Source organism: Marivirga sp., assembly GCF_024636815.1.
GTDB lineage: Bacteria > Bacteroidota > Bacteroidia > Cytophagales > Cyclobacteriaceae > Marivirga.
In genome coordinates, this window is sequence record NZ_JAGXGF010000198.1 from 1 (window position 1) to 42,106 (window position 42,106).

At 35.3% G+C, this 42,106-nt stretch carries 40 protein-coding genes; 21 read left to right on the plus strand and 19 right to left on the minus strand.

All coding sequences use genetic code 11. The features are described 5' to 3' along the window. Positions 1-238: 238 nt before the first annotated feature. The 7 genes from Q0L29_RS14245 to Q0L29_RS14275 all read right to left on the minus strand — a co-directional run bounded on the left by Q0L29_RS14245 (position 239) and on the right by Q0L29_RS14275 (position 6,440). On the minus strand, positions 239-1,144 hold the full coding sequence (locus Q0L29_RS14245; protein ID WP_296622728.1) for a hypothetical protein: 906 nt from the start codon (positions 1,142-1,144) through the stop codon (positions 239-241). Positions 1,145-1,289: 145 nt separating this feature from the next. After that, entirely contained in the window at positions 1,290-2,420 is a 1,131-nt protein-coding gene (dnaJ, locus tag Q0L29_RS14250; protein ID WP_296622730.1) for a molecular chaperone DnaJ, read from the minus strand. Positions 2,421-2,430: 10 nt separating this feature from the next. Next, positions 2,431-3,042, minus strand: a complete 612-nt coding sequence (locus Q0L29_RS14255; protein WP_296622732.1) for a nucleotide exchange factor GrpE — start codon at positions 3,040-3,042, stop codon at positions 2,431-2,433. 122 nt (positions 3,043-3,164) lie between these two features. Continuing rightward, the gene (gene obgE / locus Q0L29_RS14260) at positions 3,165-4,157 is read right to left on the minus strand and encodes a GTPase ObgE (protein ID WP_296622734.1); all 993 of its coding nucleotides are present in this window, start codon (positions 4,155-4,157) and stop codon (positions 3,165-3,167) included. Between the two features lie 99 nt (positions 4,158-4,256). Further along, positions 4,257-4,835 carry an adenylate kinase gene (locus Q0L29_RS14265; protein ID WP_296622736.1) on the minus strand — a complete coding sequence of 193 codons (579 nt, stop codon included), beginning with the start codon at positions 4,833-4,835 and terminating at the stop codon, positions 4,257-4,259. A gap of 157 nt (positions 4,836-4,992) precedes the next feature. Continuing rightward, positions 4,993-5,520: a hypoxanthine phosphoribosyltransferase gene (gene hpt, locus Q0L29_RS14270; protein ID WP_296622739.1), complete on the minus strand. Its 528-nt coding sequence runs from the start codon at positions 5,518-5,520 to the stop codon at positions 4,993-4,995. Further along, a complete protein-coding gene (locus Q0L29_RS14275) occupies positions 5,520-6,440 on the minus strand; it encodes a M20/M25/M40 family metallo-hydrolase (RefSeq protein WP_296622741.1) in 921 nt (306 codons plus the stop codon). The genes hpt and Q0L29_RS14275 overlap by 1 nt, the downstream gene beginning before the upstream one ends. A 134-nt stretch (positions 6,441-6,574) precedes the next feature. Here Q0L29_RS14275 and upp point away from each other — a divergent pair, with 134 nt between their 5' ends. Further along, positions 6,575-7,225 carry a uracil phosphoribosyltransferase gene (gene upp / locus Q0L29_RS14280; protein WP_296622743.1) on the plus strand — a complete coding sequence of 217 codons (651 nt, stop codon included), beginning with the start codon at positions 6,575-6,577 and terminating at the stop codon, positions 7,223-7,225. Between the two features lie 6 nt (positions 7,226-7,231). Continuing rightward, a complete protein-coding gene (locus Q0L29_RS14285) occupies positions 7,232-8,188 on the plus strand; it encodes a calcium/sodium antiporter (RefSeq protein ID WP_296622744.1) in 957 nt (318 codons plus the stop codon). Between the two features lie 15 nt (positions 8,189-8,203). Here Q0L29_RS14285 and sdaAA read toward each other — a convergent pair whose 3' ends face one another. Next, the gene (sdaAA, locus tag Q0L29_RS14290; RefSeq protein WP_296622746.1) at positions 8,204-9,112 is read right to left on the minus strand and encodes an L-serine ammonia-lyase, iron-sulfur-dependent, subunit alpha; all 909 of its coding nucleotides are present in this window, start codon (positions 9,110-9,112) and stop codon (positions 8,204-8,206) included. 98 nt (positions 9,113-9,210) lie between these two features. On the opposite strand from sdaAA, the gene hemE reads away from it, so the two are divergent. After that, positions 9,211-10,242, plus strand: coding sequence for a uroporphyrinogen decarboxylase (hemE, locus tag Q0L29_RS14295; protein ID WP_296622748.1), 1,032 nt, complete (start codon positions 9,211-9,213; stop codon positions 10,240-10,242). Between the two features lie 54 nt (positions 10,243-10,296). Here the strand turns inward: hemE and Q0L29_RS14300 are convergent, their stop codons facing one another. The 3 genes from Q0L29_RS14300 to Q0L29_RS14310 form a co-directional block, all read right to left on the minus strand. Further along, a complete protein-coding gene (locus tag Q0L29_RS14300) occupies positions 10,297-11,799 on the minus strand; it encodes a sodium:proton antiporter (protein WP_296622750.1) in 1,503 nt (500 codons plus the stop codon). Positions 11,800-11,874: 75 nt separating this feature from the next. Beyond that, complete coding sequence (locus Q0L29_RS14305) at positions 11,875-13,101, minus strand: Glu/Leu/Phe/Val dehydrogenase dimerization domain-containing protein (RefSeq protein WP_296622751.1); 1,227 nt, start codon at positions 13,099-13,101, stop codon at positions 11,875-11,877. Between the two features lie 182 nt (positions 13,102-13,283). Next, positions 13,284-14,366 carry an anhydro-N-acetylmuramic acid kinase gene (locus tag Q0L29_RS14310; protein ID WP_296622753.1) on the minus strand — a complete coding sequence of 361 codons (1,083 nt, stop codon included), beginning with the start codon at positions 14,364-14,366 and terminating at the stop codon, positions 13,284-13,286. A 20-nt stretch (positions 14,367-14,386) separates the two neighbouring features. Between Q0L29_RS14310 and Q0L29_RS14315 the strand changes: the two genes are divergently transcribed. The 12 genes from Q0L29_RS14315 to Q0L29_RS14370 all read left to right on the plus strand — a co-directional run bounded on the left by Q0L29_RS14315 (position 14,387) and on the right by Q0L29_RS14370 (position 26,046). Next, positions 14,387-15,118 (plus strand): type III pantothenate kinase, encoded by a 732-nt coding sequence (locus Q0L29_RS14315; protein WP_296622755.1) that lies wholly within the window; start codon positions 14,387-14,389, stop codon positions 15,116-15,118. Then, entirely contained in the window at positions 15,105-16,400 is a 1,296-nt protein-coding gene (locus Q0L29_RS14320) for a hypothetical protein (RefSeq protein WP_296622757.1), read from the plus strand. The genes Q0L29_RS14315 and Q0L29_RS14320 overlap by 14 nt, the downstream gene beginning before the upstream one ends. A gap of 12 nt (positions 16,401-16,412) precedes the next feature. Further along, entirely contained in the window at positions 16,413-17,717 is a 1,305-nt protein-coding gene (locus tag Q0L29_RS14325) for a hypothetical protein (RefSeq protein ID WP_296622759.1), read from the plus strand. Between the two features lie 68 nt (positions 17,718-17,785). Then, entirely contained in the window at positions 17,786-18,451 is a 666-nt protein-coding gene (lptC, locus tag Q0L29_RS14330) for an LPS export ABC transporter periplasmic protein LptC (RefSeq protein ID WP_296622760.1), read from the plus strand. 202 nt (positions 18,452-18,653) lie between these two features. Beyond that, a complete protein-coding gene (locus Q0L29_RS14335) occupies positions 18,654-19,928 on the plus strand; it encodes a hemolysin family protein (protein WP_296622762.1) in 1,275 nt (424 codons plus the stop codon). A gap of 77 nt (positions 19,929-20,005) precedes the next feature. After that, positions 20,006-22,117 (plus strand): peptidylprolyl isomerase, encoded by a 2,112-nt coding sequence (locus tag Q0L29_RS14340; protein ID WP_296622763.1) that lies wholly within the window; start codon positions 20,006-20,008, stop codon positions 22,115-22,117. Positions 22,118-22,187: 70 nt separating this feature from the next. Continuing rightward, the gene (locus Q0L29_RS14345) at positions 22,188-22,454 is read left to right on the plus strand and encodes a DUF493 domain-containing protein (protein WP_296622765.1); all 267 of its coding nucleotides are present in this window, start codon (positions 22,188-22,190) and stop codon (positions 22,452-22,454) included. Between the two features lie 58 nt (positions 22,455-22,512). Continuing rightward, positions 22,513-22,743, plus strand: a complete 231-nt coding sequence (locus Q0L29_RS14350) for a 4a-hydroxytetrahydrobiopterin dehydratase (RefSeq protein ID WP_296622767.1) — start codon at positions 22,513-22,515, stop codon at positions 22,741-22,743. A gap of 20 nt (positions 22,744-22,763) precedes the next feature. Next, positions 22,764-23,447: a 16S rRNA (cytidine(1402)-2'-O)-methyltransferase gene (gene rsmI / locus Q0L29_RS14355; protein WP_296622768.1), complete on the plus strand. Its 684-nt coding sequence runs from the start codon at positions 22,764-22,766 to the stop codon at positions 23,445-23,447. After that, entirely contained in the window at positions 23,444-24,607 is a 1,164-nt protein-coding gene (locus Q0L29_RS14360) for a DUF4105 domain-containing protein (protein WP_296622770.1), read from the plus strand. The genes rsmI and Q0L29_RS14360 overlap by 4 nt, the downstream gene beginning before the upstream one ends. A 156-nt stretch (positions 24,608-24,763) precedes the next feature. Then, the gene (locus tag Q0L29_RS14365; protein ID WP_296622771.1) at positions 24,764-25,561 is read left to right on the plus strand and encodes an inositol monophosphatase family protein; all 798 of its coding nucleotides are present in this window, start codon (positions 24,764-24,766) and stop codon (positions 25,559-25,561) included. Continuing rightward, a complete protein-coding gene (locus Q0L29_RS14370; protein WP_296622773.1) occupies positions 25,546-26,046 on the plus strand; it encodes a hypothetical protein in 501 nt (166 codons plus the stop codon). The genes Q0L29_RS14365 and Q0L29_RS14370 overlap by 16 nt, the downstream gene beginning before the upstream one ends. A gap of 25 nt (positions 26,047-26,071) precedes the next feature. On the opposite strand, the gene Q0L29_RS14375 is transcribed toward Q0L29_RS14370, so the two are convergent. Next, positions 26,072-26,272: a hypothetical protein gene (locus Q0L29_RS14375; protein ID WP_296622774.1), complete on the minus strand. Its 201-nt coding sequence runs from the start codon at positions 26,270-26,272 to the stop codon at positions 26,072-26,074. A 7-nt stretch (positions 26,273-26,279) separates the two neighbouring features. Beyond that, positions 26,280-27,740, minus strand: coding sequence for a M28 family peptidase (locus tag Q0L29_RS14380; protein ID WP_296622776.1), 1,461 nt, complete (start codon positions 27,738-27,740; stop codon positions 26,280-26,282). Positions 27,741-27,877: 137 nt separating this feature from the next. On the opposite strand from Q0L29_RS14380, the gene gcvP reads away from it, so the two are divergent. Continuing rightward, positions 27,878-30,790: an aminomethyl-transferring glycine dehydrogenase gene (gene gcvP, locus Q0L29_RS14385; protein WP_296622777.1), complete on the plus strand. Its 2,913-nt coding sequence runs from the start codon at positions 27,878-27,880 to the stop codon at positions 30,788-30,790. Positions 30,791-30,868: 78 nt separating this feature from the next. Here gcvP and Q0L29_RS14390 read toward each other — a convergent pair whose 3' ends face one another. Then, entirely contained in the window at positions 30,869-32,077 is a 1,209-nt protein-coding gene (locus Q0L29_RS14390; RefSeq protein ID WP_296622779.1) for an NAD(P)-dependent oxidoreductase, read from the minus strand. 74 nt (positions 32,078-32,151) lie between these two features. Beyond that, positions 32,152-32,787 (minus strand): deoxynucleoside kinase, encoded by a 636-nt coding sequence (locus tag Q0L29_RS14395; protein ID WP_296622780.1) that lies wholly within the window; start codon positions 32,785-32,787, stop codon positions 32,152-32,154. Positions 32,788-33,035: 248 nt separating this feature from the next. Between Q0L29_RS14395 and Q0L29_RS14400 the strand changes: the two genes are divergently transcribed. Both Q0L29_RS14400 and Q0L29_RS14405 read left to right on the plus strand, forming a co-directional pair. After that, on the plus strand, positions 33,036-33,614 hold the full coding sequence (locus Q0L29_RS14400; RefSeq protein ID WP_296622782.1) for a peroxiredoxin: 579 nt from the start codon (positions 33,036-33,038) through the stop codon (positions 33,612-33,614). Between the two features lie 7 nt (positions 33,615-33,621). Further along, entirely contained in the window at positions 33,622-34,083 is a 462-nt protein-coding gene (locus tag Q0L29_RS14405) for a protein-disulfide reductase DsbD domain-containing protein (protein ID WP_296622784.1), read from the plus strand. A 78-nt stretch (positions 34,084-34,161) separates the two neighbouring features. Here the strand turns inward: Q0L29_RS14405 and Q0L29_RS17610 are convergent, their stop codons facing one another. Continuing rightward, positions 34,162-34,290 carry a DUF2461 family protein gene (locus tag Q0L29_RS17610; RefSeq protein WP_367275799.1) on the minus strand — a complete coding sequence of 43 codons (129 nt, stop codon included), beginning with the start codon at positions 34,288-34,290 and terminating at the stop codon, positions 34,162-34,164. 81 nt (positions 34,291-34,371) lie between these two features. On the opposite strand from Q0L29_RS17610, the gene Q0L29_RS14410 reads away from it, so the two are divergent. Together Q0L29_RS14410 and Q0L29_RS14415 are read left to right on the plus strand one after the other, a co-directional pair. Then, a complete protein-coding gene (locus Q0L29_RS14410; protein WP_296622786.1) occupies positions 34,372-35,568 on the plus strand; it encodes a DnaJ domain-containing protein in 1,197 nt (398 codons plus the stop codon). Next, entirely contained in the window at positions 35,569-36,798 is a 1,230-nt protein-coding gene (locus Q0L29_RS14415) for a M20/M25/M40 family metallo-hydrolase (protein WP_296622787.1), read from the plus strand. On the opposite strand, the gene Q0L29_RS14420 is transcribed toward Q0L29_RS14415, so the two are convergent. The 3 genes from Q0L29_RS14420 to serS form a co-directional block, all read right to left on the minus strand. Further along, a complete protein-coding gene (locus Q0L29_RS14420; protein WP_296622789.1) occupies positions 36,799-38,022 on the minus strand; it encodes a glycosyltransferase family 4 protein in 1,224 nt (407 codons plus the stop codon). 89 nt (positions 38,023-38,111) lie between these two features. Continuing rightward, positions 38,112-39,092 (minus strand): YpdA family putative bacillithiol disulfide reductase, encoded by a 981-nt coding sequence (locus Q0L29_RS14425; RefSeq protein ID WP_296622790.1) that lies wholly within the window; start codon positions 39,090-39,092, stop codon positions 38,112-38,114. Positions 39,093-39,319: 227 nt separating this feature from the next. After that, positions 39,320-40,594 carry a serine--tRNA ligase gene (gene serS, locus Q0L29_RS14430; protein ID WP_296622792.1) on the minus strand — a complete coding sequence of 425 codons (1,275 nt, stop codon included), beginning with the start codon at positions 40,592-40,594 and terminating at the stop codon, positions 39,320-39,322. Between the two features lie 252 nt (positions 40,595-40,846). Between serS and rho the strand changes: the two genes are divergently transcribed. After that, positions 40,847-42,106, plus strand: a 1,260-nt coding sequence (rho, locus tag Q0L29_RS14435) for a transcription termination factor Rho (RefSeq protein ID WP_296622794.1), incomplete at its 3' end; no start/stop codon positions are given.

Here is a 42,106-nt window from a genome sequence, read left to right on the forward strand (position 1 = left end):
ACAGAGGTGTTAACTAATCACGGTTTCAATCCAAACTATTTCACTCACTATTGGAAGAGTAAGAAAGGGGATGTTTATCTTTTTTGCTATGAATTTGGATTTATAACCTTCAAAGATGCTAAAGGCACTAAGAAATATACCTTAATAAAGTGGCAGCAGCATATGGCGAATTGATTTATTCAAGTTTTTGTTCAAACGGACGATTTAACAAGTGATAGATAGTGTTTCTTATAAAAACCTACCGATTCTTAAATGCAATACTGCCCATTCCAACATCGAGCAAAAACTCCATGCTTTCGTCAGGATTGTTAATATAGGCTTTATTTCCAAAGGTATTATGACCGATTTTCTCAAAATCCTCGGCCATTTTAATATTACAAAGAGGGGAGTTATTTATTCTGATAATGACAGGGATTTCTTTTGGTGGAAGCAAAATATTCAGATTTCCTGCTCCAACTGATGCGCTTACTCTACTATTAATTTTCCAGTCTGAGCCACAATCAATATTAATGGTTCCAAATCCAACCTCCGCAATAATCTCTTTTGCTAATGCATAGTTCAAATCCTTCACTTCTATATTACCAAAATTGACTTTTACAAAGAAAGTATCCATGGCAATGCTATTCATTACTGCCTCATTATAGGATAGTTTTACATCTGCACTGGCTGACTTAATTTTTAAACGCTCCACCGGCAGTCTGCTCAAATCCACATTTGCTTCTCCCATCAAGTAACTTAGATTCAAATCAAATGCTTGATGTTCCGACAAATTGATTTGCCAGATATCATGGGTCTGATCTGCGGATGAAAAAAAATTATTGGCTACGGATTCGGTGAAATTTAAGCCCATGTGGCTTTTACAGGTTAATTGGGCATCAACTTTTTGCGTATTGTGCAACTTCTCAATTTTAAAAGAACTTGATGCTACATCATTTTCACTTGCTCCTAAAATTAATAAAGGTGTATCTTCATCCACGACATTTAGAAATGATTTGCCTGCTTTAGTAGAAACTTTCAGTTCAATTTTATCGATACCTCTCGATTTTGTGAGCTCAAAATGCTTGTGTAATTGTTGCCCAACTACCGTTGAAACAAAAAAAGAAAGTGTTGTTATTAATAATATATTTTGTAAAGCCTTAGCCATAATGAAGCTAATACGATCGCAATGTTCAATAGGTTGTTGCTAAAATAAAAAACCACTACTCTTTTTAGAATAGTGGTTTAAATATTCGGCATGACGTGATCTTTAAATCCGCAAGCGTCCGCTTGTGCATTCTTTAGGATGAGGCCTAATTAAAAAACTCTTTCACTCTATCAAAGAACCCCTTATCCGCTTTGGTAGGATTGGGCTTAAAATTGTCAGAAGCCCTCATGCTTTCCAACATTTCTTTTTCATCATCAGTGACTTTCTTCGGAGTCCATACATTTATATGGATTAACTGATCTCCTCTGCCGTATCCATTCACATCACCAACTCCTTTGCCTCTCAATCTTAATATTTTACCGGATTGTGTTCCAGTCTCAATTTTGATTTTTACTTTCCCGTCTATGGTTGGTACTTCCACAGTGGTTCCTAAAACAGCATCAACAAAGTTTATATAAAGATCATAGATAATATTGTTGCCATCACGCTTCAATACATCGTGCTCGATTTCTTCAATCAAGATAATTAAATCTCCAGCTGCACCACCCATTGGAGCTTCATTACCTTTTCCAGACATGGATAATTGCATGCCATCCGTAACACCTGCCGGGATTTTAACACTGATTACTTCTTCTTTCGATTGCAGACCAGTATTATCCACATGAGGTGGCTTTTTATCAATAAATTTACCTGAACCATGACAAGTAGGACATGTACTGGCCGAAACCATTTGCCCCAACATGGTATTGGTTACCCGTCTAACTTGACCTGAACCACCGCAAGTATCGCAATTTTTAAATGTCACTCCATCAGCTGAAACCAATCGGTTTACTTTGATTTTTTTCTCAGCACCGTGAGCAATTTCTTTTAAGTCTAATTTAAGCTTAATTCGAAGATTGGAACCTCTTCTTCCTCGGCTTCTGCGTCCTCCACCAGCTCCACCAAAGAAGCTTTCGAATCCGCCACCTCCGCCACCACCGAAGATGTCGCCAAATTGAGAGAATATGTCATCCATATTCATACCTCCGCCACCGAAGCCACCTGCTCCGCCTTTCATGCCTTCATGACCAAATTGATCATAACGCTGACGTTTTTGCGGATCACGCAAAACTTCGTAAGCTTCCGCTGCTTCCTTAAATTTATCTTCTGCTTCTGGGTTATCAGGATTTTTGTCGGGATGAAATTTGATGGCTACTTTTCGGTAAGCCTTCTTTATCTCTGCATCCGAAGCTCCTTTGCTAACACCTAGTATATCGTAATAATCTCTTTTGGCCATCTTAATATTTTTATTCTCCTATAACTACTTTCGCGAAACGGATCACCTTATCATTCAATAAGTATCCCTTTTCAACAACATCCACCACTTTTCCTTTCAACTTCTCATCAGGAGCAGGTATTTTAGTAATGGCTTCATGAATTTCAGGATCAAATTCAATTCCTGCTTCACTATCCATCGCTTTTAACCCTTTATTGATTAATGTCTTCTCAAATTTATTTTTGATTAAAGAAAAGCCTTCTTTCAAACCTTCATTCTCAGACTGATCTTCAAAAGATTTTTCAGCTCTTTCGAAATCATCCATAACAGGTAAAAGGTCTGCAATTACTTCTTCAGAAGCAGTTTTTACTAATTCCAATCGCTCTTTGGCATTTCTTCTTCTGAAATTTTCAAACTCAGAATACAGTCTTAAAAACTTATCTTTAGACTCTGCCAGTTCTATCTCTAACTTTTCGAAATCTGACAATTCTTCATCTTTAGCCTGGGCTTCTGTCTCCGCAGCTTTCTCCTCCTCTGATCTGTTATCCTGATTTTCTTCCTCAGGATTTTGCTCGTCTTTTATATCTTCAGCAGTTTCTGCTTCTTTATTCAAATCTTTTTCGTCTAATTCTTCTTTAGCCATAACTGTATTATGTTATTCTATATAATTTTCAGCTTAGGTGAACAAGTAGTTTGCCAATTGACATATCACTGACAAGATGACATTTGATTCTGAATGTAAATTAATTGTCTAATTAATGCTATTTACGCATTTATAGCCTTCCAAATCATATCTTTAAGCTCATTAATATTGTATTGAGTTAAGGATGAGATAAAAATGTGCTCTAAATCTTTTGGTAATTCTTCTCTGAGTTCTAGCATAAGCTCCTCATCCATCAAATCTGATTTTGTGATTGCTAATAATCTGTTTTTATCCAACAATTCAGGATTATATTCCTTCAATTCATTGATCAAAATTTGATATTCTTTTTTCACGTCCTTACTGTCTGCAGGAATCATGAAAAGTAAAATGGAATTTCTTTCTATATGCCGTAAAAAACGAGTACCCAGACCTTTTCCAGCTGCTGCACCTTCTATAATCCCAGGGATATCCGCCATCACGAATGATCTATCATCACGATATGGAATCACCCCTAAATTTGGCGTAAGTGTAGTGAAAGCATAGTCAGCTATTTCGGGTTTGGCTGCAGAAACTACGGATAGCAAAGTGCTTTTTCCTGCGTTAGGGAAGCCTACCAAGCCAACATCTGCTAACAATTTCAGCTCTAAAATGATCCACTCTTCTTTTCCATCTTCACCCGGCTGAGCATAGCGTGGAGTTTGGTTAGTAGCTGTTTTGAAATTAGCATTACCCAATCCTCCTCTCCCACCTTCAGTTAATATTCTTTCTTCCCCCTCTTCGGTTATTTCAAACCTTACTTCACCGGTTTCAGCATCTTTGGCAACGGTTCCCAACGGAACTTCCAGAATAATATCTTTACCATCAGCACCTGAACTTCTGGCTCCTGCACCATTAGCGCCACCATCGGCAAGTACATGCTTTTTGTATTTCAAGTGTAGCAGTGTCCAAAGTTGCGTGCTTCCTTTCAAAATGATGTTTCCACCACGACCGCCATTTCCGCCATCGGGCCCGCCTTTGGGTACGTGCTTTTCTCTTCGCATAGAAACAGCACCTGCACCTCCTTTACCGGAGCGAGAGCAGAATTTAATATAATCAATAAAATTGGGATTGGCCATGGGACTAAATTTTAAGGCGCAAATTTAGTTTAATTTAAGCAGGAAATAAAAAAGCCGACCTATTTTGAATAAGCCGGCTCCATTAGAACTCAAAAAATTCTATTTTAATTTATCTATTTCACTTGATATTTTATCAAAAATCTCATCAATACTCCCCACACCGTGGATTTTAACATATTTACCTTCTCCATCATAATAGTTGGCAACAGGCAAAGTTTCTTCTTGATAAACCTTAATTCTATTTTCTATTTTCGCTTCATCCTGATCATCAGTTCTCCCTGATGTCTTTCCTCTTTCCTTAATTCGCTTTTTCAATTCTTCTTCAGGAACATCCAAAGCGATCATTCCGGCAATTTTCTCACCTTTTTCTTCCAATAAGGTATCTAAAGCTTTTGCCTGTGGCACTGTTCTCGGAAAGCCATCGAAAATATATCCGTAACTACTTGCTTTAGTTTCTTTGATTCTTTCGTCCACCATACCAATCACCACTTCATCAGGTACTAAATTACCCTCATCCATGTATTTTTGAGCTAGTTTCCCTAAATCAGTTCCTTCTCCCAAATGCTTACGGAATAAATCACCGGTAGCAATATGGGTTAATTTATATTTATCGATTATTTTTTCGCTTTGCGTGCCTTTTCCCGCTCCGGGAGGTCCAAATAATATAATATTCAACATGATTGTAATTTAAATAGAGCCTATTAGGCAATTACATGAGTAAATTTTGTAACTATTTTATTTTCAGTGCCTAGTAATAAATTTTTGTGAAATTAATTATTAGTTTCTGTTTAATAGAAAATCAAATATAAAAGATTTCTGTTTAAAATTGTCAAATTTATCTTAATTGATAAATTTCCTTGAGCTCCCTTCCCAAACCTTCGTAATCTAACCCATATCCCACAACGAATTTATTAGGAATTTCGAAACCGACAAAATCAGGCTTCTCAGCTTTCTGCTGAGCATCAGGTTTATGTAAAAGAGTGGCAACCTTAATTGTTTTTGTACCTAAGTCCTTGAAAGCTTCTAAAAGATGTTCTAATGTAGTACCTGTATCGACAATGTCTTCCAAGATTAAGATGTCTCTTCCGAAAACATTCTCTTTCAAGCCTAGAATTTCCCTGACTTTTCCTGTTGTTTGTAAGGCTTGATAAGATGCAACCCGAATAAAAGATACTTCAACAGGAGTATCAATTGTCCTGATTAGATCAGCGGTAAAAATAAATGACCCATTCAAAACACTGATCAAAAGTGGTTTTTTGTCTGCATATTCCTTGCTTATTTCAGACCCCATTTCTTTTATCCTGTCCCGAATTTGTTTATCGGATATGTAGGGAATAAATTCTTTATCTAAAATCTTGATCATTATAATTCATTCATTAAGAACTGATACATATCTATCATGGATTTGATATCTTTTTTATGAACCTTCTCATCTGGAGAATGCACATTGTCTTCAGGAGCACCAATAAAGCACCAATCAATTGGGTATGGAGATTCTTGTAGTTCGCGTCCATCACTGCCCCCACTAGCCTCTACTTCCAATTGATATGAGATTCCGGAGTTCTCTGCTATATTTTGAATCATCTGCACAAATGACTGCCGGGGCACATTACGATCACGCATTGAAATAGCAACACCTTTTCCATGCTCAACACCTTCTGTCACCCATGTGATATCAGAAATTAAGGCCTGATGAATACCATATTCTTCCACCATAAATTTCGCCAAAAAAGGTACTGCACCTCCTCCATGCTCTTCATAAGCAGAAAAAACGATCATACCATTTTCTAAGGTTTCCGCCAATTTAAGACAATTGAAAATACCTAGCCTGTTATCCAGATAACATGACTGCACATAATCTTCCGTTTCTCTAAAATCACATTCAAAAGTCAGGCTCGCTCCACGATCTATTCCTCTCCCGAATTTATAGAAAGTCTGATTTTCCTCATTAAGCTCCAGTTCACACGCAATAGGCCCTAAAGAGTCTTCTCCTTTCAACTTATAGCCTGTTTTAGCTTCCGGCCCACCAATTGGAATGAGTTGGTTTTCATATCGAACTGTAAAACCTACGGAATCCATATGTGCAAAAACGGCTGTAGTAGGTTCGCCAAAAACAAGTACCAAACAATCTTGAAAATCTTCCCCCTGATGAAGCTTGGGTTTCACTTTCCAGCTTGATTGATTTTTATTTATGTATTGAAGCAGGAAATTTTTCATCATGTATTCTTCTCCTGAAGGTGCATGAATACTGCATAATTGCTGTAGTAGTTTGTAATCTGTCATTGATACAAAGTTATAACCTTTTAACAGGAGATTTGAACATAATCAATAGGATAATTCCATTTTTTAATTTTTTTCTTAAAAAATAAAATTATATTTAGGTTTTGACACAAAATATTGTCGACCTACTTCCATAAATGTATATTTTAGATAAAGAAAATAGCATTGCCAACCACTTTCTAGCTGAATTACGAGAAATCGATATTCAGAAAGACCGCTATAGATTCAGAAGAAATCTTGAAAGAATAGCTGAATTATTAGCTTACGAAATCTCAAAATCCTTATACTTCTCAAATAAGGAAATCCAAACCCCATTGGAAAAAACCTCAATTGCCTTAATGCACGATTTCCCCGTAATTGTAAGTGTATTAAGAGCTGGATTACCATTTCATCAAGGTTTTCTAAATATTTTCGATCATGCAGATTCAGGGTTTATTGGTGCCTTTAGAAAACATAGCGGAGGAGATGAATTTGAAATTGCTATGGGCTATGAAGCACTTCCTCCCATAACCGGAAGGACAGTCATTCTTGCAGACCCTATGCTCGCAACGGGAAAATCCTTAATCAAAGCAGTAGAACATATATGCAAAATTGGCAAGCCTGAAAAGTTTATAATAGCTTCAGCTATAGGAACTCCGGAGGGAATTCAAAATTTTGAAGAAAATTTAAAAGTAGATTTTGAAATTTATTTAGGTTCGCTAGATCGTGAATTAAATGAAAAAGCTTATATTTTACCCGGCCTTGGAGATGCAGGCGATTTAAGTTACGGACAAAAACACACACATTAAATATAAATGCCTCTATCTAATACCATATTGCTTTTTGTTGGTCTGGCTGTCCTTATTTTAGGAGGGGAATTATTGGTAAGAGGAGCCTCTAGAATAGCACTAAGATTAAAGATGTCACCATTAGTGGTAGGAGTAACTATCGTTGCTTTTGGCACCTCTGCCCCTGAATTATTAATTAGCGTTCAAGCCGCCCTGGCTGGAAGCCCTGACATTACAATGGGAAATGTTATAGGATCAAATATTTGTAATCTTGCCTTAGTTTTGGGAGTTACAGCATTGATAGCCCCTATCCCTGTAAATTCTGATTCTATCAAAATTGATTGGCCCATGACAATGGGTTGTTCATTATTACTATATTTCTTAGTTCAAGAAGGTTTTGTTAATGATTATGAAGGAATAGGCTTCATGATCCTTTTATTATTATACCTCATTTTCATCATTAGAAGATCGAGAAAAAATCATATGAGCCCGAAAGATCTAGGTATTGAAGTAGAAGCTCCTCCTTCAGGCTCAACAAAAAATATGATAAAGGATATTTCCTTAATTGCAATTGGTGGAGCCGGACTTTATTTTGGATCAGATTGGTTTGTAAATAGCGCTAAAGATTTAGCTATTTATATGGGAATTAGCGAAAGAATAGTAGGTATTACTGTAGTGGCTTTGGGTACCAGCTTACCGGAATTGGTTACATCAGTGGTGGCAGCCTTTAAAAAAGAAACTGATATGGCCTTAGGTAATTTAATGGGCTCTAATATTTTTAATATCCTCTCTATTTTAGGTATAACCAGTCTAATTGCAGAAATCGAAGTGAGCGATGTCATCATCAATTCAGATATGATTTGGATGATGGGTATAACCCTATTAATCTTACCATTTATGGCCTTAAATAAGATAGTTGACCGTTATGAAGGATTAATTTTACTAGGCATTTATATTTATTACACCATTAATGTAATATCCTAATTAAGTAAAATTTTATCAATCCTCTTGATCCTCATCAGGCAGCATTTCTATATCTTGAATCAATACTCTTTTGGAAATACTTTGGCCCGTTAGTGTGGCAGCTAAACCTCCCATGGCAGTTTCCTTATATTTGGTTTCCATGCTTTGCCCTACTTCACCTAAAGCATCCACACATTCATCAACAGGGATAACTCCACTTACATTGGATAAGGCAATTTGAGCAGAAGAATTGGCTATTGCAGCTGCACTGGCATTTCTTACCACACATGGCACTTCCACCAATCCTGCAACTGGATCGCAAACCAATCCCAACATACATTGGATAGTAATAGCTACTGCATTGAATACTTGGTCAATATCGCCTCCTAAGCAATAAACAATTGCTCCTGCAGCCATGGCTGCAGCACTTCCTGTTTCTGCCTGGCATCCGCCAACTGCACCCGCCAAAGAGGCTTTTTGCTCTATAATTAAAGCTATACCGGCTCCTACCAAAAGTCCTTCTAATATCTTTCTATCTTCTAATCCATGAATTTCCTGCAAGGTAAACATGGTTCCTGGCAATATACCACTTGCACCTGCAGTTGGAGCAGCTACTACTCTTCCCATGCAAGAATTCACCTCTTTTGCAGCTAATGCCCTTGCTATCAATTTCTGAAAATTGGGGTCTAAAACTGTTATCGGATTTTTATATACTTTTTTCGCTCCATTATTGATCATCCCTGAGCGCGATTGCATATCTTCTTCCAAGCCGGTTTTCACTGCATCACGCATGACATCATAGGCTTTCTGCAAATTCTCCCACACAAAATCTGCCTCCTTGCCTTTTTGATCTTTTTCATATTCCAATACCGGCTCAAAAAGTTTAACACCCTTCTCTTCACAGTATTCTTTCCATTCCTTAAATTCACTAAAAAGTATTGACATAATAGTATAGATTTAGCCTAATGCATTAATCGGCAAAGAAACATAAAAGTTTAGCATTATTATAATTCAGAAGCATAATATGAATGTATATTTGCAGCATGGAATTAAAAAACGATCTCCTGCTGAGAGCAGCAAAAGGCGAAAAAGTAGAAAGAACTCCCGTTTGGTTGATGAGACAAGCCGGTAGGATACTTCCTGAATATAGAAAAGTAAGGGCTAGTGTAAGTGGTTTTATTGAATTAGCGCAAACTCCTGAATTGGCAGCTGAGGTTACCATCCAGCCTGTTGATATTCTGGATGTAGATGCAGCCATAATATTCTCCGACATATTGGTAATCCCGGAAGCAATGGGACTCCCCTACGAAATGGTAGAGAAAAAAGGTCCTCGTTTTCCTGAAACCATTAAATCTAAAGCGGACGTTGAAAAGTTAAAAGTAGCTAATGTGGAAGAAAGCCTTTCTTATGTCACAAAAGCTATTGAAATCACTAAAAGAGAATTGAATGGCAGGGTGCCGTTAATTGGTTTCGCAGGTGCCCCCTGGACGATCTTTGCTTATATGGTGGAAGGTTCTGGAAGCAAAACTTTCTCTAAAGCTAAAGCTATGCTTTACACTGATCCTGAATTGTCTCATCAGTTATTGAACAAGATTACAGAAAGTACCATTGCTTATTTAAAAGCTCAGATTTCAGCAGGAGCTGATTTAGTGCAGGTTTTTGATAGTTGGGCAGGTATTTTATCTCATGAGCAATATAAAGAATTTTCGATTCCATATTTGAAGAAAATTGCTGATGCCATACAAGATGTTCCTAAAACGATCTTTGCTAAAGATGCACATGCTGCCTTTGCTGATTTAAGTCAGCTCGATTACCAGACCATTGGTTTAGATTGGACTATGAATCCAAAAGAGGTTCGAAAAATTGTAGGCTCAAACAAAACCTTGCAAGGCAATCTCGATCCTTGCGCTCTTTATGCAGATAAAGCTAGCATACAAAAACATACCAAAAAGATGTTAGAACAATTTGGATCAGAGCGACATATCGCCAATTTAGGACATGGAGTTTATCCTGACATCGATCCTGACCATGTAAAGTATTTTATTGAGGCAGTAAAGGAATATAGTCAGAAATAATTACCGAATATCAAAAGGGATAAAAAGGCAGAGATGATTCTCTGCCTTTTTATTTTATCTAATGAATAGTAGCCATACTAATACTAATAATGGCAATAAGAATGGGATGGAATATCTAATAATATAACCAAAGAAAGACGGCATTTTAATACCTACTTGCTCTGCAATAGATTTCACCATAAAGTTAGGACCATTACCAATGTAAGTCATTGCCCCAAAGAAAACCGCTGCAATTGAAATAGCAGTCAAATCGGCAACCGAGTCATAATAAACACCCCCATTGGCAAATTGTGTGACTTCCGCCAATACTGAAATACTTCCTCCCTGAGATGCCATAGCCGCAGCTAAAAAATTCAAATAAGTAGGCGCATTATCTAAAAAGCCTGACAACACTCCAGTTCCCCAATAAAGTGTATTATGAGTGATTAAAGCAGCACCTGTTTCTGATTTTGCAAAATCACCTACTAAATCAAGTGCTGGCATCATGGTACCAAAAATTCCCACGAAAATAAAGGCGACCTCTCTAATGGGTTCAAAACTGAATTCATTAAGTTCATGAACTTTATCCTTCGCAAACTTATAAGACAAATAAGTTACACTAAGCATAATCACCTCACGAATATAAGAGAACTGTTGTCCATCATAAGTAATGCCCGGCACCCAGGAGAATACATTCGGATCAATAAATACAGAAATGATAATAACTGCTAACCAAAGGAAGTTTCGCTTTCCGTTGATCGTAATTTTATTATCAAAAACTTCTGCCTCATCTTCTTCAGCCCCTGATTTATTTCTTTTATCAAGGAAATAAAAGACTATCGACAAAATTATAAGAGCAAAAATCCACGCTGGCCAGTTATGCTCAAGTGTCCAGAAAAAAGGAACTCCTTTCAGGAATCCTAAGAAAAGTGGCGGATCACCAATTGGGGTTAAGGAACCTCCAATATTACTGACCATAAATATGAAAAATATAATATGATAAGCTTTTATCCTGTTTTTATTTAATCGGATAAAAGGGCGAATTAGCAACATTGAAGCCCCTGTTGTTCCTATTAAATTCGATACAGCAGCACCGATCAACAGCATTGCGATATTTACAAAAGGAGTAGATTTTTTATTAACTTTTATCACAATCCCGCCAGAAGCAATATAAAGTGAGGCTAACAATGAAATAAATTGAATGTATTCAAATGCTGCATGAACAGGACTATGTACATTGTGAATCACAAACAGATAGTAACTCACCACCAGCACTGCCAAAATAACCGCAATTTTTGGGTAATTTTTATGCCAGAAATGTTCATAAAATAGTGGCCCAGTTGCAATCATTAATAATAGCAATACAAAGGGGATAACTGTCCAGGCTGGGGCAGAATGACTTCCTTCGTCCGCTTCGGCTTCTGTACTTTCTAAATCTTCAGATTGGCCTTCTTGATTACCTTCATCTACAATTTCAGTAGAAACTTCTGACTCCGCAGAATAAGTCTTTGGAACAATGAAACTGGTAAGTATTAAGGTCAAAAATATTGCTGAAATAGAAAATAATGATGTTCTCATGCAAATGAATTTTCAAGAATCCTAAGTTAGGAAGTTTCCTTTTAATATACTTAAGAGGAAATGATTAATTATCTGTTAAATTAATTGACTTAAGGCGATTTCAAAAGAAGTCTTCGAAATATTAACATTTGAGTTACTTGCCTCAAAAGTTTTACGGAGCGCTCTTTCAATTGTTCTGGACGTATCCTCAAAAATTGCTTCATCCGTAATTTCAGCATTGGTGGTCATTAAATAAGCAAAAACTCTTGCCATACCACAATTGGCTATAAAATCAGGGATGACGGCTACTTCTTTATCCGCAAAATCTGCAATTGGTCCAAAAAATATCTCCTTATCCGCAAAAGGAACATTAGCACCAGCTGAAATAACCTCCAATTTAGAGGCAATCATCTCTTCCACATGTTCTTGAGTGATTAACCTTGAAGCTGCAGCTGGAATAAATATTTCTGCTTCCAATGACCATATCTTTTCATTGATTTCCTTAAAAGGAATCAAATCATCAGAAATTAACTCATTGCCTTTCCTATTAAGAAATAAATCAGTGAGCGCATCCATACTGAAACCCTCCGTATTGATCAGTCCACCATTTCTATCAATAATCCCCACAATTTTTACTCCTGATTGTGCTAAGAAATATGCGGCCGAGGCCCCAACATTTCCCCAACCTTGAATAATAGCTCTTTTTTTGCTTAATTTTCCTCCCCATATATGATAGTAATGCTCAACAGATTTCGCAACTCCAAAACCTGTCACCATATCTGCAACGGTATATTTCCTTTTAACATCAGGGCTATAGCTAGATGCTTCAATTACCTTGATTACCCCCTGTCTTAACTGCCCAAGTTTTTTAATTTTCTCTGGTTCAGTTGCATTAAAGTGACCATTCACCACTCCTTCTTGCGGATGCCATAATCCATATTGCTCGGTAATTGGTATAACTTCATGGATTTCATCCACATTCAGATCACCACCTGTTCCGTAATAATTTTTCAAAAGAGGGAAAACAGCTTTATACCATCTTTCCAATACTCCTTTTTTCCTGGGATCATTTGGATCGAAATTAATACCAGATTTAGCACCTCCAATTTCAGGGCCTGAAACAGTGAATTTAACCTCCATTGTTTTGGCCAATGACACCACTTCGTTTTTATCTAAGCCTGGTCGCATTCTGGTACCACCACCAGCAGCGCCCCCTCTCAGTGAATTGATCACGACCCAGCCTTCTGCTTCTGTTTCAGAATCTTTCCATTCAAATACTACTTCAGGTCGTTTATTCTCAAATTTCTCTAAGAGTTCTTTCATGTGTTTTGTTGTTTTTAAGTTGTCACATGGAATTCGCAATAAATATTCATCAGGCGGTTAACATAAATTCGCCCTCGGATATTAATGCTCATTTCATATTTTTCAATTTAGTCGGTTCGTAAAAAGTTTTGATGAAATATTTCACCCTAGTTTCCAAAGCGCCAAAACTACAAAAATTAATTTCAAATTTCGCCCAGCTTTTGACCAGATATGCTATTCGATTGAGCACCGGTAACGGAAGCCAATGTGTTCCATTCGTTTCTGACATTTAAAACTCCTAAAAATGCAAAAATCAAGGCTTCTTTATAATCTACTGTTTTTTGATCGGCTACAACAATTTCATAATTTTCATCTAACTTCGATTGAAGCCTTTCAATTAAGAACTCATTAAATGCGCCTCCTCCAGTTAATAAAACTTTACCTCCATTTTTTGCAGAAAGTAATGTATTGGAAATTTGAGAGGCAATATGTTCTATACCAGTTGCAAGCATATCTTCAACCTTATATTTACTAGTGTCTATTTTAGATAAGATTTCAGGTTCGATTAATTCTATCCCTAAACTTTTTGGGAATTCTTTTTTTAAAAAGGAAAAACTATCCCATTCTTCTAAAAGTGAGTTGATTATTTTACCTGATTTAGCAATCAAGCCTTTATCATCATACTCTAAATCTTTCAACTTGGCCAGTCTATTTAACAGGATATTACAAGCACAGATATCATAAGCCAATCGTTTTTTTGCTTGAGTTTCATAAGATAGATTCGCTATGCCGCCCAAGTTGATACAGAAATCATATTCATTGAATAATAATGCATCACCAATAGGTACAAGTGGGGCCCCTTGACCACCTTTCGCCATATCCAGCGTTCTAAAATCTGAAATTACAGGGTGCTCGGTAATGGCGTGAATAAAATTTGGATTTCCTATTTGTAGGGTGAGTTGATTTTCAGGCATATGAAAAACTGTATGCCCATGAGAAGCTATAAAATCAACTTTCAATTTATTTTTAGCAATAAATTCCTTTACTGATTTTCCCATCCACTTCCCCAAATCAACATCTAAATGATGCAATTCTAAACCACTGAGACTTATAGACTCGCTTAATTTAGTTTTAATATCTTCAGGATATTGTTTTGTTTCGCAGTCTATTATTTCCCACTTCCACTTCTGATGTGGCAAAAGTTCAAATCTGCAAAATGCGATATCTAAACCATCTAAGGAAGTTCCGGACATTAAGCCAATGGCATTATAGGTGAGCTTTTGCATAAATTTAATTACTTTTAATTTTGAAAAAAGGAAATATGAACTTAGCCATAGACGTAGGCAATACTAAAACTAAAATAGGTTTTTTTAGGGAAGACCGTTTAGAATCTACTAAAACTTTTGAATCACTTTCTGAAATCAACCAATTTCTAGAATCAAAGGAAATAAATTCTGTTATCATTTCTAGTGTAAAACTTCAATATGAAGATATATTGAATAAATTAACTACTATTCAAAATCCAATATTATTAAGCAACAAAACTCCTTTACCATTCAAAAATCTATATAAATCTGAAACTATTGGCTTGGATAGAATTGCAGCAGTAGCAGGAGCTCAAGCCTTATATCCAGAAGAAAATACCTTAGTTATAGATTTGGGTACATGCATCACCTATGAGGTGCTTGAAAAAGGATCTATCTATCATGGAGGAGCTATTTCACCGGGATTACATTTAAGATTTAAAAGTATGCATAATTTTACGGCCCGTTTACCGTTGATAGAACCTGAAACAATAACTAATGTAATAGCAGACAATACGAAAGATGCGATGCAGAGCGGAGTTGTTTTTGGAATTCAGGCTGAGATTGCGGCTTATATTCAAGAAGTTGAAAGCAAATTTTCACCGCTCAAGACAATAATTACCGGTGGAGATGCAAAATTCTTTGAATCTAAAATAAAAGAGCCCATCTTTGCAATCCCTGAATTAGTTTTAACGGGTTTAAATGCAATTTTAAGATATAATGCGTCACTTTAAGACCGGCTTTATAGCCAGTATTTTTTCCATACTATTTATTTCGACATCATTTTCTCAAGAGCTGGTATCTCCATACTCAGCTTATGGGATAGGATTGGTCTCAGAAAAAGGTTATGTTTCCAATAATGGAATGGGGAACGCGGGAATAGCTTACCAAAGCCCTTGGTTTATTCCAGTTTTGAACCCAGCCTTATTAGGAAGCCAACGATTTACTTCATTTGAGGCAGGATTAAGCATATCCCAAAACAATATAAGTGATGAAGTAACCCGATTTACTCAAGTAAACGGAGGATTAAAATATGTTACAATAGCCTTTCCTATTGTACCCGGTAAATATGCAGTCTCAGTAGCTTTAAGACCATATTCATCCAAAAATTATGAGATTTTAAGAAGAAGCTCCGAGCAGATAAGTGGTCCTCAAGCTGAAATCTCAAGATTTCAAGGAGAAGGAACGATTTCACAGTTCAGTATTGCCAATGGCTGGAATATCACCAAAAACATAGCAATTGGAGCTGAAGCAAATTATAACTTTGGTAGAATTACAGACAGAACAATCTATCAAAATATTGTTGATGAAGGTGACACCATAAATATCCCATATTTAGTTTCAGCTGAATACACTGACAATTTTTCCGATTTTTCTTTTGTTTTTGGAACGAATTTCAAAAAAAAAATAGGTAAAAATTACTTGTCATTAGGGGCTACATATGATTTAGAAGCTAATATAGGCACCACAAGAAATTCATTCCTACAACTTTTAAGTGTAGCCGAAACCCCTATTAGAGCCGAGAATGACGAGGATGCTTTTTTAGAATCCGATAGGGAAGGAACTACAGTCCTACCTGAAAAATTCAGTCTTGGTTTAAGTTATATGAGAGAAAATGCCTGGGCTATTTTAGCTGATTTTTCATATCAAGATTGGTCTACATATAATAGCTTTGGAGTATCTGACAATAACTTTGGAGAGCAAATTAAATTAAATTTCGGAGGTGAGTTTACCCCGGATGTTCAATCAGGAACCAAGTACTATGAAAGAATAACCTATAGAGCGGGGCTTAACATTTCTAATGGTCCGCTAGTTATAAATAATACATCTATAAATTCTTTTGGCATAACTTTTGGTTCTACCCTACCCATAAGTAACATTTCAAACATAAATTTAGCGTTTGAAGTAGGCCAAAGAGGAACTTTATTAAATAATTTAGTACAAGAAAATTATTTAAATTTTAACTTGAGTTTTACTTTTAACGATAGATGGTTTATAAGAAGACAGTTTGATTAAATTTTAAGAAAGATGAAGAGAATTCTATTAACACTAGCATTATTAATAGGTGTTCAAGCTACAATGCTTGCACAAGATGGATGGAACTGGCCAGAAGATCCAGATAAGAAAGCAAAAGCAATGGAAAAAAATGCGCTTTATTCCGATATGCTTACTGCTGAAAAATATGAAGCTGCCAAACCACCATTGGACTGGTTATTGAAAGAAACTCCAGACCTAAACCCTTCTATTTACATACAAGGGGTTAAAGTTTATGAGAATCTAGCAGAATCATCTACTGGTCAAAAGCAAAAAAACATGCAAGACTCTGTTGTACTTTTGTATGATTTGAGAATAAAATATTTCAACGATGTTGAAAATGTGACCAACAGAAAAGCCAATGATGCTTATAATGTTTGGAAAGAAAGAAAAGACAAATATAAAGACTTATATGAGATTGAGAAAGAAGCTATCGAAATGCTAGGTGCAAAAAGCTTTTCTTCCAATGCTATATATTATATGGATGCCGCAAGAAGATATAAATTAACTGGCGGTCCACTTACTGATTTGGATATTATAGCAATTTATGATCAGGTTCAGGATGTTTTGGATGAGATGCTAGCAAGTGGTGAAAGTGCACAAAAAATCCAAAAGGCCAGAGACTATGTTGAAAAGTTATTCAACGCATCAGTAACTATCGATTGTAATATTATTGATCAACAATTATATCCGAAATTTATTGAAGATGGAAAGAAAATAGAAGACGCTGAAAGAATAGTGAAATTTGCTTTAGCAGGTGGTTGCACTAGCTCAGATTCTTTTATTGAGGCAGCTAAAGTAGTACAAGAGAATAGCCCTGAATTTGGTTTATCCCGAATGATAGCTATAAGATTGAAGGCAAATGGAGACTTAGAAGGTGCTGAAAAGTATTTCTCAAAAGCTTTAAAGTATACTGAGGATAATATCAAAAAAGCTGATGTACATATTGAACTGGCTGACATCGCTTCTAAACAGGGAAATAGATCACAAGCTAGGTCTTATGCCTATGAGGCTTTGAATGAAGACCCATCTAGAAAAGAGGCATATGTCATTATTGGAGATTTATATCTGAAAAGTTATGCCGACTGTAAAGGAGGAGAAGATGTAGTAAAAGATAGAGCAGTTTACATTGCCGCATACAATATGTATCAGAAAGGTGGAGATTCTAATAGAATGGGTGTAGCTAAAGAACAATTCCCTTCTAATGAAGATATTTTCAATTATGATTATGAAATAGGTGATGAGGTTAAAGTTGGATGTTGGATTGGAGAAACTGTCCAGGTTCAGATCAGAGACTAAATTTTAATAAAATGCATCAAAAGCGGTCATGAGTTCATTATCTTGACCGCTTTTTTTATTTTTGCCTTATGAAAAATTTAATCCTTTTTATATTTGTTTCCTTTGTTTTTGCTTGCTCTTCAGACTTGGAAGAAAAGAAAAAATTTGAGGCCTACACAGGTCCGATCATGGAGGTGGATACTGTGAAAATATTATACTCAGATTCGGCCAAAGTCAGAGTGATTGTAAACGCAAGCAAACAATATGAATTTGAAAATGGTGATAGGGAATTCCCTAATGATATTTATATTGAATTTTATGAGCCAGATGGGAAGATGTCATCCACTTTAGAAGCTAATTCAGCTTACTATACTAAGGAAACGGACATCTATAAAGCAGAGGGAGACGTTGAAGTAATTGGATACATTGAGCCACGAAAGCTAAACTCCGAAGAATTATATTGGGAGCCTCAAAAGGAAGAAATTTATACAGAAACCTTTGTTAGAATACAATCAGAAGATCAGATTTCTACAGGAACTGGCTTAAGAGCGAAACAAGATTTCTCAAGCTATAGAATACTTAACCCAAGTGGAACAATTTATTTAGACGAGCAAGATAATACTTCGGACAAAAAACAAGATTCACCGCAGAAATCAATAAATAGCGAAAAGGCAAATACTGATAGTAGTAAAATTAAACCCGCTAAAAAAATTATAAACGGACCTAATGAGCCCCAGAAAGAAGCAAACAAATAATAAAAACACAGAGCCGAAAGACTCAAAGCCCAACTTCATTATTGTAGGCTTAGCTTTTGCTTTCTTTATTATTGGTATTCACCAATCTATGACTGTAGGCTTCGAATATTCTTACTGGATTTTTATGTTATCCATAAGTCTCTTACTTTTACAAAGATACTTAAAACAAAAAAACAAAACAGAGGACCGCTCAAAATAGAAAATGGAAAGCAGTTATTTTACATATATTATCGTTTCTCTACTCTTTTCTGCTTTTTTTTCGGGAACAGAAATTGCTTTCATATCATCTAATAAGTTGCATATAGAATTGCAAAGCCAACAAGGTATCATATCTGGTAAAATTCTTTCTAAATTTCTAGAGAAACCTTCATCCTTTATTGGGACGATGCTGGTGGGCAATACTATTTCTTTGGTAGTTTATGGTATTTACATGGCCAAAATGATAGAACCGCTTTTGATAGCTAACCTTCCTCTTTTCTTTCAAAATGATGTGTTTATTCTATTAGCTCAAACATTTGTCGCCACAATATTTGTCTTATTTGTAGCTGAATTCACTCCTAAAAGTATTTTTCTGCTCAACCCCAATGGTTTATTATCATTTTTTGCAGTTCCACTTTGGCTTATTTATTACTTAACTTATCCAATCGTTTTCTTTATAGTCAGTTTATCAAAAGTATTTATAAAATATGTTTTGAGACTAAAATATGAAGAGGATAAACCTGTTTTCGGTCTAACGGATTTAGATCATTTCGTAAAAAACACTGTTCAACTCGATCACCAGGAAAGCAAAGTAGAGTTAGACAAGAAAATTTTTAATAATGCACTGGAATTCAAAACCATTAAGGTCAGGGAATGCATGATTCCAAGAACCGAAGTAGTTGCGGTGGATATAGAAGATACAACTGAAGAATTGAAGGATGCTTTTAATGATAGCGGCCATTCTAAAGTATTAATTTATAAAGACACTATTGATGATGTTATTGGGTATTGCCACTCACTAGCTTTATTTAAAAAACCTTCTTCCATCAAAGAGATATTAACGCCTATTATTATTGTGCCTGAAACCATGCCTGCTAATGAATTAATGATACAGTTTATTCAAGAGCATAAAAGTTTGGCCTTAGTAGTGGATGAATTTGGCGGTACTTCAGGGATTGTGAGTTTAGAAGATATCATTGAAGAAATATTTGGTGAAATTCAGGATGAACATGACGATGAAGATTTGGTGGAGGAAAAAATTTCTGCGGACACCTTTATTTTTAGCGCTAGGCTTGAAATCGATTATATAAACGATAAATATTATTTAAACCTGCCGGAAGGTGATTATGATACTTTAGGAGGTTTTATTTTATCCATAACAGAGAATTTCCCGCAATTAAACGAGGAAGTGAGCAGCCCTCCTTTTCGATTTGTGATAGAAAGTATGGAAGAAAACAGAATAAATCTTGTAAAATTAATTATCACTAACCCAAATTAAGCTAAAAGTAATAAATGGAATCACTTTGATATTAATCATTTATACTATTATTTTGCGAATCTTTGAAATAAACAAACATGGGAGTATTTAATACATTAAGAGTAAAAATGGGGTCGGTATTGATCGCCCTGATAGGATTATCCATATTAGCTTTCTTGCTAACTGACTTGCTTGGGCCAGACTCCATGCTTTTAGGAGGTGGGAGATCAAATGACGTTGGTGAAATTGCTGGTGAAACTATAAACTTACCTGAGTATCAGCGTAAAGTTGAAGAATTCAAAAACAATTTCAGAGCTGGAAATGGCAGAACTCCTACTGATCAGGAAATGACCTCAATCCGTCAACAAGCATGGGATTATCTTATCATAGAAAAAGCTTTTCAAGAGCAATATGATGAGTTAGGTCTTGAAGTCACTAATGAAGAATTGGTGGATATGGTTCAAGGTAATAACATCAGTCCTATTGTAAGACAGAATTTCACTAATCCTGAAACTGGCGAATTCAATAAAGAGCAAGTTGTAAATATTATTAGAAATATTGCTCAAGCTCCGGCAGAACAACAAGCACAATGGTATTCATTTGAATCTTCATTGGTTCCTGCAAGAGCTAGAACCAAATACGATGAGCTATTAGGTTCTTCTACCTATATCACAACTACAGAAGCTCAAAGAGCTTATCAAAAAGAAAATGAAACTGCTGAGGTAGAATATTTATATATCCCTTATTATTCAGTGAAAGATTCAGTAGTAACTCCGTCCGATTCAGAATTAAAGAGCTATTACAATGAAAATAAGGATAAATATGAAACTGATGCTACCAGAACAATCAGTTATGTAAGCTTTGAACTACTGCCATCAGGAGAAGATTCAACCTATATAAAAGAAGAAATTGAGGAATTAAAATCAGAATTTCAGAAAGTCGAAGATGATTCAGCTTTTGCTCGTTTAAACTCTGATAGAAGTAATTCCTTTAGAACTTATCCAATTTATCAACTTCCTAGAATATTGGCATCTAATACTAACATATTGAAGGAAGGTGATGTTATTGGTCCATACATTGAAGACGGTGCTTACATTTTATACAAAACTTCTGAGATTTATGAAGACACTGTTTCTTCTGTTAAAGCAAGCCATATTCTAATTGAAGCTGAGGATGATAGTGATGCTGCTGACGCTAAAGCAAAGCAAGAAGCACAAGAAGTACTTCAAAAGGCTAAAAGTGGTCAAGACTTTGCGGAATTAGCAAAAGATTATAGCGATGGCCCTTCTGCTACAAGAGGTGGAGATTTAGGTTGGTTTAGAGAAGGACAAATGGTAGATGAATTTAATGAGGCTGTTTTCGCTAAATCAGGTGCAGGAGTTATTAATAATGTTATCAAAACTCAGTATGGCTACCATATTATTAAAGTTACAGAAGAGAAAACTTCCAAAACTTATAAGATAGCTACTATCTACAGAGATATTTTACCTTCTGAATCAACTAGAGATAATCTTTATAGAAAGGCTGATTTATTTGCTGCCTCAAATAACAATTATGCAGAGTTTACTGCATCCGCAGAGGAAAGTAATTACAGCGTAAGAAGTTCAGGTAAAATGACACCTAATCAAAGAACTATAGGAAACTTAGGTTCTGCAAGACCATTAGTAAGATGGGCTTTTACAGAGGCTTCAAAAGGCAAAATTTCAGAAGTGTTTGAAACAGACTCTCATTTTGTTGTTGCAGTTTTAACAAATGAAACTGAAAAAGGAACTGCTGATTTTAATGAGGTTAAAGCTATAGTTTCCAGAGAATTAAAAGAAAAACTTAAAGGAGATATAATTAAGGAAAAATTATCTGACTTATCAGGTAATTTAACTGAAATAGCTACTGCTTACGGAACTGATGCAAATGTTTATACATCAACTGACGTAAAAATTTCTTCAAATTCATTACCTAATGTAGGGCAAGCACCTACGGTTATTGGAACTATCTTCGGATTGGAATTGAACACTCAATCGCAACCTTTAGAAGCGAATAATGGTATAGTAATCGTAAATGTGTTGAATAGAACACCAGCGCCTGAAATTGCAGATTATAATGCATATAAAGATCAATTAGCCCAAAGCAGAAAGAATAGTGTTTCTTTTGAAATTAAAGCTGCAATTGAAGAAAAAGCTGATATAGTAGATGAAAGGTATAAGTTCTATTAATTTATTATATACTTAATATTTTAAGGGGCTTTTTAGCCCCTTTTTTTTGTGATGAAAAATAATTGAAAGTATGAGTACAGAAAAAGATATCGAATCTTTCAGAGAAAAACTGGAAGCCGTTTCGGAATGGCCTAGCCTTTATATGTTTAAATTTATCGTAGAAGCAGAAAAGCAGGATCAGATTAAAGATATATTTGAAAATCATGAGGTAATTGTAAAGCCTTCCAGTAAAGGCAAATATGTGAGCTTGACCATAAAAATGTTAGCTAATTCTGCTGAGCAGATAATTGAGAAGTATCTGGAAACCAATAAAGTAAAAGGCGTTATCGCTTTATAGAATAAGACAATGTAACAATTCAATTTTAGAGCGGTTAAAGAAGTAAAAGGAAAAGATTATGTGGAAAGAAGAAAACAATACGCTAAAAAGAACATTAGAATTTAAAGATTTTACTGAAGCTTTCGGCTTTATGGCTAAAGTGGCCATTGTAGCTGAAAAAATGGGACATCATCCTAATTGGTCTAATGTATATAACAAAGTTAGCTTTGAATTGACGACTCATGACGAGGGAAACAAGATTACTGAAAAAGATAGAAAGCTTGCTGAGGAAATTGATAAATTAGTTTAATAAAATCTTTACTTTTGGGGATGGAGCAATCAGAAACTCAACTTTACTTGGTGCCCACCCCCATTGGTAATTTGGAGGATATGACCTATAGAGCGGTCAATATCCTCAATAGTGTGGATGTAATTTTAGCAGAAGACACTAGAACCTCAGGCAAGCTGCTCAAGCATTATGACATCAAAAAACCGCTGCAGAGTTTTCATATTCATAATGAACATAAAAAAGTAGCCCAAGTAATTGAGGATTTAAAAGCAGGAAAAATTATGGCATTGATATCCGATGCCGGAACACCCGGAATCTCAGATCCGGGTTTTTTATTGGCTAGAGAAGCCTTGAAGAATAATATTAAATTAGAATCCCTCCCGGGAGCTACCGCCTTAATCCCCGCATTAATTAAATCAGGATTTCCAAATGATAGATTTATATTTGAAGGCTTTTTGCCTCATAAGAAAGGCCGAAAAACAAGAATTGAGAATTTGAAGGAAGAAGATCGCACTATCATTTTTTATGAATCACCTCACCGCTTGCTCAAAACATTAAAACAATTAGCTGAAGTAATGGGAGAAGAACGTATGGCCTCTGTTTCCCGAGAGCTTACAAAATTATTTGAAGAAACAATTACAGATACATTAGCTGGGCTGATAGAGCATTTTGAAAAAACAGCCCCTAAAGGAGAAATTGTATTGGTACTAAATGCTAAATCATGATTAAAAAACTACTATTAGGAATACTATTTTTTGCTTCTTTTGAAGTTTCCTCACAAAACACTCTTTCTAAAAATGCTGAAATGAGTTTAATTACCGTTGCCCCCGGTGATGAACTCTACTCTGGATTTGGACACTCAGCATTATGGGTAGAGGATCAAAGTAAAGGCTTGAGCGTAGTCTTTAACTACGGAACTTTTGATTTTGAGACACCTGGCTTCTATATGAAATTCATAAGAGGGAAGTTGGACTATATGCTGTCTGCGGGAAGATTATCTTACCTAGTGAATTCAGCTAAAGCTGAAAAAAGATCAGTCATTCAACAGAAACTCAATTTAAATTTAGAGCAAAAAAACCAAATCTATAACTTCCTTTTGGAGAATATAAAACCCGAAAATAGATTTTATCAATATGATTTTTTCTTTGATAATTGTTCTACCCGCTTTAGAGATTTACTTGAGAATGTTTTAGGTGACGGATTAGTTTGGGAAAGAGATGCAGAAGGGCTTACATTCAGAGAATATCTGGACATTTATTTGGCCGATAAGCCATGGCAAGACTTCGGTATCGATCTGCTTTTGGGTCAACCCACAGATGATTTGGCAGATAAAAGAAATGAGATGTTTCTGCCCGATTTATTGATGTTACATTTTGATGAAGCCACTTATAATGGAAAACCTATAGTTGAGGATAAAATCATTATTTATGAAGCTGAAGAAAATGAGGATAAAGCCGGGTTTCAAATTCTCCCTGAATACATAACATGGTTTTTATGTCTATTTGGAATATTCCTGAGCGTAAGGCATCACAAGTCAAAATTGAACGATGTTTGGTACAACAGAACTCTTTTTGTAATAACTGGACTATTGGGTTGCCTTATATTCTTTTTATGGTTTTTATCAGATCATGTAGTAACAGTGAATAACTGGAATATGATTTGGGCATTTCCATTAAATATCGTTTTAGCCTTTTTGCTATTCAAAAAACCGGCAAAAAAATGGCATACAGCATTTTACGCGATATTCGGAATCATTCAATTTATGGTTTTGGGGTTTTTCTATACGTTACCGCAAGCCATGCATGCAGCCGTATTGCCAATCGTTTTATATTTCGCCTTTAAATCTTTTAATCTATTATACAGAACAAAAAAAATGAATGTATAAAGCGGTCCATGACTGACTTTTTATTTGAGGTCACAAAAGCCCCCTTTTCTGCCAAAGGCTGACCATCCTTTGGCTGTACTTCCCCCAATGGGAGAAAACGCACTGAAAAACTTTTACTTTTTATTTGAAAATTAGTATCAATAAAAAAAAATTAAGATGAATTTAAATAATATCCACCAAGAAGCCATAAAACTAGTTAAAGAAGTAGGCGAATTCATAAGACATGAATCTGAAAACTTCAATACCGATAAAGTAGAGCATAAGGGTTTTAATGATTTGGTCAGTTATGTCGATAAGGAAGCTGAAAAAAGATTAGTAGAAGGATTAGGTGAAATTCTACCCGAGTCAGGATTTATTGCAGAAGAAGGAACTTCAAATAAAAAAGGTGAGGAGTTTAATTGGATAATAGATCCTTTAGACGGCACCACCAATTTTGTGCATGGATTGCCTGTATTCTCTATAAGTGTGGCTTTACAGCAAAATGATGAGATTGTATCAGGTATAGTGCTAGAAATCAACAGAGATGAATGTTTTGAGGCAGTTAAAGGAGAGTCTTCTAAATTAAATGGAAAGCCTATTTCCGTTTCGAAAAATATAGATTTATCACAAAGCCTAATTGCCACTGGCTTTCCCTATAATGATTTTGATAAGATGGATGATTACTTATCCATTCTAAAATACTTAATGCAAAACAGCCATGGATTAAGAAGGTTTGGAAGTGCTGCAGTAGACTTGGCCTATGTTGCATGCGGAAGATATGAAGCCTATTTCGAATACAATCTGAATGCATGGGATGTGGCAGCAGGAGCCTTCATAGTGCAACAAGCAGGCGGTAAGGTAAGCCGATTTAATGGTGATGGTGATTACATTTTTGGTAGGGAAATATTATCTTGCTCTGCAGAAGTATATGAAGAACTATTAACCGTCCTCCAGAACCGATGGAAACACAATTAGAATTAAAAGGTAAAAGAATAAATTTAGGGGCAGGATATTTAAAATATCCAGATAAAACATTTAGGAAACTTTCTTACTTTTTAGCCGCTGTATGGTTGGTTTTATTATTTGTCTCCATTTTTAAGAAAAATAATGGCTTATTTGAAAAAGTAGGGATACCAGCCATATATGCACTTAATGGTATATTTTTCTTTTTTAAAGCTCATTTTGAATTATCCCCTACCTCAAAATACGCTCCTCACTTTATCATTTCTAAAGATGGATTGAAAACAAAAAGAAGCGTCTTAAAAAAGTCTGAATTCATCAATTGGAATGATGTAAAGAAAATCGAATTAGGATATTATAAAATTGGAATAAAAGATAGAACCGGTTTGCAGTTTTATCCATACACAACTAGAAAGGAAACCTCGATAGAGATTAAAAGAGAAATTGAAAGCATTGCAGTCAGCAAAGGAATAGAAGTAGAGAATTTATTAAAAAGATAAGCCAGTGAGAACCAGCTTATCTTTCTTAAGCTCCTGTACAATTCCAATTCTGTCCATACTGAGAACCTGTATTCTCCAGGTCATCCTCAAATTCTTGCACTTCTTCAGGCGAACCACAAAAATTTTCCTCCACACCAGTATTGGCTTCAGTACAGACCACACAGACTTCTACAAGCCCGCATGCTGAAATCATTAAAATCATTAAAAGGGTTGATAGCTTTTTCATATCAGTTCTATTCTTCGGTTTCTTCTTCTACTTCATCGATAGTCAATCGTTCTTCTCTGTTCGCAATCTCCCAAGCAGTGTAAAAAACTAAATCTGTTCTCTTTTTTAACAAATCGAATTCAATTTTCTCCACTGTATCGGTATGCTGATGATAATCAGCATGAGTACCATTAAAATAAAAAATAATAGGAACCCCATTTTTTGCGAAGTTCCAATGATCAGAACGATAATAAATTCTATCCGGATGATCTTCCGCATTATATGTATAATCTAATTCCAGTTTTGTATAATTATCATTCATTGCTTCACTGATTTCATGTAGTTCAGTGGAAATTCTATTGGAACCAATTAGATAAACAAATTCTCTATCGTCTTTATGAACTGAATCTATTCTACCAATCATATCGATATTTAAATTGGTAACTGTGTTTTCCAATGGAAAAACTGGGTTCTCAGCATAGTGTGCTGAACCTAATAAGCCTTTTTCTTCTCCTGTTACTGGCATAAATAATATACTTCTTTTAGGACCATGTCCTGCTTCTTTAGCTTTCACAAAGGCTTCAGCTATTTCCATTACTGCGGTAGTACCTGAAGCATCATCATCTGCTCCATTATAAACTTTACCATCTTGAATACCAACATGATCATAATGGGCTGTCAACACTATTAATTCATCTTTCTTTTCAGTGCCTTCCAAGTAACCCAATACATTTTCAGTTTCTATAACTTCAGTATTGATTTCTGCATATAATTCAGCTTTAGCTGTTTCTCCAATTTCCAATTCAGATAAAGATTTTCCGAAGATATCGTCTGCTAATTCTTGATAAATTACGACACTAGCGAGTCCATCTTTTGAAGGTTCTGTTCTGGACAAAGAACCGTGGGTTGCATAATATCTACCATAACGCAAAACCATATTCATTCTACTGCTGTCTTCAGCAAAAACAATGGCTCCCTTTGCTCCTGCTTCTTCAAGAGATTTTAAAACTGGTGTAAATTGACCATCTGCTTTAAAGGCTAAAAACTTGCCTTCTGCATTAATACCTTCTAAATCTTCTTCCTGAGCTTTGTTTACATAAACAATTTCAATTTCGTTTTTTTCAAAAGGAACATTCGCCCAATAAACCATTTGGTCTAGGTTTTTAATGGTTTTCCCATTTACTACCATTTCAGCCTCTCCTCTGTAGGTTTGATATAAATTGAATTTTTGGAAGTAAGAACCATCAACTGGTGCCTGTAAACCTAAAGACTCAAAATGATTTTTAATATATTCTGCAGCCATTTTCTGACCTTTTTTCCCAGTTTCTCTTCCTTCTAAAGAATCGGAGGCCAATAATGTTAAATGTCTTGTTAAATCGTCATCTATAATAGTTTTAGCATACTTTCTTGCTTGCTTTTCCATTACCTGGCCAGATAGCAAACTAACAGCCAACAAAGTCATGACTAGAGTTGAGAAAAAAGTCTTCATAATTAAGGGTTTAAGGTAAATTTATTTAAATTTTTTACTGTTATGTGAACAAAAATCCTAAATAATATATTGTACTTTTGTGGCACGAAACAGTCCGTGAATATCCAAAATATTTATTAAAGATACTTTCTAATATTATGAAATTAAACCCTCTGTACCAAGAAAGATTTGATGTGAGGCATAATGCACCGGATAATCAGCAAATATCAGAGATGCTGAAAACGGTAAAAGCCGATTCTTTGGAACATCTTATTGATGAAACCATCCCAAAAGCAATACAGCTTAAGAAGGATTTAAACCTCCCTGAAGCACAAACTGAGTTTGAATTTTTAGAGTCGTTCAAGGAAATTGCTCAAAAAAATCAAATCTTTAGGTCTTATATCGGATTAGGATATTACAATACTCATACTCCAGGAGTGATTCAAAGAAATATTTTAGAAAACCCGGGTTGGTACACTGCTTACACTCCGTACCAGGCTGAAATCGCTCAAGGAAGATTAGAAGCATTAATCAATTTTCAAACCATGGTCATTGATTTGACAGGAATGGAAATTGCCAATGCATCTTTGTTAGATGAAGGAACTGCAGCCGCTGAGGCGATGAGTATGTTCTATGGATTAAGAAAAGGCAAGAAAAAGTCGGCTAAAGTATTCTTTGTTGATGAAAATACATTTCCACAAACCATTGATATTCTAAAAACAAGGGCTAATCCGATGGGAATCGAGTTAAGATTTGCTAATTTATCACAATTAGACGTAACTGATTCAGATATTTTTGGATTTTACGCTCAACAAATAAACTTAAAAGGTGAAATCAATGATTTAAAACCAATCATTGAAGCTGCTACAGAATATAATATTCATTCTACTGTAGGTGCTGATTTATTAGCATTAACCTTAGTAACACCTCCAGGTGAAATGGGGGCTGATTGTGTGGTAGGAACATCACAGCGATTTGGAATCCCATTAGGTTATGGTGGTCCACATGCAGCTTATTTTGCAACTAAAGAGGCCTATAAAAGACAAGTGCCAGGTAGAATCATTGGAGTTTCTGTTGATAAAAAAGGTAACAAAGCCTACAGAATGGCGCTTCAAACCAGAGAGCAACATATTAAAAAGGAAAAAGCAACTTCTAATATTTGCACTGCTCAGGTTTTACTAGCCATCATGTCAGGAATGTTTGCTGTTTATCACGGACCTGTTGGATTGAAAAAAATTGCAGTAAGAACTCATTCTCTAGCTAAATTATTAGCTAATGGAGTGAAAGCCTTAGGATATGAAGTATCTAACAAAAATTTCTTCGATACCATCACAGTTCAGCTTGAGTCAGAAAAATTAAGAGAAAAACTGCATTCTATTTTATATGAGAGACAAATCAATCTTAATTTAACTGGAACCCATACAGTTTCAATTGCTTTAAATGAAACAACTCGTATTCATGATATAAAAGAATTGATTGAAATTTTTGCGTTGGTAGTTGATGAAGATGCTAATAAGTATTCTGTTGAGGATAAAGTTGATTCATTAGAATTAGACTGGCCAAAGCAATTGATACGTGATAGCAGGTTTATGGAGCATCCGATTTTTAATCAGTTCCATGCTGAGCACGAAATGTTGCGCTACATTAAAAGATTGGAAAATAAAGATCTATCATTGGTTCATTCTATGATTTCTTTGGGCTCATGCACCATGAAATTGAATGCAACTGCAGAAATGATTCCAATCACATGGCCAGAAATGGCGTATATTCACCCTTACGCACCAAAAGAGCAAGCTTTAGGATACAGGGAAATGTTCATCAAACTGGAGAATATGCTGACTGAAATCACTGGATTTGCAGCAACATCTCTACAGCCAAACTCAGGAGCTCAAGGTGAGTATGCAGGTTTGATGGTTATCAGAGCCTATCACCAAAGCAGAGGAGATGATCATAGAAATGTCACTATAGTTCCTTCATCTGCACACGGAACAAACCCGGCAAGTGCAGTAATGGCAGGTATGAAAGTGATCATTACCAAGTGTGATGACCAAGGAAACATTGATTTAGATGATTTAAAAGCTAAGGCTGAAGAGTATAAAAATAACTTGGCTGCTTTAATGGTGACTTATCCTTCTACTCACGGAGTTTTTGAGGAAAGTATTCAAGAAATCTGTCAAATAGTTCATGATAATGGTGGACAAGTTTATATGGATGGTGCTAATATGAATGCTCAGGTTGGCCTAACATCTCCAGCAAATATCGGAGCTGATGTCTGCCATTTGAACTTACATAAAACATTCTGTATTCCTCACGGTGGTGGAGGACCAGGTATGGGACCAATTTGTGTTGCAGAACACTTAGAAGATTTCTTGCCGGGCAATCCTTTAGTACCGACAGGTGGGAACCAAGCTATTACAGCTATTTCTGCGGCACCTTGGGGTAGTGCAAGCATCCTAGCAATTAGTTATGCTTACATTTCTATGATGGGTAGCCAAGGGCTTAAGAAGGCTACACAATTAGCCATATTAAATGCCAATTACATTAAAGAAACATTAGCGGATAGTTATCCTGTGCTTTACACTAATCAGAAAGGACGCGCTGCGCATGAAATGATTATTGACTGTCGTGCTTTCAAAGATTTTGGCGTTGAAGTAGAGGATATAGCTAAACGATTAATGGATTATGGATATCATTCTCCTACCGTTTCTTTCCCTGTTCCAGGCACGATGATGATTGAGCCTACTGAAAGTGAAAGTAAAATGGAATTAGATAAATTCTGTACCGCCATGATTTCTATTCGAAAAGAAATTCAAGAAATAGCAGATGGAAAAGCAGATGCTGAGCAAAATGTGTTGAAAAATGCGCCTCATACAATGTCAGTTGCATTAGCTGAAAAGTGGGAATTGCCTTACTCAAGAGAGAAAGCAGTATTCCCATTAGAATCAGTTCGTCAAAGCAAATTCTGGCCGAGTGTCAGCCGAATTGACAGTGCTTATGGAGATAGAAACTTGATGTGCAGCTGTATTCCTGTATCTGAATATGAAGATAATCCCGAAGAAGCTTTAGCATAATAAATTAGAAAATATATGAGTAAAAAAGCCTTTCAAATTAATTTTGAAAGGCTTTTTGTTTTTAGCTATCATGGCTATTTACTGCCCATCAACAAATCCTTGTAAATAGCTAAACCTTTCTGTCAATTTACCATTTTGAGCAATAGTTGCATTTTTGATAACATCTTCCTTATCATCTCCTAAAAGATGGGGTAATACATTCTCAATTAGCTCATGACCAAAGCTTTCAGAAGCATCTCTTGGAAGCTCACAAGGTAAATTGTCCACTGCCATAACCGTTATATTACTCTCCTCACTGAATTCTGGTTGAATAGTATCAGTAGTTGGATCGTAATCATACACAGGATCTTCTACCGTAGCAGGCTTTTTCGTACTCGGAATGGAACCTTCAATGTCACAAGTTATATCTCCAATAATCCTTGTTTTAAATTCAGGACGCATAGCATCTTCTTTTGTAAAAAGAACAGGAGCACGTGGATCCCAAAAAGCGCCTGCAATTAGCATATCTGCAACTTTAGTATATTTAAGGAAGTCGCCCTCGTAAAGACCAGGGTTATCATAGAACTCGTCTCTATTGAATAAACTACCATCCTTTTTCTTATGGTAAGTGTGACTACTTAACTGAGCAAAAACAGGCCGATCAAACCTTTCATTTAAAAACTCATAAGGTGAAACCTGTAAAATATCCATACCAAACATGACTTCCATGGCTCCTTTTGCAACTCTTCCGCCACCTGTAATAGCTATTTTGATAGCAGGAAGTTCCACTTTTTTAAATTCTGTTTTCATATCAGCCAAATCAAAGCATTCATGTGCTCTTCTAATATTGAAAAGGTTATATCGCTGACCAAATGTCCAGATCGTATTATATGCTCCAACGATTCCTGCAAAACGACCAAAAGCTACAATTCGCTGATTAGTTTTAGAATCTAGTAAACATTCATAATCTACGAGATTAATCTTTTTTTTCAGAATAGCTTGTAAAAGCTCGCGATTATATTCCTGCTCTTTAATAGTATGAGAGAAAAAGAAATAGGTTTTTTCAGAAATTAACTTTTCAAGCGGCACTTCTTTTACACCTAAAAGAATATCAGCGTCATTGATATCATCCACCATTTCAATTTTATGTTGTGAGTATTCTTCAGGTTGAAAAACCCTTACATCACTTTTTTGAACTTTCACATCAACCTTAAATTGATCTGCCACCAATTGGCATTGAGCCGGAGTTAAAGGAGATCGTTTATCTACCGGTATTTTGTCTTCTCTTATGATTCCTATTTTCAACATAAAACTGTAATAATTACAAAATGGATTATTTCCTAAAGGTATCAATAATAGTGGAGGCTACATTATAAAATAGCTTAATGACTTGAGAAAAGTCCGTGCACTTCCGTATCAATTTTACTAACAATTAAAGCAAAATCTTCTACGTTATTTAAATAATCCAGTTGATTAACATCAATAATAATAAGTTTCCCAATATCATATTGCTTTACCCAAGCCTCATAATGTTTATTTAGATTTTTCAGATAATCAATTCTGATGGTTTCTTCATAATCTCTGCCTCTTTTTTCTATTTGTCCTACTAATTTTGGGATATCAGCACGCAAATAAATCAACAAATCAGGTGGAGTGATTACTGGCGACATTGAATCAAATAATTCCAAATAATTATGGTAATCACGATCAGACATATTGCCTTGTTCATGAAGGTTTTTAGCAAAGACATAACAATCTTCGTAAATGGAGCGATCCTGAACTACAGTATGCTCACTTTCTCTTATTCTCTTTACTTGTTTTAAACGACTATTCAAAAAATACACCTGTAGATGGAAAGCCCATTGTTTCATATCACTATAAAAATCCACTAAATAGGGATTATCCTCAACAGCCTCAAACTCAGTTCTCCAACCATAATGATGTGATAACTTATTGGCTAATGTGGTTTTGCCGGCACCAATATTCCCAGCTATGGCTATATGTTTTAATTGATTCATTCTGTTTTCCATCTGAGCACAAAAGTAAAAAATATAAGCTTTTTAACGAGTATGTTTTCTTATATAATCATTGATTTTTTATTCAACCTGAATAGTATAGCTAATAGGGGCAGGGAATAATGCTGTAATCTTGTATATGTAAACTGTATCTAGTTGAAAATCAGAATGAAACGTAATTTAAATTTGCAGTCTTCAAATCTTCTTCCGATATTGTTTTAATCATTGATTAGAATATAAACTTTAAAGACATGATTTTCAATAGAAAAATTTTCCGACTGTTATATAGCATACTATTATTATCTGCTTGGCTGGTTAGCAATAATATACATGCACAAAACAAAGATGGATCCTCCATCGAAGGTAAGATGGCACCTGAATTCACACTCCCTGATCTGAAAGGGAATTTGGTAAGTTCGGAATCCTATAAAGGAAGTTTCTTGGTACTTCATATCGCTACAACCTGGTGTCCATTTTGTAATGCAGAGGCACCACATTTGGAACAACTCAAGCAAGATTATAAGAATAAGAATGTAAAGGTACTTGTTATTGATGTAAAAGAACCCAAGGAATTAGTTCAAAATAAGTTGAAAGACCGATTCAACCTCACATTCCCGGTTTTATTAGATTCAGACGGGTCTGTAGCAGCGAGTTTTGCGCCTGACAATGTTCTGCCCGATCTTGCGCGGGATGAGGTTATGCTGGCATCTAATATACTGATTGACCAAGAGGGAAAGATTCAATTCTTTTCCTTGTTGGATTCCCAAAACTTCGATGCTAAACTGGTGAAATTAAAAGCAGAACTCGATGAATTGCTTGCTGCAGAATAATGTTTTGATGATTTGGCTTGTCCTATTGTTTCAAGCAAACACATTGATCTATGCACAAAATCCATCATTTGTTCAATTGCACAAAGCACCGGAATATTTTGTTGAAGCAGGTGAGCAGCAGTATATTTCGCTTTCTTTTTTAATCAAAGAGGGCTATCATATTCAGGCAAGCCAAGTGAAAGATGAAAATCTTATTCCTACTGTCCTATCTTTTGATGTACTGGATAGCCTGAAACTGGGTGATCCGGTTTTTCCAAAGACTGTTGAATTTAAAATGAAAGGACAAAAAACCACTTGGTCTGTTTATAAAGACATACTTGAAATTAATGTTCCGGTCAAGATTATAAAACCGGGAGAAAAGGAGGTGTTTTCTATTAATGGAAAATTGTACTATCAGGCATGTGATGACTACAAATGTTATTTTCCTCGTAACCTTAAATTTATTATGAAAATAAACATAAAGAAGTGATTCAATAAAAATATGCAAGTGTAATACCGTTCCTTCAGGAAGGTTCGGAATAATTTGCTGTAAGTCTCATAGCTGCTTTTATAAGCAAACAAAGCAATCGAATTGCAATTTATTGTATCTTCTCCTATTCTCGTCAAACCACTCTTTATTATTGTTTTTCTCCAGTTCTTCGAAAAAATTTATAAAATTATTACTGAAATAGGCCATTGTTTATACATTTAATGGAACTAAAATAGCAATAAATAATTGTTATGTTTGTTTAAGCATTGTTCAATTATTTTCTTCTGAATGGAAAATTACTATCAAATATTAGGTTTAAGTGAGATGGCGACCTTGTCTGAGATAAAGTCTGCCTACAAAAAGCTAGCAAAGGCATACCATCCTGATATTAATTCATCACCAGCCGCAGAGGAGAAGTTCAAAATAATTTCCACTGCTTATGCAGTCTTGAGTAATCGTGATTTAAGACAAAAATATGACCTGAAATTGGCTCAAATACGACTAAATGCTAAAAGAGCAAGCATTCGTGCACACGAAAATAGACAAAGAGCCTATAAGAACCCATATCAAAATTACACTTATAGACCACCGGTTTATAGACCAGTAAAAGATGCCAGCCTAGAAAGAAAAGGAACATATTATGCTTTAGGTATAGTAGCATCCATAGCTATACTGGTTTATATTACAGTTAGCTTAAATGATTTTTTTCAGGAGAGAAAACTTCAAAAAATGATCAGCCAGTTCGATGAAAAGGTGAAATATGCTGATAGTCTATATTATTCTGGAAAAGTTCAAGCCGCATTGAATTTTATTGATGATATCAAATCATCCAATAGTGAATACAATGCCATTAAACGATATGAAATTGATTATTTGAATTTTCGAAGAGATCAGGCTGATATCGACTATAAAAACAAGGCCTTTCAGGATGCTCTTTGGGGTTATTTATTCTTTATGGAATATAGTCAAAGTCAAAATCCTGACATGCAATATAGACTGGCGGTCTGCTATAGAAATTTAAATGAACCTAATAAAGCAGTGTTTATATTAAGCCGATTAATGAATAATAACTATAAACGAATGCGTATGATATCTCTAATTGGGGAGATTTACAAAGACGAATTGAATGACAATGAAGTAGCCATGCAGTATTATCAAATGGGGCTATCTAATATCCTAAATGAATTTAAAAGCATATATGGTAATGCCTATCGCTTATTAGTATCTGCAGAAAGAACGCCTGAGAGTTATAAATCAATATATTTTAATGCAGCTGAAATTCTTTATGAACAAGGAGATTACCGTCAAGCATCTAAATTATTGGAGTGGGTCATCTTTTTCAAGCCGGAAAAAAAAATAGCCTATCAGTATTTGATTGAATGTTATTATCAGTTGGATAATAAAAAGGAAGCCTGCAATATTTTAAAAAAGGCAGAAAAGATGGATATTCGCCCACAATTAAATTTTGAATTAAGCTGTAACTAAATGCGATTTCTTTTCATTCTATTTTTTCTATTCAATATCTCTCTTGCTGTAAGTCAAAGTAATATAGCACGTGAACACCTTTCCATTTTAACCTCTGATTCTTTGGCTGGTAGAGGTTTTACTAACGATGGGCAAGACAAAGCTGCGGATTTTATTATTGAGAAGCTATTGCAATTTAATGTAAAAGCTGGCGGTGAAAATGGATTCGAACAAGGATTATCCTATCCTGTCAATACTTTTCCAGGTACTGTTCAGTTTTCAGTAGAAAATCAAAATACAATTAAAATCTACGGAGCAGGTAAAGATTTCCTTTATCATTCTGCTTCAGCCCCTATTAAAATAAAAGGTGAGATTCAGAATATATCTACTAGCTTTTCAATTCCAAAAAGAACCAAAAATCAAATTTTCTATATTGAAAAAACGAAGGACAATGCCAATGAAATTAATGAACTAACACAATCTTTTCTATTTGACTCTAAAGCAAAGGGAAATTTATTAATCATACAGGACAGCACTAAATGGAGTTGGTTTCCATCATCCAAACAATCTGATAATATTGTTTTATACATAAAAGATCCCTTAAAAAAAGGAGCTGAAATTAGTGCCTCTAATGAAGCGGAGTTCATTTCAAATTTTCGCTCATCAAATGTAATTGGAAAGGTATCAGGAGAAAGAAGTGATTCTATCATTATGTTTTCTGCGCATTATGATCATTTGGGCCAAATGGGAAATGCAATTTTCAGAGGGGCAAATGATAATGCCTCAGGTGTGGCTATGCTTTTAGCTTTAGCAAAATATTACGGTCAAAATCAGCCAAAATTCGATATCTATTTTCTTTTTACCACAGCTGAAGAAATCGGTTTGCTCGGCAGTTATTATTTTATTGAAAATGCACTATTTGATTTGAGAAAAGTCAAAATACTGGTAAATCTGGACATGGTGGGAACAGGTGATGAAGGTATTACCATGGTGAATGCCAAAAAGCATAATCGCTATTTTAATTTAATTCAAGAATTAAATGATGACAGAATAGTAGAAATTAAAGCAAGAGGAGAGGCATGCAATAGTGATCATTGTTTATTCGACAGAATTGGAATTCCAGCTGTGTTTATTTACACCTTAGGTGGAAAACAATCTTATCACGATATACATGACAATGGAGAGGACTTAAGCTTAGAAGCATTTGATGAATTGCATGATTTGATAATTGAAAGTTTAAAGGAATATTAATCAAGCACTCAAACTAAAAATGGAACGAATTTCAGCTTCATGCTGATAATTTTTCCCTTCGATTGCTTGTACAAAGTGGTGGCTTAATTCTTTTCTGCTGAAAAACTGCTCTGCTGTGTCTCTAGATGCTTTTTGATATTTCCTTAATAATTCAGATGATTCTATGAACGGCTTAATTTTTTCTCCAAACTCGGCCGGAAAATCAGAATCTGCAAAAAAACCGATATGCCGCTTTTCTACCAACCCTCTAATCCAGCCTTGAATATTGGTGATTATCAATTTCCCAGATGCAATGGCATCAAAAAATTTATTAGGAGAGTTTGTTCTTAAAACTGGTTTATGAAGAAATGAAACATAACAAGCATCGGTTACATTCATGACATCCTTCACTTCTTCTTTAGTGCCGTAAGGAATAAAAAAGATATTTTTTAGCTGGTTTTTGGCCACATATTTCTTGATTTCCGGCAAGCTGGAGCCTTCACCCATAATGAGAAAACGAATCGGTAAATCCATACTTAACTCTGCACACTTTATTAAGCTCATCAGATCATTAACAGGACCAACAGCACCAAAATAGCTCACGACAAATTTATTTTTTACTCCATATTGCAAAACTAAATCTTCATCTTTTTCCTCTACTCGTTCAAAGAAATCGCAATCTGCAACATTGGGAATCAACTCTACTTTAACACTCGGAGCTCTTTTTTCAATATGATTTCGCATTCCGGGAGAAAGTGCAATAACTCTTTCCGTATTTTTGTAAAATTTTAATTCCTGTTTTTCTAGCCATAGTTTAAGTAATGGATTCTTAATAACTCCCATTTGGATTGGAGCTTCCGGCCATAAATCTCTAACTTCAAAAATATAGGGAATATCAAACTTTTTTTGAGCCCATAAAGCTATAAAGCCTACAGTAAGCGGTGTGCTGGTCACGATTATCTTATCATAACCATTCTGCTTTCTAATAAAGCTTTTACACAGTATGATAAAATAAAGAAATGCTTTTATTCTTTTAAAAAAACCAAATTGGTTTTCATATCGAACTGGTAAATAATGCACCTGTAATCCATCCAGTATCCTGGAAGCAGGCTTGTTGTCATTATGTGCCGTTAACATTTCTACCTCATGACCTTTAGCTTTTAAAGCCTGAGCCATAAAATAAGAGCGATTGGCACCACCCTCATCAGGAGTTTTGAAATATTGATGGATGTAAAGGATTTTCATTCAAACACTAAAGTAGTTGCTTTAGCTTTATAACAAATAAGATTTTAATATAATTTTACTATGCTGAATTTTTTATAAAAATGAAATTCCTATTTCACTATCATCCGCTTACTTTTAATATGATCCATTATCATATCAGCATGAACCCTACTGTTTTCTATAAACCATTTGTTGGTTTCCATGCCACCACAAATTACGCCTGCTAAATAAATGCCCTCTACATTGGTTTCCATACTTTCAGCATCATATACTGGAGCAAAAGGTGGTTCAGCTCTTTTTTCAACTCCCATCTTGTTTAAGAAATCATAATTAGGTTCATAGCCCGTCATAGCTAATACAAAATCATTTTCTATTGTGATATTTCCCTCGGGGCTTTTGATGTCTATTTCATTTTCTCTAATAGCAGTAATCTCACTTTCGAAATACGCTTTTATGCTGCCTTCTTTAATTCTATTTTCTATATCAGGTTTCACCCAATATTTCACAGTTTTACGTATTTCTTCTTCCCGAATCACCATTGTGACTTCCTTTGCACCTTTTCTAAAGCACTCCAAAGCAGCATCTACAGCAGAATTGGCTGCTCCAACAATAGCCAACTTCATATCATAATAAGGATGAGCTTCTTTATAGTAATGAGTTACTTTTGGCAAATCCTCACCGGGAATTCCTAACTTATGAGGTAAATCATAAAAACCTGTGGCTACAATAACATTCTCTGTCTGCAAATCAAATTTATCAGTATTTACTCGAAAACCGTTTTCATTTTTCTCCACCTTATGAACAGAATTGTATAAAGAAGTATTGAGTTTATGAGAACTTGCTACTCTCCTATAATATTCCAAAGCTTCCATTCTAGTTGGCTTCGGATTATGAGAAATAAAGGGTACACCTCCAATTTCCAATTTATCGGAAGTACTAAAAAAAGTCATGCCGTATGGATAATGATAGAGTGAGTTCACTAAAGTGCCTTTATCCACAATAACATAAGACAAGCCGTCAGACTCCGCTTTTATTCCACATGCCAAGCCAATTGGTCCTCCACCGATTATTAAAACATCTATATTTTGCATCTTAGTTTATTTCTGAATGGTATTTAATATCTTAATTAATACGTGAAGTGTAGCTAAGGTTTTGAGAATTGGGTATTTTATTAGAAAGCTTTAAATCTAATTTAGGAAGGGGAGAGGAAAAGACCTGTCAGGTTTTACCAAAATTTTAATCTACAAAAAATAAATGTTTAGTAGAAATTGGCAATTGAAACCTGACAGGTTTGGAGAGGTATTAAGTCAGCCGTATTTTAATCAATCCATTCAAATCCAGTATAGGATTGCAACGCCTTGGGTACTCGAATCCCTTTTTCGGTTTGATTGTTTTCCAAAATGGCTGCTAAAATTCTTGGAAATGCCAATGCACTACCATTTAATGTATGTAATAAGTGCTTTTTCTTATCGGCATCTTTATAACGCAATTTTAATCGATTGGACTGATAAGTTTCAAAATTAGAAACCGAGCTAACCTCCAACCATTTTTCCTGAGCTGCAGACCAAACTTCCATATCATAAGTTAAGGCGGCAGTAAATCCTAAATCACCACCGCATAACCTTAATACTCTATAAGGCAATTCTAATTTAGTCAGTAAGCTTTGAATATAATTATTCATTTCTTCCAATGCCTGATATGATTTGTCAGGATGCTGAACTTGAACAATTTCCACCTTATCAAATTGATGTAAACGATTTAACCCTCTTACGTGTGCTCCCCAAGAACCTGCTTCTTTCCGGAAACAAGGTGTATAGGCAGTCAATTTAATAGGTAAATCCTCTTCATTAATAATTTCATCTCTTAGGAGATTAGTAATGGGCACTTCTGCTGTAGGAATCAAATATAAATCTGTATCCTCAATATGATACATCTGACCTTCCTTATCTGGTAATTGCCCAGTTCCGATCCCTGAAGCTTCATTTACTACTATAGGTGGCTGAATTTCTTTGAACCCCTGCTTTTCAGCTTCATCCAAAAAGAAATTCAATAAAGCGCGCTGCATTCTTGCGCCTTTCCCTTTATAAACAGGAAATCCTGCACCTGTGATTTTTATACCTAAATCGAAGTCGATGATGTCATAATCCTTTATTAAATCCCAATGTGGTTTTTTACCAGCATATAAATTAGGCTTTTCTCCATGTTCAGAAATAATTTCATTATCATCTTCACCTTTTCCTTTTTTCACATCTTCATGCGGAACATTAGGGATTTGATAGAGACTTTCTGTCAATTCTTTTTCAATCTCTTGGGATTCTTCCTGCAAGATTTTGCCGCGTTGCTTTAATTCAGCAGTTTTAGTTTTTACTTCTTCTGCTTCATCTTTCTTACCTTCTTTCATCAAAATGCCAATGCTTTTGGAAATTTGATTTGATTCCGCCAAAACTGAATCTAGTTCAGTCTGTAAAGCTTTCCTTCTATTATCTAAAGCAATTACCCCATCAATCAGAGATTCAGCATTTTCGATATTTCTTTTCAATAAGCCTTTGATTGCTTTGGCTTTATCTTCACGCAAATTTGCAACTTGTAACATTTTTCGAAATTTTTGGCAAAATAAGCTATTTTTAACGGTATTATAAACAGAATCTCATCTTAAATGACAATTTCTATTTTATATTTCTTAATTTGCTTGACAATTAAAAATGCTTAGCATATCATTGTATTATCTAAAAAGAAACTGAGGCAAAATTCAAATGTCTCATTCAAAAAAATCCAAAACATAATATCAAATTTATCATACCAACAGAATCAGGGTCTCAAATCCTGAACAAGTAAAAGTCCCTTTATGTATAACATTGAAGAATTAAACTTAAAGCTACTTTCTGAACTTAAAGAAATAGCAGAAAAACTGGGAGTATCTCAGTACAAGAAATTGCCGAAGAAAGAACTGATTTACAAAATTTTGGATCAACAAGCACTTTTACCTGAAAGTGATTTACCAAAAAAGGAAGAAGAAAAATCTACTCCTAAATCAGCACCGGCACCTAAAAAAGAAAATGCTCCAAGAGCAAAAGCTCCAGAGAAAAAAGAGGAAACTGCTGAAGCAAAAGCTCCTAAAAAGGAGGAAAGAGCTGAAACAAAGCCTGAGAAAAAGACTGAAGATGCTTCCTCTAATTCTCAAGCAGACTCTAAACCGCAAGCTGAGGCAGACGATAAGCAAGAGCGCAAGCCTCGCCCAGCTCCTAAAGACAAAAGGCCCAGACCCGAAAGAACTGAGCGTCCGAATGATAAAGGTGATAGACCGCCAAGAGCAGAAAGGAATGATAATCGTTCGAAAAAAGCTGACATCAAAGATTTTGATGGCATCATAGAAAATGAAGGCGTATTAGAAATGATGCAAGACGGATATGGTTTCTTGCGTTCTTCCGACTACAACTACCTTGCAAGTCCAGATGATATTTATGTTTCTCCATCTCAAATCAAATTATTTGGTTTAAAAACTGGAGATACTGTTAAAGGTCAAATCAGGCCACCAAAAGAAGGTGAAAAATATTTCGCTTTATTAAGAGTTTCTTCCGTAAATGGAAAAACTACTGAGGAAATCAGAGATAGAGTTCCTTTTGAATACTTAACTCCGCTTTTCCCTGAGGAAAAATTCAATTTAAGTACTAAGCCAAACAAATATTCCACTCGTATTCTAGATCTTTTTGCTCCTATTGGAAAAGGACAAAGAGGGATGATTGTAGCTCAGCCTAAAACAGGTAAAACAGAGCTATTGAAAGAGGTGGCTAATGCTATGGCTGAAAACCATCCTGAAGCTTATTTATTGATTTTATTAATTGATGAGCGTCCTGAAGAGGTTACGGATATGGCACGTTCTGTAAAAGCAGAAGTAGTGAGTTCTACTTTTGACGAACAAGCAGACCGTCATGTAAAAGTGGCTAGCATGGTATTGGAAAAAGCTAAAAGAATGGTGGAATGTGGTCATGATGTAGTGATTCTTTTAGATTCTATTACTCGTTTAGCTCGAGCATACAATACAGTTATCCCGTCTTCTGGTAAAATATTATCAGGTGGTGTGGATGCAAATGCATTGCACAAACCG

What these genes read in the sequence shown, in the direction of transcription:
- dnaJ (WP_296622730.1), bottom strand. Translation starts at nt 2,420, where the DNA reads ATGGCCAAAAGAGATTATTACGATATACTAGGTGTTAGCAAAGGAGCT.
- Q0L29_RS14375 (WP_296622774.1), bottom strand. Translation starts at nt 26,272, where the DNA reads ATGAAAAAGCTATCAACCCTTTTAATGATTTTAATGATTTCAGCATGC.
- obgE (WP_296622734.1), bottom strand. Translation starts at nt 4,157, where the DNA reads ATGGCCAATCCCAATTTTATTGATTATATTAAATTCTGCTCTCGCTCC.
- Q0L29_RS17610 (WP_367275799.1), bottom strand. Translation starts at nt 34,290, where the DNA reads ATGGCCTATTTCAGTAATAATTTTATAAATTTTTTCGAAGAACTGGAG.
- sdaAA (WP_296622746.1), bottom strand. Translation starts at nt 9,112, where the DNA reads ATGTCAATACTTTTTAGTGAATTTAAGGAATGGAAAGAATACTGTGAA.
- serS (WP_296622792.1), bottom strand. Translation starts at nt 40,594, where the DNA reads ATGTTACAAGTTGCAAATTTGCGTGAAGATAAAGCCAAAGCAATCAAA.
- Q0L29_RS14370 (WP_296622773.1), top strand. Translation starts at nt 25,546, where the DNA reads ATGGAAACACAATTAGAATTAAAAGGTAAAAGAATAAATTTAGGGGCA.
- Q0L29_RS14350 (WP_296622767.1), top strand. Translation starts at nt 22,513, where the DNA reads ATGTGGAAAGAAGAAAACAATACGCTAAAAAGAACATTAGAATTTAAA.
- upp (WP_296622743.1), top strand. Translation starts at nt 6,575, where the DNA reads ATGTATATTTTAGATAAAGAAAATAGCATTGCCAACCACTTTCTAGCT.
- Q0L29_RS14275 (WP_296622741.1), bottom strand. Translation starts at nt 6,440, where the DNA reads ATGACAGATTACAAACTACTACAGCAATTATGCAGTATTCATGCACCT.
- Q0L29_RS14415 (WP_296622787.1), top strand. Translation starts at nt 35,569, where the DNA reads ATGCGATTTCTTTTCATTCTATTTTTTCTATTCAATATCTCTCTTGCT.
- Q0L29_RS14425 (WP_296622790.1), bottom strand. Translation starts at nt 39,092, where the DNA reads ATGCAAAATATAGATGTTTTAATAATCGGTGGAGGACCAATTGGCTTG.
- Q0L29_RS14245 (WP_296622728.1), bottom strand. Translation starts at nt 1,144, where the DNA reads ATGGCTAAGGCTTTACAAAATATATTATTAATAACAACACTTTCTTTT.
- Q0L29_RS14320 (WP_296622757.1), top strand. Translation starts at nt 15,105, where the DNA reads ATGCGTCACTTTAAGACCGGCTTTATAGCCAGTATTTTTTCCATACTA.
- Q0L29_RS14305 (WP_296622751.1), bottom strand. Translation starts at nt 13,101, where the DNA reads ATGAAAGAACTCTTAGAGAAATTTGAGAATAAACGACCTGAAGTAGTA.
- Q0L29_RS14360 (WP_296622770.1), top strand. Translation starts at nt 23,444, where the DNA reads ATGATTAAAAAACTACTATTAGGAATACTATTTTTTGCTTCTTTTGAA.
- Q0L29_RS14265 (WP_296622736.1), bottom strand. Translation starts at nt 4,835, where the DNA reads ATGTTGAATATTATATTATTTGGACCTCCCGGAGCGGGAAAAGGCACG.
- gcvP (WP_296622777.1), top strand. Translation starts at nt 27,878, where the DNA reads ATGAAATTAAACCCTCTGTACCAAGAAAGATTTGATGTGAGGCATAAT.
- hemE (WP_296622748.1), top strand. Translation starts at nt 9,211, where the DNA reads ATGGAATTAAAAAACGATCTCCTGCTGAGAGCAGCAAAAGGCGAAAAA.
- Q0L29_RS14365 (WP_296622771.1), top strand. Translation starts at nt 24,764, where the DNA reads ATGAATTTAAATAATATCCACCAAGAAGCCATAAAACTAGTTAAAGAA.
- Q0L29_RS14335 (WP_296622762.1), top strand. Translation starts at nt 18,654, where the DNA reads ATGGAAAGCAGTTATTTTACATATATTATCGTTTCTCTACTCTTTTCT.
- Q0L29_RS14400 (WP_296622782.1), top strand. Translation starts at nt 33,036, where the DNA reads ATGATTTTCAATAGAAAAATTTTCCGACTGTTATATAGCATACTATTA.
- Q0L29_RS14420 (WP_296622789.1), bottom strand. Translation starts at nt 38,022, where the DNA reads ATGAAAATCCTTTACATCCATCAATATTTCAAAACTCCTGATGAGGGT.
- hpt (WP_296622739.1), bottom strand. Translation starts at nt 5,520, where the DNA reads ATGATCAAGATTTTAGATAAAGAATTTATTCCCTACATATCCGATAAA.
- Q0L29_RS14345 (WP_296622765.1), top strand. Translation starts at nt 22,188, where the DNA reads ATGAGTACAGAAAAAGATATCGAATCTTTCAGAGAAAAACTGGAAGCC.
- Q0L29_RS14395 (WP_296622780.1), bottom strand. Translation starts at nt 32,787, where the DNA reads ATGAATCAATTAAAACATATAGCCATAGCTGGGAATATTGGTGCCGGC.
- Q0L29_RS14340 (WP_296622763.1), top strand. Translation starts at nt 20,006, where the DNA reads ATGGGAGTATTTAATACATTAAGAGTAAAAATGGGGTCGGTATTGATC.
- rsmI (WP_296622768.1), top strand. Translation starts at nt 22,764, where the DNA reads ATGGAGCAATCAGAAACTCAACTTTACTTGGTGCCCACCCCCATTGGT.
- Q0L29_RS14380 (WP_296622776.1), bottom strand. Translation starts at nt 27,740, where the DNA reads ATGAAGACTTTTTTCTCAACTCTAGTCATGACTTTGTTGGCTGTTAGT.
- Q0L29_RS14300 (WP_296622750.1), bottom strand. Translation starts at nt 11,799, where the DNA reads ATGAGAACATCATTATTTTCTATTTCAGCAATATTTTTGACCTTAATA.
- Q0L29_RS14405 (WP_296622784.1), top strand. Translation starts at nt 33,622, where the DNA reads ATGATTTGGCTTGTCCTATTGTTTCAAGCAAACACATTGATCTATGCA.
- Q0L29_RS14410 (WP_296622786.1), top strand. Translation starts at nt 34,372, where the DNA reads ATGGAAAATTACTATCAAATATTAGGTTTAAGTGAGATGGCGACCTTG.
- lptC (WP_296622760.1), top strand. Translation starts at nt 17,786, where the DNA reads ATGAAAAATTTAATCCTTTTTATATTTGTTTCCTTTGTTTTTGCTTGC.
- Q0L29_RS14325 (WP_296622759.1), top strand. Translation starts at nt 16,413, where the DNA reads ATGAAGAGAATTCTATTAACACTAGCATTATTAATAGGTGTTCAAGCT.
- Q0L29_RS14390 (WP_296622779.1), bottom strand. Translation starts at nt 32,077, where the DNA reads ATGTTGAAAATAGGAATCATAAGAGAAGACAAAATACCGGTAGATAAA.
- Q0L29_RS14285 (WP_296622744.1), top strand. Translation starts at nt 7,232, where the DNA reads ATGCCTCTATCTAATACCATATTGCTTTTTGTTGGTCTGGCTGTCCTT.
- Q0L29_RS14310 (WP_296622753.1), bottom strand. Translation starts at nt 14,366, where the DNA reads ATGCAAAAGCTCACCTATAATGCCATTGGCTTAATGTCCGGAACTTCC.
- Q0L29_RS14255 (WP_296622732.1), bottom strand. Translation starts at nt 3,042, where the DNA reads ATGGCTAAAGAAGAATTAGACGAAAAAGATTTGAATAAAGAAGCAGAA.